The following is a 55,692-nucleotide window of genomic DNA, read 5'->3' on the forward strand; positions in this document are numbered from 1 at the left end:
ATGCTCGGCGTCGTGCTCGGCGTCGTGGCGGGAATCACCTACGCCGCGTATTCGTTCGCCGCCACACGTCTCATGCGAGGTGGCGCTGCTCGCGCCGCGGCGATGGGCTCGACGTTCGGTCTCGGCGGCGTGCTGCTGATCCCCGTGATGCTCGCGACGGGGGCACCGATTCTTGATTCGCCAGGCACCCTCGCGGTGTCGGCGTACATGGCCCTCATTCCGATGTTCGCGGGATATGTGCTGTTCGGCGCGGGGTTGTGGCGCGTCACGTCGAGCACGGCGACGACCCTGTCTCTCGCCGAGCCCGTCGTTGCCGCGATCCTCGCCGTGCTGATTGTCGGCGAGTCGCTGCCGGCGCTCGGCTGGGTGGGGATGGCGTTGATTGGCGTCAGCATCCTCGTGCTGGTGATGCCCGCCCGCGTTGCGCGATCCGCGGCGCACGATCTGGAGCGTGCGTGGTCATGAGCGCCCTCAAGAACGTGTAATATGGTTCGCTGTGCGCGCACGTTGATGGTGTGCCCACGCCGCCTTAGCTCAGTCGGCAGAGCGATTCACTCGTAATGAATAGGTCGTCGGTTCGATTCCGACAGGCGGCTCCGAAAAAGACCCCGGCGAACAGCACATGTTCGCCGGGGTCTTTCGCATGTCAGCCCACTGGTGGCGTCAGCGCGGCGACGGCCGCAGCGAGTGCGGCGCGCTCGTGAGATGACCGACGCGCTCGATACGATGGGGCGATGACGTCATCGCAGACATGGAATCCGACGGGCCAGCAGTTCACGCTCACCGGTGCACGCGACAGTCTTACGGTCACCGAGGTCGGCGCGACACTGCGCGAGCTTGTGCTCAACGGCACGCAGGTGCTCGAGACCTTCGCCGAAGATGCTCTGCCGCTCTCGGCGCAGGGCAATGTTCTCGTACCCTGGCCGAACCGGGTGCGCGACGGAAAGTGGACGCTTGACGGAACGACGCAGCAACTCGATATCACCGAACCGAAGTTCGGTAACGCGAGCCACGGCCTGCTGCGCACACAGCCGTATGCGCTCGTGGAGCAGGATGCTGCCAGCATCACGCTCGCTGCAGACATCCACCCGCAGCGCGGCTATCCGTTCAGCCTTGAAACCTCGATTCGCTACGCCCTCACGGGTGGCGGCCTCGAGGTGACGCACTCGATCGCGAATCGCGGCACGAGACGTGCGCCCGTCGGCATCGGCACCCACGGCTACTACCGCATCGGCGATGTCGACACCGACGACCTCACGGCGACGAGCACCGGAACGACCGTCATCGACGTCGATGATCGCATGAACCCGACCGGGGTTTCTGGCGTTCCACCCGAGAAAGATCTGCGGGCCGGGCGGGCGGTTCGAGAACTCAACGTCGACACCGCCTACACGGGACTTGCGCTGAACGAAGGCCGATACGAGCATTCGCTGACAGCATCCGACGGCCGAGCACTCACCGTGTGGGGTGACGAGCAGTTCGGCTACGTGCAGTTCTACACCTCGGATCGCATTCGGTCGGACGGCACGCGCTCGCTCGCCATCGAGCCCATGACCATGCCGGCGAACGCGTTCAACTCCGGCGAGGGCCTGCGCTGGATTGAACCGGGCGAGACGTGGACGGCGCGCTGGGGCGTCACGTTCTCGGGCTGAGCGCCCACTGCACATAAGCTGGGAGCCATGACGACACCGCACGCACTGCGCTGGGGCATTCTTGCGCCCGGGGGAATCGCCCGCACCTTCACGAAAGACCTGCAGCTGAACGGCTTCGCGGTTACCGCCGTCGGCTCGCGTTCGCTTGAGCGGTCGCGCGCATTCGCGGAGGAGTTCGGCATCGAGCGCGCGCACGGCAGCTATGAAGAACTCGTCGCAGACCCCGAGGTCGACGTCGTCTATGTCGCCTCGCCACACAGCCTGCACGCTGCACAGGCAACGCTCGCGCTCGAGGCCGGAAAGCACGTACTCGTCGAGAAGGCGTTCACCGTTACCGAAGACGAGGCACGTGCGCTCGTCGACCTGGCTGCCAAACGCGGGCTCGTCGTGCTCGAAGCGATGTGGACGCGCTACCTTCCGCACATGCGCCGTGTGCGGGAGATCATCGCCGACGCAACGCTGGGCGAGATCGTCGCGGTGACAGCCGATCACACGCAGAACATCACGGTCGGACCCGAGCATCGCATGATGGACCCGCACCTCGGCGGGGGAGCGCTGCTCGACCTCGGCATCTACCCCATCTCGTTCGTCGTCGACGTGCTCGGACTGCCCGATCGCCTCACGGCCACGGCGCAGCTCACAGATACGGGTGTCGACGCGCAGGTATCCGCCGTCTTCAGCTACAGCTCTGGCGCCATGGCGACGACGTTCAGCTCCCTGCGCGGGGCTGGCCCGAACCAGGCGAGCATCATCGGCACCGACGCGCGCATCGACATCGACCGCGTCTGGTACACAGCAACGTCGTTCAGAACCACGACGACCGCCGGCGACGTTCTCGAGGAGTTTACGAGCGAGGTGAACGGCAGGGGAATGCACTACCAGGCACTTGAACTCGAGCGTCTCGTCGCGGCGGGCGACCTCGCTGGCAGCATCCTCCCGCCCCGCGAATCCGCCGACATCATGGGCCTTCTCGACGAGGTGCGCCGTCAGATCGGCGTCGTCTATCCGAGCGAGTTCTGAGCCTCCACCCGCTAAAATCGAGCACGTGTCTCGCCCTGCTCGCACTTCGTCGCGTCGGCGCGCCTTCTGGGCCGTCGGCGCAATCGTCGGTGTGCTGCTGGCGGGAGGCTCCGTCACAGCAGGTGCGGTGCTCGAGAGCCCGTTCGCCGTTGCCGCGACACCCAGCGCCACGCCGACTCCGAGCGCAACCCCCGACCCTCGTGCGCTCGCGGAGGACCCGGTTCCGGCAAGTGGAATCCGAGAGTGCTCGGTCGCTGACGCGGCATCCGACCCGCTCCTGCACACGCTCCAGGCTCGCGTGGTCAATGCCGAAACAGGAGAGCTGCTCTACGACCGCAACTCCACGCATCCCGCGGCGACCGCGAGCAACCTCAAACTGATCACCGCCGCCGCGGCGCTCCAGACCTTTGGTCCCGACTACCGCATCTCGACGCCCGTCGTCGCCGGAGTCGAGGCCGGAACCGTCGTGCTCGTCGGTCAGGGCGATATGACGCTCACGCGGCTTCCAACGGGGCAAGAGTCGGTGTATCCGGGGGCTGCGCACCTTGACGCCCTGGCCGAGGCGACAAAGACAGCATGGGCGGATGCCGGTCACACCGAGCCCATCACCCGCATTCTGCTCGACAGCACGGCCTTCACCGGCGAGACCTGGCTGCCGAGCTGGGACACCAAGGGAATGCGCGAGGGCTACCAGTCGCACGTGACCGCGTTGCAGGTCGACGCTGATCGGCTCTACCCGGAATACGAGTACTCCGCCCGCGGAAGCGACCCTGTCACGCGTGCGGGCAACGCGTTCGCCTCGTACTTTCCGGGAGCTGCCGTCGAGACAGGCACCGCGCCCGCGGGCGGCACGCAGCTGGCGAGCGTCGAGTCCCCGCCCATGAGCGCGCTCGTCGAGTACATGCTGCTCTACAGCGACAACATGATCGCCGAGTCGCTTGCTCGGCTCGTCGCCATTGAGCAGGGAGCGGGCAGCTCGTTCGCTGCGCTCGCCGAGGGCATCCCGGCTGCGCTCGACCCCCTCGGCATTGATACGAGCGCGCTCACCATCGTCGACGGGTCGGGACTGAGCGCGCTGAACGCGGTGCCGAACAGCTACTTCACGAAACTGCTGCGTGGCATTCAGAGCGGTGACATCGACATGCCCTCCGTGCTGGCCGGCCTGCCCGTCGCAGGCGAGACCGGGACGCTCCGCTACGACAGCCGGTTCTCTGGCGATGCCGAGGCAGCAGCCGGTCACGTGCGGGCGAAGACGGGGTGGATCCAGACGGCGTATACGCTGTCGGGCGTGATCGATGCTGAAGACGGCACAACGCTCATCTTCTCGATCTACGCGCTCGGGGAGGAGCCGCTGCCGAACACGACGGCGCACGCGGTAGATATGCTGACCACAGCCTTCTATCGTTGCGGCAACGACCTATCGAATCTATGACCTGAGGTGGAGGACCTGTGACGCGCGCACTGCTGATCGTCGATGTTCAGAACGATTTCACGGAAGGTGGCGCGCTCGGCGTGTTCGGCGGCGCCGACGTGGCCCGCAACGTCACGCGGTGGCTGAACCTCGCGGCGAAGCGCTACGGTACCGTCGTTGCCTCGCGGGACTGGCACAACGCAGCCGATGACAATGGCGGCCACTTCGCGTCCGACGGCGATGCTCCTGATTACGTCTCGACGTGGCCCGTGCACTGCGTCGCTGACACGCCGGGAGCGGAGTATCACCCGGCGTTCGACACGGCCCGCGTCTCGACGCATGTTCGCAAGGGGCAGGGCGTTCCCGCGTACTCGGCGTTTGAAGGCACGACCGACGACGGCCGAACCCTGCTCGAGACTCTCAGCGAGGCGGGAGTCACAGAGATCGACGCCGTCGGGATCGCGACAGACCACTGCGTTCGGGCATCAGTTCTCGACGCCGTCGATGCGGGAATGCACGTCACGGTGCTGACCGACCTCATCGCGGGAGTCGCAGCGGAGTCAAGCGAGGCGGCCCTTGCAGAGATGGCGGTACACGGCGTCACGCTCGCCAAATCGAGTGAGGTCCCGACCGAGTAGCAGTCACTCGGTCGCAGCGTGACGATCGAGAAAGTCGTACACCTCGTTGTCGTCGACGCCGGGGAACCGACCCGAAGGAAGCGGCGCGAGCACCTGCGTGTGGAGTCGGGCGCTTGGCCATGACTTGTCGCGCCATTTGCCTGCGAGCTCGTCTGACGGGCGCTGACAGCACGACTCATCGGGGCAGCGCGACTCGGCCCTGCGGTGTGTTTCGCGGCCGCGGAACCACTTCGCCTCATCGAATGGGACGCCGACCGAGATCGAGTATTCACCAGCATCCGTGGTGCCCGTCTGCGTCGAGCACCAGAAGGTTCCCTCCGGGGTGTCGGTGAACTGGTACTGCTCTGTCGTGCGATTGCGTCGCGCGAACGCCGAGCGGGCGCTCCATTTGCGGCACACGCGCTGCCCCTCGATCGATCCCGTGACATCGCTCGGCAGCGGAATGCCGTCGTTCTCGTAGCCCTTCTGCAGCATCCCCTCGTCTGTCACGCGAAGGAAGTGCAGCCTCATGTCGAGCTGCGATGTCGCGAGGTTGGTCAAGCGCAGTCCGGCAGCCTCGTGGGTGACCCCGAAGGCATCGCGAAAGTCCTCGACGGCAAGATTTCGGTTCTTCTTCGCGTCGCGCAGAAAGGCCACGGCGCGGGTCTGCGGAATGAGGCAGCACGCGGCGAAGTAGTTGATCTCGAGACGCTGCTCAAGAAACTGCGCGTAGCTCGTGGGAACCGTGTGACCGAGAATCCGATGCGCCATCGCCTGCAGCGCCATCGACCGCAGCCCGTGGCCACCGGGAATGGATGCTGGTGGCAGATAGATGCGCCCGTTCTCGAGATCCGTGATCGAACGCGCGGAATTGGGAAGATCGTTGACGTAGAGCAGCTCGAATCCCAGCTGCTCGGCCATGATGCCGACGGTGCGGTGCGTGAGTGCACCGGTCGCATGCCCGGCGGCCGTGACGCGCTCCTCGGCAACCTTCTCGATCTCGGGGAGGTAGTTGTCGCGCGCACGCATGCGCGCACGCAGTTCGGTATTCGCTCGCCGCGCTTCTTCTGGCGTCGCAATGGCCTCGCTCGCACGGCGCTGCAGCTCACGGTGCATGCCCACGAGCGATTCAAGCGTCTCGTCACTCATGCCCCGATTGGGCTTCACGGCAGGGAGGCCGAGCGTCGAATACAGCGGGCCGGCCTGGGCCTCGAGCAGCTCGAGTTCCAGCGCCGCACGATGCGAAGGCGGCTCGCGCGTGAGCAGGTCGGTCAGCGGCACGTGCACGGCGTCAGCTATGGCGGTGAGCAAGGACAGCTTGGGCTCGCGCTTGCCGTTCTCGATGAGCGAGAGCTGACTGCCCGTGACGTTGACCGCTGCGCCCAACGCATCGAGGGTGAGTCCGGCCCTGGTTCGGAAATGGCGCACGCGGTGCCCGAGGGTTGCCAGATCGCTCGACGTCGTCATGATTCAACAATAACGTAAAAATTGTACTTCTTGACAGCAGAAGGAGCGGTTCAGCAGGCAAACCATGCCGCAAAGTGGAGATAGACACGATCTTGACACCGCTCGGAGGTACGAATGTCACTCGCAGAACTCATCGGACAACGAATCAGCGAGAACGAGTCATATGGGAACGACGCCGTTCCCTCCACTGACCAGCGTGATCTTCCGAGAGGCCTCGATGAGCTGCGCGCCTGGGTCGACGAGATTGCGGAGCTGACTCAGCCCGACGACGTTGTCTGGTGCGACGGCTCGCGCGCGGAATTCGACCGCTTGACCAAGCAGCTGGTGAGCGAAGGAAAACTCATCAAGCTGAATCCAGAGTGGAGACCGAACAGCTACTTGGCGCGCTCGACGCCCTCAGACGTGGCCCGTGTTGAGGCGCGCACATTCATCGCCAGCGAAAGTGAAGAGGATGCTGGTCCGACCAACAACTGGGCAGAGCCGGCAGAGATGCGCGAGACGCTGAACCGGGTATTCACGGGCAGCATGCGCGGACGCACGATGTACGTCGTTCCGTTCTCAATGGGGCCTGTCGGTGGACCGCTCTCGCAACTCGGCGTTCAGATCACCGACTCCGCGTACGCTGTGGTCTCGATGGGCATCATGACGCGCATGGGCGACGAGGTGCTGGAACTCATCGCCGATGGTGCATCGTGGATCAGAGCGCACCACTCCGTCGGTGCGCCGCTCGAGACAGGCAAGCCGGACGTCACATGGCCGTGCAATGACGAGAAGTACATCGTTCAGTTCCCCGAGAGCCGTGAGATCTGGTCGTACGGCTCCGGATACGGAGGCAACGCCCTGCTCGGCAAGAAGTGCTTCGCGCTCAGGATCGCGAGTGTCATGGCACGCGACGAAGGCTGGCTCGCCGAGCACATGCTGCTGATTCGCGTGACAGATCCGAACGGCCGCGCGTACCACGTTGCCGCCGCATTCCCATCGGCGTGCGGCAAAACCAACCTCGCGATGCTGCGGCCGACTATTCCCGGGTGGAAGGTCGAGACCATCGGCGACGACATCGCATGGCTGCGGCCGGGCGACGACGGGCGACTGTGGGCCATCAACCCCGAGGCCGGCTTCTTCGGTGTCGCTCCGGGCACGGGCGAGTCGACGAACGTCACAGCCGTCGAGACGCTCTGGGGCAACACGATCTTCACGAATGTCGCGTTGCGCGACGATGGCGACGTGTGGTGGGAAGGGCTCACCGACACTCCGCCTGACCACCTCATCGACTGGGAGGGCAACGACTGGACGCCGGATTCGGAACGCCCTGCTGCGCACCCGAACTCGCGATTCACGGTCGCGGCGGCGCAGTGCCCCCAGATGGCGCCGGACTGGGAGGCCGACGGCGGGGTTCCCATCGACGCCATTCTGTTCGGGGGACGACGCGCGACGAACGTCCCGCTTGTGGTTGAAGCTTCTGACTGGAGCCACGGAGTCTTCATGGGTGCCACGATTTCGAGCGAGCGCACGGCCGCTGCCGAGGGCACGGTCGGCGAGCTCCGTCGCGACCCGTTTGCAATGCGTCCGTTCTGCGGCTACAACATGGCCGATCACTGGGCGCACTGGCTGTCGATCGGCAACAAGCTGCGGTTCGATCGTGCACCGCGCATCTACCAGGTCAACTGGTTCCGCAAGGGAGACGATGGGCGCTTCCTGTGGCCCGGATTCGGCGAGAACGCGCGTGTGCTCGAGTGGATTGCCGGGCGCCTCTCCGGCACCGTTTCTGCGGAGACGACCCCGATCGGGCGCCTGCCGAAGGTTGATGACCTCAACCTGCACGGGATCGATGTGCCGCAGGAGGATCTCGAGGAGCTGTTCTCGCTCAACCGCGAGGGCTGGCTCGAAGAAGCAGAACTCACCGAGGAGTTTTTCGACACGTTCGGGACGAAGGTGCCTGCGGCGCTGAGGACCGAGCTCGCGGCGCTTCGGTACCGACTCACGAAGGAGTGATCAAGCCACCGCGGCGCGTGCGGGGGACACAGTGCGCGCGCCGCGGTCACCCTCGCCAGCGGCGAGGAGGTGGGCCGGAATAGCGCCTTGGCCGGACGGTTCCGGATCACCTCCTCGCTCCTGGAGCGGGTGACGACGGGCGGCGCATGCCAGTGGGGCGTGCATGTGCCGCCCGTTTTGCTGTGCCGCGTCGGGCGCCTCTGCGAGACTTGAGGACATGCAGAACGAAGATGCGGCCTCGCGCCTCGATGACTGGCTCGAGTTGCTTGACGAGGACGACGTTCGGGCGCTGCTCAGGCAGGCGAGCAACCACGTGCCCCAAGTGCGCGACTGGCTCGAAATTCAGAGGGCGGCATCGTCCGACAGTCCGAACGAATTGCTCGGCATGATCAACGAGACGCTGAAACCCGGGCGCCGCTTTTACGACTACTGGCAAGCCAACCGATACGCCGAAGAAGGCGCCGACGTCGTGGATCTTCTCGAAACCAAAGCGCAAGCAGGCTCACCCGATCTTGTCCCCGTCATCGAGCGCGCGATCACGCTGGCGACTCGCGCAATACTCAAGTCGGACGATTCCTCCGGGCTCCAGGGCGACCAAATTCGTACGCTGCTCGACGCGCATGCCACGGCTGTTCGTACGGCGACTCCGCCGTTGACGCAAGCACAGCAATCAAAGCTCGTGAAATGGATCGTGAAGTATCGCTATGGCGGGACGCAGGATTTCTTCGATCCCGACATCGTCGCCTATGCACCAGGACTCAGCGAGAAGAGCATCTCTGCATATCGTGCTGCCATCGCGGACGCCGACCTCGGCCCGTACAGCACCTACCCCCTCGAGCGGCTTGCCGTGCTGGACCGCGATCGCGACGCCATCCTGGCCGCGCACGGAGGGGAACCGTCGAACCCGATGGTCGCGGAGCGTCTTGTCGATGACTTTGTCGAGGCGGAGCTGTGGGACGACGCGCTGCATTATGCCCGCATCGGGGTAGAACTCGACTCGCGCGGGTGGAATCAGAAGCTCGTGAATCTGCTCGTCGAGCGCGCCGATGCTCAGGGTGATCAGGACGAGGCGCTGAGACTTCGTCGCTCCTGGTTCACGCGATTCCCCGGAGGCGCATCGTTCGCGAGCCTTCGTGCGACAGCTGAGTGCTGGGGTGCGTGGCAACAGGAGCGCGTCGCGGCCGAAGAGATGCTTGCCGCACGAAGCCCCCATGCCTACGTGCGTTACCTTCTCGACGAGGGGCGCAGCGACGACGCCTGGACGTTTGCGATGCAGAATCGTGAGGCTCTGGTGGACGCTGGTTTATGGCAGCGGCTCTGCACGGAGCGAGCGCGCACGCGCCCGGCCGATACGCTTCCGATCTACCGGCAGATCGTTCTCGATACTCTCGAGGTGACAGACAAGCGCAACTACCGCGCGGCCGCGAAAACGCTCACGACGATGCGAAAGGTCGCGCATTCTGCCGGCGCCGCCGACGATTTCGCTGAGTTTCTCGCGAGGGTGATCGACGAGAACCGGCGCCGCCCGACGTGCATCGCCGCGTTCAAGCGTGCCGGGCTGATTCCCACCTCGTAGAAGGTGTCAGTCAGAAGAGAGGTGGTGGATGCTGACAGCATCCACCACCCCTCTCACCATGCTGTGAGGCTTAGAGCGTATTGCCGAGCTTGAAGCCCTTCTCGTCATCGCCCTTGCGCGTGTAAGAGAAGCCGTCGGCGCCGATCGTGACGGCCATCTCGCTTTTCTCTTCGCGCTCGTGCACCTGCTGCGGGTTGCCGTCGAGATCGAGCACCAGAGAGGCATCCGTGTACCAGCTCGGCACCACGGGGTTGCCCCACCAGTCACGGCGCTGGTTGTCGTGCACGTCCCACGTCACGCGCGGGTTGTCGGGGTCGCCCGTGTAGTAGTCCTGCGTGTAGATCTCGACGCGGTGGCCGTCGGGGTCGCGCAGGTAGAGGTAGAACGCATTCGAGACGCCGTGACGCCCGGGACCGCGCTCGATCGCGTCTGACATGCGCAGCGCACCGAGTTTGTCGCAGATCGCGATGATGTTGTGCTTCTCGTGCGTCGCGAACGCCACGTGGTGCATGCGGGGCCCTGCCCCGCCGGTCATCGCCGTGTCGTGCACGGTCGGCTTACGCCGCATCCACGCCGCGTATGTCGTTCCTTCGTCGTCTTGAATGTCTTCGGTGACGCGGAAACCGAGGTCTTCCATGTACTTCACCGCGCGCGGGACATCGGGCGTCACCTGGTTGAAGTGATCGATGCGCACGAGCGCTCCCGGCGAGTACAGGTCGTAGCGCCAGGCGAGGCGCTCGACGTGCTCAACGTCGTAGAAGAACTCGTACGGAAAGCCGAGCGGGTCCTCGACGCGCACCGAGTCGCCGATGCCCTTCGTGAATCCCTCGGAGCGACGTTCGACGCGGCACCCGAGTTCTGTGTAGAACGCGACGGCCCGGTCGAGGTCTTCGGGCGAGCGCACACGGTACGAGAACGCTGCCACGGCAGCCGTGTCGCCCTTGCGCAGAACGAGGTTGTGATGAATGAACTCTTCGAGGCTGCGCAGGTAGACCGTGTTCTCATCTTCCTCGGTGACGACGAGCCCGAGCACGTCGACGTAGAAGTTGCGGCTCACCTCGAGATCGGTGACCACGAGCTCCATGTAGGCACAGCGCAGCACATCCGGAGCCGGGGCCTTCGGCGTCGGGATCGGGTCGGCTGGTGCGGGGACGGGGTCGCCCTGGGTGACGACGGGTTCGGGGGCGTCGGAGGTCACGACGGGTTCCTTTGACATGTCAGCTTCCTTGCGTGAGAGAGGGGGTGATGAGGGACGCCGCCGGGTTTCAGTACCCGACCGACTTCGCCGCTGCGGCACCGAACCGGGCCGTGTGCACGTCGCCGAGCGTGATGTGCACGGCCTGCTGGTCGGTGTAGAAGTCGATGGAACGGTAGCCGCCCTCGTGGCCGAGGCCCGAGGCCTTGACGCCGCCGAAGGGCGTGCGCAGGTCTCGGACGTTGTGCGAGTTGAGCCACACCATTCCCGCGTTGATCGATTGCGAGAACCTGTGAGCGCGCGTGAGGTTCTGCGTCCAGACATATGCGGCAAGGCCATAGCGCACGCTGTTCGCGAGTTCGAGCGCTTCATCGTCTGAGTCGAACGGCGTGATCGCGACGACCGGACCGAAGATCTCCTCTTGGAAGACGCGCGCATCGGGCTTCACATCGGCGAAGACGGTGGGCGCGACGTAGTTGCCGTGCTCGAGTCCCTCGGGACGCCCGCCACCAGCGAGCAGCCGGCCTTCGGACTTGCCGATCTCGACGTAGCTCATCACCTTGTCGAAGTGCTCGGGGTGCACGAGCGCGCCCACCTCGGTCTTGGGGTCGTGCGGGTCTCCGACCACGATGTTCTGTGCGCGCGCCGCGTAGCGCTCGCAGAACTCATCGTAAATTGCGCGCTCGACGAGGATGCGGCTGCCCGCTGTGCAGCGCTCGCCATTCAGCGAGAACACACCGAAGAGCGTCGAGTCGATCGCGGCATCCAGATCGGCATCGGCGAAGACGACGGCGGGCGACTTGCCGCCGAGTTCCATCGACATGCCCTTGAGATGAGGGGCGCAGTTGGCGAAGATGATCTCGCCTGTCTTGCTCTCGCCCGTGAACGAGATGAGGGGAACGTCTGGGTGCTTGACGAGTGCATCTCCCGCATCCTCCCCGAACCCGTTGACGAGGTTGAACACGCCCGTGGGAAGCCCTGCCTCCTCGAAGATACCGGCCCAGAGACTCGCCGAGAGCGGGGTGAACTCAGCCGGCTTCAACACGACCGTGCACCCAGACGCGAGAGCGGGAGCAAGCTTCCAGCTCTCGAGCATGAAGGGCGTGTTCCACGGCGTGATCAGGCCTGCGACACCCTTGGGCTTGCGGTTGACGTAGTTGATCTGGCGACCGGGAACCTTGTAGGCGTCGTCGGCCTGGGCGACGATGAGGTCGGCGAAGAAGCGGAAGTTCTCGGCGGCGCGCTGCGCCTGACCGAGAGCCTGCGTGATCGGCAGGCCGGAGTCGAAGCTCTCGAGCTCCGCGAGACGCGCGTCTTGCGCTTCGACAGCATCCGCAATCTTGTTCAGCACTCGAGCACGCGCCCGGGGGAGCATGCGCGGCCACGGTCCATTGTCGAACGCCTCTTTCGCGGCGGCGACGGCGCGATCGATGTCTTCTTTCTTTCCGGATGCTGCGGCGACGTAGTTCTCGTTCGTCACCGGGTTGAGAACATCAAACGTCTCGCCCGACAGACTGTCGACGAACTCGCCGCCGATGTAGTGCTTGATGCCCGACGGCAGATTCTCCGGAACATGGTGAGCCATGGTCGTGCCTCCTTCTGGTTATGACGACGGGGCAGGCTTGTTCGCCTGCTGGTATGTGCGGAACGCCTCGAGAGTGGCGAGGCGATGGTTGCGGGCCGCCAGCTCGATGTCGATGGGCGCGGCGTTCTCTTCGATGAGTCGCAGGATGTTCTCGTGTTCGGCGACGGATTCGCGCGCGCGACCGGGAACAAAGCTGAACGTCGAGTCGCGCAGAGCACGCATGCGATTCCAGCCCCTGTGCACGAGCTCGAGAATGTGCGGGTTGGGGCACTCGTGGTACAGAATCGCGTGGAACTCCTTGTTGAGCTCGGTGAATCGGTGCGGGTTGAAGTCCTCGAGACTCGCAACCATGTCGTCGTTGATCTCGCGCGCTCTCGCCACGCGCTCCGGGGTCATGAGATGGGCGGTCAGCCGAGTCGCAGCTCCCTCGATGATCGCGAGAGATTCCATGGTGTGCACGTACTCGGCGATCTCGATCATGGCGACCTGCGCGCCGACATTGCGCTCGAACGTGACGAGACCCTCGGCCTCGAGCCGGCGGATGGCCTCCCGCACGGGGACGACGCTGACGTCGAGCTCACGGGCGATCTGCCCGAGGACGAGCCTGTAGCCGGGAACACAGCGCCCGTCTTCGATGCGCTCGCGGATCCACCGATACGCTCGCTCGGACTTGCTGACCGAGGCCGGCTGTTCTTCGTTCATTGCTGCGAGAGCCATGTCTGGTACCGCTCCTTCCACTCATCGTTCATGGGGAAGAGCCCTTCGATGCGCTCGCCGTTCGCCACCTGCTCTGCGGTCCACGCGTCCTTGCGCTCCTGGTCGTATGCGGCCTCGATGACCTCGCGCGCCAGGGGCGGGGGAACGACGATGACGCCGTCGTCGTCACCGACGATGAGATCGCCCGGCTGCACAGCAGCGCCGCCGCAGCCGATCGTGACGTCGGTCTCCCACGGCACGTGACGGCGACCGAGCACCGAGGGATGCGCGCCTCGCGAGAATGTCGGAATGTCAAAGCCCGCGACCTCCGAGAAGTCTCGGATGCCGCCATCGGTGACGATGCCCGAGGCGCCGCGCACCTGGGCACGCAGGGCGAGAACGTCTCCGACGGTGCCCGTTGCGCGTTCGCCGCGCGCCTCCATGACGAGGACCTCGCCGGGCTTGACGCTGTCGAACGCGCGCTTCTGCGCGTTGTAGCCGCCCCCGTGGCTCGCGAACAGGTCGGGTCGGAACGGAACGAAGCGTAGCGTGCGAGCGAGTCCGTACATTTTCGTGCCCGGACGGCTCGCGTGCACGCCCTCGATGAAGATGTCGACGTGACCGCGCTTTCGCAGCGCGGCACTGAGTGTTGCGACCGCCGTGGCGTCGAGCTTCTCGCGAAGGTCGACGGTGAGCTCGAACGCGTCGGGCTCCGTGAGACCCGCGGCCTCACGGTTGCCCCACGCTGCTTCGCGCTGAGCGTCTGTGGCCTTCGGCTTCTCGCCGGCGTCGCTGAACGGAACCTCTCCCGCAACGACGCGCGTCATCAGGCGGCCGCTGGACGGTGCGCCCGGTGCCGATGGGGCGTCGACCTCGACGACGACCTCGTCGCCCGGCTGCACGACGGAGGAGCCAGCAGGGGTTCCGGTGAGAATAATGTCTCCTGCGTGCAGGGTCATCATCTGCGACAGGTCGGCGACGAGCTGTCCGAAGGGGAAGAGAAGGCCAGCCGTCGTGTCGTCTTGCACGAGCTCATCGTTGACCCACGTGCGCACGCGAACCGCGGAAGGGTCTATCTGATCGGCGGGAATGACGTCGGGTCCCAGGGGTGTGTAGCCGTCGCCGCCCTTGGACCGCACGTTGGAGCCCTTGTCTGCTGCGCGAAAGTCGTAGAGCCCGAAGTCGTTCGCCGCGGTGATGCCGGAGACCGCTGCCCATCCTTCGTCGGGGGAGACCCGCCGCACGTCGGAGCCGATGATGAGCGCGATCTCGCCCTCGAAGGCGAGAAGCTCGGTGTCAGCGGGGCGCTCGATCGTTGCGCCAGAGGGGCTCAGTGACGACGCTGGTTTGAAGAAGTAGGAGGGGTGCGCGGGAATGCGCCCGCGCTGCTGTGCGCGTGAGCGATAGTTCAGGTGCACAGCGATGATTTTCGGTGCGGTCACCTCGTGGTTCATGACGGTCTCTCCTCATCGTGGACTGTCGTATTCCAAATAATATACGATTTACCGAGTTTCGGGAAGCTCAGTGACGGGGCGGATTGCGCCGTCTCTTGTCAGTAACTCGCCCGTTCCGATTCACCCTGCTCGCCGGGCAGCCACGCCGCCGCGAGAGCCTCACTTGCTCGGGCGAGCAGAGAGACGTCGGCGGCCACGAACACGAAGTCGACGCCCTCGCTCACGTGCTGCCGAGCCACCTCGGGAACGAACGCATTGATGCCGACGCTCACGCCCGCGTCTTTCATGGCGCGAATCGTCGACGAGACGGCCTCGGCCACAGCGGGGTGGCTCTGCTGACCGAGATGGCCCATGGATGCTGCCAGGTCAGCGGGCCCGATGAAGACGCCGTCAATGCCGTCGACCGCGGCAATCTCTCGCGCGTTGGCCACAGCATCCGCCGATTCGATCTGCACGTAGAGCGAGATCGTGTCGTCTGCGTCGTTCAGATACCCGTCGACGCGGTTCCACCGCGAGGCGCGGGCGAGAGCGCTTCCGACTCCGCGGACGCCTCGGGGAGGGTAGCGAACTGCTGCAACGGCCTTGGCAGCATCCTCTGCCGTATCGACCATGGGAACGAGCAGGTTCTGCACGCCGATGTCGAGGTACTGCTTGATGATCACGGGGTCGCACACAGGAACGCGCACGAGTGGCGTGACCGGGTACGCGGAGATCGCCTGAAGCTGCGACAGGATCGTCTCAAGCGTGTTGTGGCTGTGCTCCCCGTCGACGAGCAGCATGTCAAGTCCGCTCCCGGCGCAGATCTCGGCGTTGAGTGGACTTCCGCTGCTGATCCACATGCCCACGAGCGGACGGTCGGCACCGGCAAGGCGCTCGCGCAGTGTCGGGGGATGGCTTAGGCGAATCGGCATGTGATGGCTCCCAACTGGCCGTAATCGGCGTGGACGGTGTCGCCGCGCTCGACCCACATGGGGCGCGTGAACGAGCCGGCGAGAATGATCTCTCCTGCCTCGAGCCGGTCTCCGTGGTGCGCGAACTTGTTTGCGAGCCAGGCGACTCCGGATGCTGGATGATTCAGCACCGCGGCGGCGACGCCCGATTCTTCGATGGTCTCGTTGCGGTACAGGAGTGCGGAGACCCAGCGCAGGTCGACAGCGTCGACGGTGACGGGGTGGCCGCCGAGCACCATCGCGCCCATTGCCGCATTGTCGGAGATGGTGTCGACGATCGTGCGGCCTTGCATTTCAATGCGGGAGCTCAGCACTTCGAGCGCGGGAACGACGTACTCGGTCGCGCGGAGCACATCGAACAGGGAGCAGTTCGGCCCCTCGAGTGGTGAGCCGAGCACGAACGCCAGCTCGACTTCGATGCGCACGTTCGAGAAGCGGTCGAACTCGATCACCTGGCCGTTCTCGTAGACCATGTCGTCGAAGATGACGCCGTAGTCGGGCTCAGTGATTCCCGTCGCCTGCTGCATGACCTTCGATGTCAGCCCGATCTTTCGGCCGACGAGGCGGCGACCCGCGTCGATGCCGCGCTGCTTCCAGACGTTCTGCACAGCGTATGAATCCTCGATGGTCATGTCGCTGTACCGTTGCGTCAGCAGCGGGATCATCGACCGGCTTTTCTCGGCCCCGGCCAGCTCATCGGCGATGGAGACGATGTCGGAGTGCTCAAGCACGTGTGGCTCCACTTCGTTGTCGATAGCTCTCGCTGCAATCGTATACGATCGCGCGTCATCGTGGGAGAGCACTGCCGGGCATCGCGGAGAGGATCCCGGCCTGGCGGCAAGTCATCAGCGCATCACAAAGGGTGATGATATGATGCACTTATGCGCACGACGGTGACTCTCGACCCCGACGCGGACGCACGCGTCCGGGCGCTCATGAAAGAGCGCGGGCTCACCTTCAAGCAAGCGATCAACGCGGCGATCGTTGAAGGCGCCCCTCGGCGCGAAGCTGAGAGCATCGCGACGCCGACTTTTGCAATGGGCAGAGAGCGAGTTGACCTCGATCGAGCACTAGCGCTTTCGGGAGCCCTCGAAGACGATGAACTCGTGCGAAAGATGCGTCTCGGCAAATGAAAATTGTCGATGCGAACGTCTTGATCTACGCGGTCAATTCAGACTCACGTCATCACCACGAAGCGAAATCGTGGCTCGATGCCGCGCTTGCCGGTCCCACGACTCTCGGTTTGCCCTGGGTGTGCATTCTTGCGTTTCTGCGAATCTGCACGCACCCGTCCATCTTTGAGAATCCACTGACAGGCGACCAGGCGCTCGACATTGTCGATTCCTGGCTTGCACGGCCGAACGTGGTAAGTCCCGAGCCCGACGCGCGTCACACCGTGACCCTTCGCACCCTTATCGCGGAAACCGGCGTCGGCGGCAATCTCGTGAACGATGCCCACATTGCGGCTCTCGCCTTTCGTCACGACGCTTCGGTTGTCACTTTCGATCGTGACTTCAGTCGTTTTCCCGGCGTGAAGTGGGAGATTCCTTCACCGTAAGCAAAGACTGGGAGAAGCACACACCAGCCGCGTCCTAGGCGTGCGCAGGGGCGAAGAGCGCGCTGTTCTGCGCGATGACTTCTTCTTGATACGGCGCGCGTAGGGACTGCGTAATGCGGCAGTCAAGCAGCATGACGCCGTCGTCGCCCGACGCCACCCAGCGCTCGAACACGTCGAGGTCGTCGAGCGTGTTCACCGTGACAGCATCCGCCCCCACCGAGCGAGCGAGGCCCGCGAAGTCGACGCCCGAGATCATCATGGGGTGTGCGTCGAATCCCGCGAGCCCGTACAGGTGGATCTCGGCTCCGTACGCGGCATCGTTGTAGACGATGATCACTCCGCGCTTGACGGTGCGCACGGCCGACTCGAGATCGGCAAGGGCCATGAGCCCGCCGCCATCGCCCGTGCACAACACCGAAAACTCCTCAGGCCTCGCCGCCGCAGATCCCACAAGGCTCGGCAGCCCGAGACCGATCGACTGGAACGGGGTGCCCACCATGGCGAAGCGGTCGGGGGAGGCGACGTCGAAGTACTGGTTCACCCAGCCGAGAAAGTGCCCGCCGTCTGTGACCATGACGCGGTCGTCGGGAATGATTTCGTTCAGGCGCTTCGTGAGGCTGCGCGGGTCGAGCAGGCCGTCGGATGCTGCGCGGTCGCCGGGCTCACGCGTGGTGAGCGTCCCGTCGGCAAACCCCGTGACCGAGTCGCGCCAGCCCGACGATGCGGAATCGGCGAGTCGAGCGTTGAGGCCCTCGACAGCGGTACGTGCGTCGCCCGAGACGAAGACGTCGACGCGATCGCTCGTCGGCGCGTCTTCGATGTCGAGCTGCACGACGGTCGCATCGTCGCCGATGAGCGCGCCAAAGCGCATGGTGAACTGATTGAGGCCCGCGCCGATCACAAGAACCACGTCTGCGGTCGCGGCCAGCTGCATGGCGTTGTCTTGCCCGAAGCCTCCCGCAACTCCCAGGTCGTAGCGCGCGTCGAATTGACCGCGCCCGAGGGCCGAGGATGCTGTCAGGGCGCCGAGCCGCTCGGCCAGGTCGCGCATGGCGTTCGCGGCCCCCGAGAGGAACGCTCCGCGTCCGGCGAGCAGGAGCGGGCGGCGTGCTGCGCGCAGTGCGCGTGCCGCGACATCGAGATCGTGCGCGCGGGGAGGCTGTGGTGCGGGGACGGCGAGCGGCGCTGACGCGGTGTCGACAGCATCCAGCGCCTCGAGACCGCCCACATCGTAGGGAATTTCGAGAACGACCGCCGTGCGGTGCGTGAGCGCGTACTCCAGGGCGGCGCGCGTGCTCGCAACGGGGGAGTCCTGGCTAACGGTGACGACGTGGGCTCCGACTGCGCGGCAGAGCGCAGCCTGGTCGACATCCCAGGGGCGTAGACCGGTTGTGGGCGCTGCTCCCGTGACGAGCACGACGGGAGTGTGCGCCTTGACGGCTTCGGCGAGCGGCGTGATGGTGTTGGTGAACCCGGGGCCGTACGTCGACGTGGCGACGGCGATGCGTCCGCACGTGCGGTAGTACGCGTCGGCCGCCGCGACCGTGCCGGCCTCATGCCGCACGGCGGCGTAGCGAACCGGGGTGTCGGCGAGGGCGTCGAGCAGGTAGGCGTTGCCGTTGCCCATGACACCGAACATGTCGGTGACGCGGGCGGCGAGAGTCGTGGCGATGTGCGCAGAAACGGTGGGCATGGTGCTCCTTCGAGACGAACGGACGATTGAGATTTCCGTATATGTCTCGCGCACTGCGCTTCGTGCCCCTTTTTCGAGCACCGGGCTTCGTAACCCGGACATTTTCACTGTAACACCCGGTGCGCGTGGATGCGCTGTGACGCAACGTCGATGCGCCGCGGGGCAGTCGGACGCACGATCAGCGCGCGCCGGCGCTACACGAGCAGCTGGTGCTTGGCGAGGTCGCGGTAGAGGGGAACCTCCTGAACCAGCTCGGAGTGCGTCCCTGTGCCGATGACGCGACCGGAGTCGAGAACGACGATGCGGTCGCTGTCGACAACGGTCGAGAGACGGTGCGCGATCACGATGAGCGTGCGGTTCTCGGCGACCGCGTCGATGGCCTCGCGCATCTTCTGCTCGTTGACGCCGTCGAGGCTCGACGTCGACTCGTCGAGCAGCAGAATCGGGGGAGCGGCGAGGATCGACCGGGCAATCGCGAGGCGCTGGCGCTCGCCGCCGGAGAGCATAATGCCGTCTTCGCCGACGGGGGCGTCGAGGCCCAGCGGATTGCGCTCGAGCACGTCACCGAGGTTGACGGCGTGCAGCACGTCGATGCACTCCTGCGCACTCGCCGTGGGCGACGCGAGCAGGAGATTGTCGCGGATGCTGCCAGCGAGAACGGGGGCGTCTTGCTCGACGTAACCGATGCGCGAGCGCAAGTCGTCGCGATCGAGGGAGCGAATGTCCACGCCCCCGATGCGGATGCTGCCGCCCGTGACGTCGTAGAAGCGCTCAATAAGGCCGAGGATCGTGGACTTGCCTGCGCCGCTCGGGCCGACGAGCGCCGTGCGCGTGCCCCGTTCAACGTCGAAGCTCACGTTGCGCAGCACGACGCCGTCACGCACGCCCTCAGTCGGTCCTTCCGGTACACGTGACGTCGCACCCGTGAGCGGATCGGCCTGCTCGGCGTCGTCTTCGCGGTGCGCGCGAGCGACAGCATCCGGATACGAGAATGACACGCTCTGGAAGGCGATGGCGGGCGCGTCGGCCGCGGCAGTCCGGTCGTCGCTGAGGGAGACGGCGATGGCGGCATCCTTCTCGGTCTCGGATTCCAGACCCACGATCTCTTGAATGCGCCCGAGCGCGCCGAGGGCCAGATTCGTCGCGCTGATGGCACCGAACGCCTGCCCGAGCGGCATGATCATCATGAACAAGAAGAGAATGAAGGCGACGAGGTCGGCGATCTCAAGATTGCCGTTTGCGACGCGGAAGCCGCCGACGCCGAGCACGACGAGAAACGATGCCTGCATGGCAACGCCCGCGACGGGAACCACGAGCGCCGAGATCTTGGCGACGTTCACGCCCATGCGCCACGCGCCCACGGCCTCGGTCTGCACGGCCTCGATCTCTCGCGTCGTCGCTCCGGACGCGCGAATCGTGCGCACGGAACCGATTGCTCGCTCGAGCGCCGCCGTCAGGTCGCCGACCTTCTGCTGTGTGCGTGCACTCGCGACGCGAATGCGCCCGGCCAGTGCTCCGACCACGACGATAGACGCGGCGATGACGGCCGCCGTGAGCCCGAGTAGCACGGGATCGATGATGAGCATGGCGATGAGCGCCCCGACGAACGTGACGCTGCCGCCGATCGCCTCGACAAGTCCTTGCGTCAGTACGGCGCGCAGCAGTGTCGTGTCGCTGCCGACGCGCGAGACGAGGTCGCCGGTTCGGCGTGCATCGAACTGGGCGATGGGCAGGTGCAGCATGCGGGCGATGAGCGTGCGCCTGCTCGACAGCACGACGCCCTCGCCCATGCGCTGCAGCAGATAGTGCTGGTACCCCGAGATCAGGGCAGAAGCGACGACAAGCGCGACGAGTGCCCAGACGAGCCATCCGAGCGGCTGCGAGTGCTCGACGAGCTGAATGACCTGACTGACGAGCAGCGGCTGCGCGAGCGATGCGGCTGCTCCCAGAACGCCCAGCACGAGTGCGGCGACGAGGGGGGCCTTGTGCTCGAACAGGTAGGGAAGCAGCTGGCGGAATGTCGCGCGGGGCCCGTCGTCGGACGGTCGGGCGAAGGGGGAGCGGCGGGATGCTGACGGTGAGCTCATGCGGACTCTCGACGAGTGGATAGAAGCACTCGACTCTATCGATCAAGGCTTTGAGAATGGCGAGTGCCGCCGCGTGCGTTCCCGGCATACCCTGACAGAGAACGGATGCTGGAGGAGCGCACATGCACATCGAATCACTCAAACCGGGAGAGATCTTCGTGTTCGGGTCCAACGCTTCCGGGGCCCACGGTGCCGGGGCGGCCCTGACCGCGTACGAGAAGTTCGGAGCCGTGTGGGGTCAGGGCTCAGGACTGCAGGGTCAGTCGTACGGCATCGACACCATGAGCGGGATCGACGTCATGCGACGCGAGGCCGCCGAGTTCGTCGCGTTTGCGCGACAGCATCCGAATCTGACGTTTCTGCTGACGCCCGTCGGCTGCGGAATCGCCGGGTTCGCGCCCTCCGAGGTCGCGCCGCTCTTCGCCGATGCACCGCACAACGTCGTGCTCCCCGAGTCGTTCCGCGAGGTGATCGGGGCACCCGATGCCGCCGCACGAGGTGGTGCAGAGCACAGGCAGGAGTACTGGGACAACCGCTACGGCGAACGCGAGCGCATGTGGTCGGGGCGCGTGAACGGCGTGCTTGCGGATATCGCGACGCCGGTTCAGCCGGGAACGGCACTCGATCTCGGCTGCGGGGAGGGTGCCGACTCGCTGTGGCTCGCCGAGCGAGGGTGGACGGTCACGGGCGTCGACGTCTCTGCCGTCGCTCTCGAGCGGGCTGCTGGCGAAGCGCGAGCGAGAGGAACGGATGCTGTCACCTGGCAGCACGCTGACCTCGAGACCTGGGAGCCGGACGGCAGCTTCGATCTCGTGTCGGCGTGCTTTCTGCAGGCTCCGGAGGACTTCGGTCGCGCGGGCGTTCTGCATCGCACGAGCCGACACGTGCGGCAGGGCGGGCACATGCTGATCGTGTCGCACGCTGCGATGCCACCGTGGTCGCGTCACCACGACCACGCGGATATGCCGACGCTGCAGAGCGAACTGGCCGCGGTGGGCGCCGACGCTGATTGGGACGTCGTGGTAGCCGAAACGCGCGGACGGCAGGCGACGAGCCCCGACGGCGACGAGGTCACGGTCGACGACAACGTCGTGCTGCTGCGCCGCCGCTGACGGCTTCTCAAACGGTGCGCCCGCCGGGGCTCGAACCCGGGACCCGCGGATTAAAAGTCCGATGCTCTACCAACTGAGCTACAGGCGCCGACCTTCTTAATCTACAGGTCTTTGCTGGATGTTGTGACCACGCCAGGCGCGTCTCGCGGGAGTACCGTTGGTGTCAGTCCCGACGCATTCGAGGAGAACGGTTCTTGCGAGACTTTCATAAACCGGCGCGGTACCCGGCGGCGGCATTCGAGAACATCCCGGGTGGCATTGACCCGGCCGAATCGAGCCGCATCGCGCACGAAACGGCGAGGGCGCTGCTTGCGCGCGTTCGTGACGAAGGAGATTCTCGCATCGTCGAGCGCGTCGTCGCGTACACGGACGAGCACGGGATCGACACGATCGCCGAACTCTGGTCGCACGCGACGAGCCGCAGCCTCCCCGGGTGCCTGTGGCGCATCTATCTCCTGCGCATGCAGGTGCGTGAGGATCCGCACGGGACGGGACTGGTCTTTCAGCGTGGAACCGAAGTGCTTCGCACGATCGATCCCGTCGTCGCCGGAGCATCCGACCCGACAGGCCCCACCGAGATCATCGATCTTGCCGACCGCATTCTGCGCGGAGTCTTCGAAGGCGATTTCACGATCGCTCTCGACCGCGCCGCCGCCTACTGCCGTGTCTGCGCCGCCGGATGCACCAGCATCGCGGACGACCTCGAGTCCACGGAGCCAGAGCGCGCGAGCGATCTCACACAGAGGGCGCTCCGCCTGTCGACGTACGCCGCCGATCTGTCGTCAGCAGCACGGTTGTGGTGGCGAGACGAGCTCGACTGAGCACCGCAACATCCGCTGGGAATATCTGCGGAACCGGTGCGTTACACTTTTTCGTGGCCGGGCCGCTAACCCCGGGCTCCAACATTTGCCGCTTCGAGCGGCCTTCCGCCGAGAGGCGTTCAGCGGCCCGGTCCTTTTGTGTCTCGGCGTGGTTCGGGCTCGCCGCGGGCATGCAGGGGGCTCACCGCGTGGTCGTGAGAAGCTTGTGAACGTGAGCAACGAGAATCACGCGCCCTTACAGGACGGGCCGACGACCAAATCGGGTAAGAGCGCGCCCTCCCAGGTCAGCGAGACCGACTGGAAACAACACAAGGCCAAGCGGCGGGCTGCCAAGAAGGCTGAGAAGAAGTGGTTCTCGCGACCCGTGGCGCTGGTTGTCTCGGTCGTCGCCGTCTGCGTGTCTGTCGCTGTCGCAAGCGGCGTCGTCGGACTCGTCGAGAATGGAAATCAGCTTCCGCAGGCGCTGACCCTCGCGCAGGTAAATGCCCAGACCGATGTGACGCGCTCGGAGGTCGTGCTCGACACGATCGACAACGAGACGGCGACTCTCGTGTGGTCGCGCCATGTGGAGTCGGCTGTCGTCATCGTCGAGGGGCTCTCGAGGCTCGACAACAGCTCCTACCGCGTCTGGTATGAGACAGCGGGAGAGTACACGCCCGTGGGCGAGCTCACGGTCACCCACGATGGCTCGGAAGTCTGGGCGGCGCTCTCGGGAGACGTGCGGTCCGCGCAGACGGTCGTCATCACGATCGATCCGGCCGACGCCACAGAGCCCGGTCCCGACGTCGTCGCCGAGATCAGGCTCTGATCGGCATTATCCGAACCGGCCGGAGACGTAATCCTCTGTCGCCTGAACGCTCGGCTGCGTGAAGATCGTGTCAGTGTCGTCGAACTCGATGAGCTTTCCGGGCTTGCCCGTTCCGGCGATGTTGAAGAACGCCGTGCGGTCGGAGACGCGTGATGCCTGCTGCATGTTGTGCGTCACGATCACGATCGTGTACTGCTCCTTCATCTCTTCGATGAGGTCTTCGATCGCGAGCGTCGAGATCGGGTCGAGGGCCGAGCACGGCTCGTCCATCAGCAGAACGTCGGGCTCCACGGCGATGGCGCGCGCGATGCAGAGACGCTGCTGCTGCCCGCCCGAAAGACCTGAACCTGGCTTGTCCAGCCGGTCCTTCACCTCCGTCCAGAGATTCGCTCCGCGAAGGGCCTTCTCTGTGAGAGCATCCTGATCGGATTTGGACATGCGCTGGTTGTTGAGTCGGACTCCCGCGAGCACATTCTCTTTGATGGACATTGTGGGGAACGGGTTCGGGCGCTGGAACACCATGCCGATCTGGCGGCGCACCGCGACCGGGTCGACGCCGGGGTCGTACAGGTTGTTGCCGTCGATGAGCACATCGCCCTCGACGTAGGCGCCCGGAATGACCTCGTGCATGCGGTTGAGGGTGCGCAGGAAGGTCGACTTGCCGCATCCGGACGGCCCGATGAAGGCGGTGACGCTGCGCGGTTCGATGGTGAGGGTGACATCTTCGACGGCACGAAAGGCGCTGTAGTAGACGTTGAGGTCTTTGACTTCGATTCTCTTGGACACGTTATTCCTTAGCGTCAGCGGCCCGACTTCGGGGCGAAGTACCGGGCAATGATTCGGGCGACGATGTTGAGAAGCATCACGATCAGAATGAGCGTGAGCGCACCGGCCCACGCACGATCGAGGTAGGCCTGGGCCTCGAGTCCCTGGCTCACATACGAGTTGTAGACGGCGACAGGGAGGCTCTGCATGCGGCCCTCAAGAAGGCTGTAGTTCATGTTGTTCGTGAAGCCGGCGGCGATGAGCAGCGGCGCCGTCTCGCCGATCACCCGGGCGACGGCGAGCATGACTCCCGTTGTGATTCCCGCAATCGCGGTCGGCAGCACAACCTTGAGGATCATGAGCCATCGCGGAACACCGAGCGCGAGCGCAGCCTCGCGGAGCTCGTTGGGAACCACCTTGAGCATGTCTTCGCTCGAGCGGACGACGACGGGGATCATGATCACCGCGAGCGAGACCGCGCCCGCAAGGCCGATCTTCGTGCCCGGGCCGAAGATGAGGGCAAACAGTGCGTAGGCGAAGAGCCCGGCGACGATGGAGGGGATGCCGGTCATGACATCGACGAGGAAGGTGATGGCGCGAGCGAGAGCGCCACGGCCGTACTCGACGAGGTAGATCGACGTGAGCAGTCCGACCGGAACGGAGATGAGCGTCGCCGTGAGCGTCATCAGAACGGTACCGACGATGGCGTGGATGAATCCGCCGCCCTCGCCGACGATATTGCGCATCGACCACGTGAAGAACGTGGCGTCGAAGCGCGCTGAGCCGTTGACGATGACCGTGGCGACGAGGGAGATGAGCGGCGCGAGCGCGACCAGGAACGCAGCGCTCACGAGCGTGGTGATGACGCGGTCCTTCGCACGGCGTGTTCCCTCGACGAACAGCGAGGAGACGAAAAGCAGCACGGCGTAGAGAAGAGCGCCGATGATGACGGCACCGGTGATGTTGATTCCGTCCGTCGCCCCCGCGGCAGCGAGCAGCGCGAAGCTGGCGAACGAGATCACCATGGACCCGGCCAGGATCAGCCATGGCGCGGGTTTCGCGAGGCGTCCGCTGGCGTAGACGTTGGGAACTGCGGTCTGTGTCATCAGTTCGCTCCCGAGAATTCCTTGCGGCGGGCGACGATCCACCGGGCGATCATGTTGATGATGAGGGTGATCGCGAAGAGCAGGAGGCCCGTCGCGATGAGTGCGTCGACATTGAGGCCGAACGCCTCGGGGAAGCTCAACGCGATATTCGCCGCGATGGTGCCGGGGTTGGCGGACGTGAGCACCTTGAACGTGATGCCGCCCGAGGCCGAGAGCACCATGGCGACGGCCATGGTCTCGCCCAGGGCGCGTCCGAGGCCGAGCATGGATGCTGAGACGATTCCCGAGCGTCCGAAGGGGAGCACCGCCATGCGAATCATCTCCCAGCGCGTCGCCCCGAGAGCCAGCGCTGCCTCTTCGTGAAGGACGGGAGTCTGCAGGAACAGTTCGCGGCACAGCGCCGTGATCACCGGAAGGACCATGACAGCGAGCACGATCGCAGCCGTCATCATGGTGCGGCCCGTTCCGGAGACGGGCGGTGCGAAGAGCGGAAACCAGCCCATGTTCGCGGTCAGCCATGCGTACACGGGCTGAATGGCCGGGGCGAGGACGTTGGCTCCCCAGAGACCGAAGACCACGGAGGGCACGGCGGCCAGCAGATCGATGACGTACCCGAGCGCCTGGGCGAGCCGTCGTGGCGCGTAGTGGGAGATGAAGAGGGCGATGCCGACGGAGACCGGAACCGCCATGAGAAGTGCGAGGAACGCCGCCCACACGGTGCCGAATGCCAGCGGCGCGACGTACGTCCAGAAGGTGCCGCCGTCGAAGAGAGAGATCTCGTCTGGATCGGCGACGAGCGCAGGGAATCCCTGCATGATGAGGAACGCGGCAACGGCGGCGAGCGTTGCGAGGATCAGCGTTCCCGCGGTGAGCGCGGAACCGGAGAAGATCCGGTCACCGAGTCGCTTTGTCGCGGGCCTTCGGGTGCGGGGCGACGCTGTCGACGAAGTCATTCGAAAGTGGTGTCCTGTTGGGTCGTGAGGGAGCGGGCGTGCAGGTGGCCCGACGCTCCGTGCGGGCGCCGGGCCACCGCGCCGTGGTTACTTGATTGCCTCGACGGCTGCCGAAGCCTTCTCGAAGAGCGTGCTCGAGATCGGAGCGGTTCCGGCGGCCTCCTGTGAGGTGGCCTGTCCTTCTTCGCTGATCACGTAGCTGAGGTACGCCTTTGTCAGCTCCGCTGCCTCGGCGTCCTGGTACTCGTTGCATGCGATCAGGTAGCTGACGAGAACGATCGGGTAAACGCCCGACTCGGTTGACGAGCGGTCGAGCTCGATCGCGAGGTCGCCCTCATCGCGGCCCTCGGCGAACGGCGACGCGTCGACGATTGCCGCAGCTGCCTCAGCGGAGTACGGCACGTACTCGTCGCCGACCTTGATCGCGACGGTCCCGAGGTCGCCTGCGCGGGATGCATCGGCGTAGCCGATGGTTCCGGTGCCGTTGGTCACGGCGTCGATCACGCCAGAGGTTCCCTGTGCGCCCTCGCCGCCCTGGTATGGCCAGGTTTCGCCGGCTTCAGCGTCCCACACGTCGCCAGCAGCTGCGTGGAGGTAGTCGGTGAAGTTCTCTGTCGTCCCCGACTCGTCGGAGCGGTGCACGGCGGTGATGGCCTGATCGGGCAAGTCCGCATCGGGGTTCTGACTGACGATGGCTTCGTCCGTCCAGTTGTTGATGTCGCCCTTGAAGATGCCGGCGAGCGTTGCCGCGTCGAGGTTAAGGCTGTCGACCCCCTCGATGTTGAAGACGATGGCGATGGGGGAGATGTACGCGGGGATCTCGATGATTCCCGTGTCGGGCGTGCACGAGGCGAACTCACCGCTGGAGATCTCCTCTGTCGTGAAGGCGGCGTCGGAACCGGCGAACGAGCTGGCGCCCGCCATGAAGTTCTCACGGCCCGCGCCCGAGCCCTCAGGAGCGTACTCGACCGTGACGTCGGGGTTTGCCTCCTGGAAGGCGGCGACCCATGCCTCTTGGGCCGCTTGCTGCGATGATGCGCCGCCGCCGACGAGTGTGCCCGAGAGTGACGAGTCGGCACCGGAGTTGTTCGCCGAGCTCTCATTCGCCGCACACGAGGTGAGCAGGAGTGACGCGGCTGCGGCCACGGCGAGTGGGAAGCCGTAACGCTTGATGTTCACAGGTTTGAGCCTTTCGCTGATAACAGGACGTGGTGGGGCTTTTCGGCCCTACCGCTGGTCACGCTAAGCAGGTCGTGTGACGAGCGTCCCTCAGCGGAGTAAACGAAAGGTGAACGGAAGGCGTCTACTCAGTCACGAGTGGGGTGGGTCTCGATTGTGATGATGCCGGAGCCGGGGTTTGTTGCCGACAGATGAACGATTGAGAACTCGCCGGTTCCGAGCGCCGCGGCATCACGCAGGTACGATCCGTCGAGCGTTCCGGTGGCGAGCGCGATCTCGCGAAGGATGTCCGGGATCACGGGACCGTGGCTGCACACGACGGCGGTCTTGCGCTTGCGTATGCGCTTGCCGATGACACTGCGCACGTCGCTCGTGCCCTCTTCCCACGCGTCTTGACTCAAGGCATCTGTGTGCTTCGGCTCGATGCCGCTCGCCGCCGCGAGCGGGGCCACAGTCGTGACACAGCGCACCGCGCTGCTCGTGACGATCTTCTTCGGGTTCAGCGCAAGGATCGAGGGAACCGCGGATGCCGCCTGGCGCACGCCCTTCGGCGTCAGCGGGCGGGATGCATCGGAGCCGTCCCAGTCGCCGCGTGCTGTCGCTTTCGCATGGCGCAGCACGATGAGGGCGAACGTGGCGGTCACTCCCTCGTCGACCAGGTCCGCGAAGCGGGCGACGACGTCGACATCCTGCGGGTAGGTGAGATACCGCTGCGCACGGTCGAGCGATACCCATTCCTGAGCGGCAACCTCTCCGTTGGGCACGAATGTCGACTTCTGCACGGCCCGCTCTGTCACCTCGGCGGCCCAGTAGTGCACGAACTTATCGCGACCGGAGCCCAGCGTGTAGTGAGAGATGCCGACGGGAACGCCGAGCGTGACGTCGAAGCCTGTCTCTTCTTTCACCTCGCGCACGGCGGTCTGCGGAAGGGATTCACCGGGATCGACCTTGCCCTTCGGCAGTGTGACATCGCCCTGCTTCGTGCGATGGATGACAAGCACGCGCACCTCGCCGGCGATCTCGCGCCAGCACAGTGCGCCGGCCGCGAAGACGGCCTTCTCGTGTCGGCTCATCGACCGCTTCGCCTCCGCTTTCTGCGCGACACCGCTTGCATGAGCTCGTCTTGAAGGCTGCGCAGCGGCCGCCCGTCGGTGTCGAAAGCATGTCTTGTCCAGGTGCCGTCGGGCTCCAGCCACCACGACGACATGCTGTCATCCATGGCCATGTCGAGCATCGTGTCGATCTGCTCGATGTGGTTGGTGTCGGCGAGGCTCACCAGCACCTCGACGCGGCGATCGAGGTTGCGGTGCATCATGTCGGCGCTTCCGATGTACGTCGTGTGCTCGCCATTGTTCTCGAAGGCGAAGATGCGCGAATGCTCGAGGTAGCGCCCCACGATGGAGCGCACCCGGATCGTCTCGCTCAAGCCGGGTACGCCTGGCCGCAGGCCGCAGATGCCGCGCACCCACACGTCGACGGGAACACCCGCCTGGCTCGCGCGGTACAGCGCATCGATGATGGCCTCGTCGACGATGGAATTCACCTTGATCCGGATGCCGCTGGGCTTTCCGGCCTCGGCGTTGCGACGTTCCTTCTCGATCAGCTTCAGCAGGCCCTTGCGCAGGTGCAGCGGCGCCACGAGGAGCCGGTTGAACTTCTTCTCGATCGCGTAGCCCGACAGCTCGTTGAACAAGCGCGTCAGGTCCATGCCGACCTGGTCATCCGCGGTGAACAGCCCGATGTCTTCGTACACGCGACTGGTCTTGGGGTTGTAGTTTCCCGTTCCGATATGCGAGTAATGCCGCAGCTTGCCTCCCTCGTGCCTGATCACGAGTGCGAGCTTGCAGTGCGTCTTGAGTCCGACGAGTCCGTAGACGACGTGGACGCCGGCCTTCTCGAGCTTTCGCGCCCATTCGATGTTGTTCTGCTCGTCGAATCGAGCCTTGATCTCGACGAGCGCGAGCACCTGCTTTCCGGCCTCAGCGGCGTCGATCAGCGCCTCGACGATGGGGGAATCGCCCGACGTGCGGTAGAGCGTCTGCTTGATCGCCAGCACGTGGGGGTCGGCGGCGGCTTGCTCGAGAAACTCCTGCACGCTCGTCGCGAACGACTCGTAGGGGTGGTGCACCATCACGTCGCGACGGGAGATCGCCGCGAACAGGTCGGCCTTTCCGTTGGGCTCCGGCGGGCGAAAATCGAGAGCCGTGTTCGGCACGCGCCTCGGGTACTTCAGGTCGGGCCTGTCGATCTTGGCAACCTCGAACAGGCCGCCGAGGTCGAGCGGGCCCGGGAGCCGGTAGACCTCCTGCGCCGTGATGTCGAGCTCTCTCACGAGCAGATCGAGCGTCTGGTCGTCCATGTCGTCAGTGACCTCAAGGCGGATGGGCGGCCCGAATCGGCGACGCAGCAGCTCGCGCTCGAGCGCCTGAATGAGGTTCTCCGATTCGTCTTCCTCGATCTCGATGTCTTCGTTTCGCGTCACGCGGAAGACGTGATGATCGATGACCTCCATGCCCGAGAACAGCGCGTCGAGGTGCTGCGAGATGAGGTCTTCGAGGGCGATGTAGCGAATGTGATCGACAGACTCGCGGTGATCAACGCGCACGAAGCGCGGAAGCATCTGTGGCACCTTGATGCGCGCGAACTCCTGGCGGCCGGTGCGCGTATTGCGCACCCGCACCGAGAGGTTGAGCGAGAGCCCCGAGATGTACGGGAAGGGATGTGCCGGATCGACCGCCAGCGGCATCAGCACGGGGAAGATCTGCCCGGCAAAGTAATCGCTCAGGTAATCGTGGTCGCTGTCATCGAGCGTCTCCCAGCTGACGATGCTGATGCCAGCGCTCTGCAGCTGCGGCTCGATTGACGAGTGCCATGTGTCGGCGTGCCGCTTCTGCAGCTCGTGCGCGCGCTCGGAGATCTCGTCGAGCACGTCCTTCGGTGACCGTCCGACGTTCGTCGGCACCGCGAGCCCCGTGACGATGCGGCGGCGCAGTCCGGCGACTCGAACCATGAAGAACTCGTCGAGGTTGCTCGCGAAGATCGCGAGAAAGTTCACGCGTTCGAGAACGGGGAGGGTCTCGTCTTCGGCGAGCTCGAGCACCCGCTGGTTGAACGCGAGCCAGCTGATCTCCCGATCGAGGTACCGGTCGTCTGGCAGCCCGGCGTCTTCATCGCCCACCATCGGGTCGAAGTCATCGTCGTCGCGATCGATGGCTGAGTCGTTGACGAAATCGGTAGGTGCCATTGTCTTATCTTGGCATCACGCTCGTGCCGGCGCGAAGAGTTCTCGCGGAATTCATGCGGAGGCGTCGCGGCGATACTGAACATCGATCGTGTAATCGGCGAAGCCCAGTGATCGGTACAGGCGCATTGCTCGCTCATTGTCGCCGTCGACGTACAGAGCCGCCACACGGCATCCTCTCGTCTTCATGTGCGCCAGTCCCGCTTGCGTCAGGGAACGGCCGAGGCCCTTTCCCGCGCGTTCGGAATCGACACCCAGAACGTAGATCTCGCCGATGTCTCCCGTGATCTTGAGCCAGTTGTAGCCGATCAGCTCGCCGGTCTCCGAACGCGCGACGAGCACGTCATCGGCGCGAAACCACGGCTCAGCCATGCGCGCCTCAAGGTCGGCGAGCGTGATGCGGCCCTGCTCGGGATGGTCGGCGAACACCCGGGCGTTCAACTGTACCCACGCACGAGAGTCGCGTTCCGGCTCGAAGCGCTCGAACTCCGCGACGTCGTGGTTCACGTCGTCGAGAGGGCGCCTGAGCTGGTAGAGGGTGCGAATACGCGACAGATGAGCGGATGCTGCAAGCCGCGCAGCCGCCGGGTGATCGCCGTGCGCCCACGTGAGCACGTCGCCGTCGTACCGGGCAAGCAGCTCCTTCAGGGCCGCGCCGCCGCGCCCGGAACCGCGGTACGCCGGTGCGATCACGAATTCGAACTCTGCAGGGTCGTCGGGACGAGCGATGGCAACGCCCGTCACCGTGCCGTCATCGTCAACGATCTCGAGAAACCGCCGCTGCCCCGAACGGGCCTCGACGATCGACTGATCGCTGAACGGCGGCTGCCCGTCAGCGGCCTCGGCGTCGGCGACGATTCGCTCGAACCTCTCGCTCTGGTCGCGCAGGTCACTTTGTCGCAGCATCCGTCATCTCTCCGTCCGACGCATTGAACCGGTAGCCGACGTTGCGCACTGTGCCGATCAGCTGCTCCATGTCACCGAGCTTGGCGCGAAGGCGCCGCACGTGCACGTCGACCGTACGGCTTCCACCGTAGTAGTCATAGCCCCACACCTCGCTCAGCAGCTGCTCACGAGTGAACACGCGCGTGGGGTTCGCGGCGAGGAACCGCAGCAGCTCGAACTCCTTGAAGGTCAGGTCGAGCGGCCGGCCCTGCACCCGCGCCGCGTAGCTCGCCTCGTCGATCACGAGCCCCGACGTCGAGATGACCGTTGTCTCCTCCTCGGGCGCCGCGCGGCCGAGGGCCAGGCGAATGCGCGCATCGAGCTCGGCCGGCCCGGCCGTCGTCAGCACCACGTCGGCGATGCCCCACTCGTGCGACACGGCGGCGAGGCCGCCTTCTGTGAGCGCGACGAAGACGGGCGCGGCGTTTCCCGTGCTGCGCAGAATCGCGCAAAGGGCCTTCGCCTGGGCGAGGTCGCGCTGACCGTCGACGATCACGATGTCGGACGGGGGAGCGTTCACGAGTTCCGCGGGAGATGCAGCGACCCGGCGCACCGTGTGTGCGAGCAGATCGAGCGCGGTCAATGAGCCCGACGTGTCGGGCGTGAGAACGAGCACGTGTGCCAAGAGGGGGCCTTCCCGTGTGTGTTTCCAGTGTAGAGCGATGCCCGCCCGGCGAGTTGCGGCACAATGGAACAGTGACTGATCAGACCGCTCTCGCCCGCAGCCCAGCGCTCGTCGGCCAGATTGTCGTGTGGTCGCTCACCCTCGTGCTGGCGGTGCTTGCGGCGATCTTCGCGCCCGAGGGCTTCCGGTTCACGTGGCTTGCGCTCGTGTGCAGCATCGGGGTGATCGCCGCGTTCGTTCGCGAACTCTCGACGCACACTCAGAACGGCTTCATCATTCGGGTGGCTGTGCTGTGCACGGGCAGCTTTCTCATTGTCTCGATCGTCGCGGGCGTTGCAGGCCTTGCCGAGCTGCTGACCTACTAGACTTGGGGCATGGACCTCGTAGCTCTTGAACTCTTCTTCGTCGGTCTGCTCGGCCTGGCGAGCCTCGCCATCGTGTGGACCGCCGGCGTCGTGTGCTGGAACCTCTTCCGCGGCCAGAGGTAAGGGGCAGCGCCGTGCGTGAGATTCCGGCTGACCTCCCTTCAGAGATCGTGCCGCTGTCGTGGCTGCTCGGCGTCTGGGAAGGCACCGGCGTCATCGACTATCCGATCGGCGACGAGAAGGTGTCGCGAGAGTTCGGCCAGCGCGTCTCGTTCAGCCACGACGGCCTGTCGTATCTGAACTACTCGTCGTTCACGTGGCTTGTGGGCGAGGGCGAAGACGAAGATGAACCCCTCACGGCCGAAACCGGGTACTGGCGTCTCGAGCGGCCACGGCAAGACGGCGACGTCGGTCCGGGGATGCTGCCCGCGCGCGGTCCCGCGCCATTCTCCGACGTCGACGCCGTGGAATCCCTGCGCCGCCCGTCGGGCGGTTTTCCGCTCGAGGTCGCGATCGTGCACCCCGACGGCGTCTCGGAGCTGTACCTCGGCGAGGTCAACGGACCCCGCATCGACATCGGGACGGATGCTGTCATGCGCAGCGCGGGTGCCAAGAACTACAGCGCGGCGACGCGCATGTACGGCCTCGTCGACGGGCATCTGCTGTGGGCGTGGGACATCGCCGCTCTGGGCCAGGAGCTGCGCTCGCACGCGTCAGCGCGACTGGCCAAGGTGGATTGATGTCCGCTTCTCCGTTCCTCTCCCTTTCCGGGGCGATCGAGCTTCCCGGACTGAACGACCGAGGCGTCCCCTCTCACTACGGTTCGCCCAACATCGAGCAGCGCGCTCTCGAACGCGGTCAGGCGATCGTCGACCTGTCCAATCGCGCCGTCATCTCGATTACAGGCCCCGATCGCCGCAGCTGGGTGCACTCGCTCGCGAGCCAGAGTGTCGCGGACCTCGCCCCCGGCGTCAGCACCGAGGCGCTGTTCCTCGGGCCTCAGGGCCGGCTCGAGCACGCCGTCGGCATCGTCGACGACGGTGAGACGCTCTGGATGCTGTCGGAGCCCGAGAGCGCGAGCGCGCTGATCGACTGGCTCACGCGCATGGTTTTCACGCTTCGCGTCGAGGTTGCCGACCGCACGGAGGAGTACGCGCGCATCGGCCTCGTCGGCGACGCCATCGACGTGGAGGCTGCAGCGCCCTCCGGCATCCCCCTGAGCTGGAACGACCCCTGGGGCAGCGTTCTTCCGGGAGGGTGGCAGTATGCCGAGGGCGATCACCCGAGTGTCGACTGGACCTGGCGCGAGGTACTCGTCGATCGCGCATCGCTTTCGGCGCTCGCCGACCGCGTGCGCTCGGGCGAGTTGCGCGCGGCGGGATCGCTCGCGGCCGAGGCTCTGCGTGTCGCAGCGTGGCGTCCGCGGCAGGCGGCAGAGGTCGATGAGAAGACCATTCCGCACGAGCTCGACTGGCTGCGCACGGCCGTGCATCTGCACAAGGGGTGCTACCGCGGCCAGGAGACCGTTGCAAAGGTGCACAATCTCGGTCGGCCTCCGCGACGGCTCGTCATGCTGCACCTCGATGGCAGCGAGTCCGTTCTTCCCGAGCACGGCGCAACGGTTCTCGCCCCGAAAGGCGATGACGAGCGCGAGGTGGGACACATCACGACCGCGGTCATGCACCACGAGCTCGGCCCGGTCGCTCTCGCGGTGATCAAGCGCGCCGTGCCCGACGATCTCGAACTGGTCGTGCTGCACGGCGAGACGCGCATCGCCGCGGCCCAAGAGATCATCGTGCCGCCTGGAGCCGGCGCTACCGCCGAGGTGCCTCGGCTGCCCCGGCTGGGAGTTCGCACGCGCCCCGGCCGATAGCGCTCGGCTGCGCAGCCTGAGCGCCGTGCCCCTATGCTGGAAGCATGTCTGAGCCTTACACCCTCATCCTTCTCCGTCACGGAAACAGCGAGTGGAACAAGAAGAACCTGTTCACCGGATGGGTCGACGTTCGACTCAGTGAGCAGGGCGTCGAGGAGGCGACGCGCGCCGGCGAGCTGATCGCCGAGTCCGGCCTCGCTCCCGACGTGCTGTACACATCCGTACTGACGCGTGCCATCCAGACGGCGAACATCGCTCTCGACCGTGCCGACCGCGCCTGGCTTCCCGTGAAGCGCTCCTGGCGCCTCAACGAACGTCACTATGGCGCGCTGCAGGGCAAAGACAAGGCACAGACGCTCGAGGAGTTCGGCGAGGAGCAGTTCATGACGTGGCGCCGCTCGTTCGACGTTCCGCCGCCCCCCATCGCCGAAGACGCCGAGTACTCGCAGGCCAATGACGAGCGTTACAAGGGCATTGACGGCGAGGTTCCCAGCACCGAGTGCCTCAAGGACGTCATCGAGCGCTTCCTGCCCTACTGGGAGTCCGACATCACCGTCGACCTCGCCGCGGGCAAGACCGTGCTCGTGACCGCGCACGGCAACTCGCTGCGCGCTCTCGTGAAGCACCTCGACGGCATCAGCGACGACGACATCGCGGGCCTCAACATTCCGACGGGCATTCCGCTCGTCTACAAGCTCGACGAGAACTTCTCGCCGGTCGAGCCGAGCTACTATCTCGATCCTGACGCTGCAGCGGCCGGCGCCGCCGCTGTCGCGTCGCAGGGTAAGAAGTAGCACCGGCAACCGGTTAACGAGCGAGTGCGATGCCGAGAGGCATCGCACTCGCTCGTTAAGCGTCGAACCTCACGCGCTCGTCTCTGTGTCGTCCGCTCCGCTCCAGTCGCCCGTCGCGAGGTACTGGACCTTCTTCGCGATTGACACCGCGTGGTCGGCGAAACGCTCGTGGTAGCGCGAGGCGAGCGTTGCATCGATCGTCGCTTCTGCCTCGCCCTTCCACCGCTCGCTCAGCAGCTTGTCGAAAACGCCCGCGTGCAGCTCATCGACGCGGTCGTCTTCGTCACGGATCTCATTGGCGATGAGCGGGTCCTGCGTCTTCAGCAGAACCACAAGCTTCTGCGCGATCTCGACATCGACCCGGCCCATCTCGGTGAACGTCGACTTGAGCCCCTTGGGGATCGCCCGCTCGGGAAACCTGTACCGCGCGAGCTGGGCGATGTGCTCGGCCATGTCGCCCATGCGCTCGAGCGATGAGCTGATGCGCAATGCGCTCACGACGATGCGCAGATCACGCGCAACGGGCTGCTGCAGGGCAAGGATGCTGATGGCGAGCTCATCGAGCTCAACGGTCTTCTCGTCAATGCGGTTGTCGTTCTCGATGACACCTTCGGCCACGGCGACGTCGGTCTTCGCGAAAGCTGTCACCGCGTTCGTAATCGAGTCCTCGACGAGCTCGGCGATCTCGACGAGACGCTCCTGCAGCTCGCGGAGCTCCTGCTGAAAAACATCGCGCATGGGCGGATCGGTCCTTTCGATCTGAAGACGGCTGACGTCGACACTCAGGGTGCCCCGCGAAGGTTAACGAATGGTGCCCTCCAGCTGAACACTTCGCCAAAACGCCTGGTCGCGGGGGTTGCCTGTCGGAAACCGAATGACGGTTCCCTCTAACCTAGTGCTATGGATGCAACCTGGGTTGTGCTGCTGGCGCTCGTGCTCGGCATGTCCATGGGAGCCGGGCTCAGCGTCTTTATCTTCTCAGCCGTCAAACGCGGTGAGCAGGCGCAGAAGGTGATCAATCCGACCGTTCCGGACGGCGTCGACCAGATTCTCGGCGTTCTTGAGAGCATCGGCATCGTGCTCGACGCGTCAGACAACGTGCTCAAGGCGTCACAGGGCGCGCTCGCGCTCGGAATCGTGCGTGCCGAGCGCATCGTCGTGCCCGACGTGCAGACGATCGCCGACGAGGTGCGCCGCACCGGGGAGCCGCAGACCAGGCGAGTCACGCTCGAAGGTGCGAGATCGGGCGAGATCACGCGCATTCTCTCCGTGAGGGCTGCCCCTCTCGGCACACGGTACGTCGTCGTGCTCGCGAACGACCTGACCGAATCGATCAGGCTCGATGAGGTCAGGCGGGACTTCATCGCGAACATCAGTCACGAGCTGAAAACGCCGATCGGCGCCATCAGCGTGCTCACGGAGGCGATCGCGAGCGCCGTCGACGATCCCGTGCAGGTGCGGCGGTTCGCCGAGAAGATGACGACGGAGGCGGACAGACTTGCGGCGCTCACGGCCGACATCATCAACCTGTCGAAGCTGCAGGCGAACCAGGCTCTGCACATGCCTGAGCTCGTGCGCATCGACGACGTGATCGACCGGGCGATCGAGAGCAACGCCGTCGTCGCAGGCGCGCGCAATGTCGTCATCGCGCGAGGCGAGCCGAGCGAACTCACGGTGTACGGCGAAGATCCGCTGCTTACTATGGCCCTGCAGAATCTCGTGTCGAACGCTGTGCAGTATTCGCCGGACAAGTCGCGGGTCGGCGTCGGCGCGCGCCTCGTCGACGATGTCGTGGAGATCAGCGTCACCGATCAGGGGGTGGGCATTCCCAAAGAAGACCATGATCGCGTGTTCGAACGGTTCTACCGTCTCGACGGCGCCCGCTCACGCAACACGGGGGGCACGGGGCTGGGTCTCGCAATCGTCAAACACACCGCCCAGAACCACGGGGGAGATGTGACCGTCTGGTCACGCCCGGGGCAAGGATCGACGTTCACTCTCAAGCTTCCCGTCGCCACCGGCGACGATCACGTCACCCCGATACCGGCCGCACGGCTCGAGAGGACACAGATATGACCCGCATCCTGCTCGTCGAAGACGAAGTCGCCCTGAGCGACCCGCTCGCCTTTCTTCTCGAGCGCGAAGGGTACGACGTGACGATCGCGGAAGACGGGAAGGCCGCGATCGATGAGTGGGAGCGAGACGAAGCCGATCTCGTGCTTCTCGATCTCATGCTGCCGAAGGTGCCGGGAACCGAGGTGTGCCGGCGCATTCGCACCACTTCGACGGTGCCGATCATCATGCTCACCGCGAAGGACACAGAGGTCGATATCGTCGTGGGGCTCGAACTCGGCGCCGATGACTACGTGACCAAGCCGTACAAGACCCGCGAACTTCTCGCCCGGGTGCGGGCGGCGCTGCGCCGCCGTGACTCTGACGAGCCAGGCCAAGACGACACCGTGCTCGACGCGGGTGACGTGCGCATGGACCTCGACAGGCACACGGTTACCGTGCGCGGCGAAGAGATCTCGATGCCTCTGCGGGAGTTCGACGTTCTCGAGTTCCTCATGCGCAATGCGGGACGCGTGCTGACACGCGGTCAGCTCATCGACCGGGTGTGGGGAAGCGACTACTTCGGCGATACGAAGACGCTCGATGTGCACATCAAGCGCATTCGGTCGCGCATCGAGAAAGACCCGTCGAACCCCGTGATGGTCGTCACCGTGCGCGGGCTCGGCTATCGGTTCGAGGACTGAGGAGCGCCACGGACGAGATGAGGGCGGATGCTGGAAGCATCCGCCCTCATCTCATCTCTGCGCTACTGGGCCTCGGGCGTGGGAACGAGAGTGCTGTATTCCTCCAGCTCGCCGGTGTACACGGGCACATCGAGCGTGACACCGGTCTCGGTTCCGTACTGGAAGAACACCTCTGTCGTTGATCCGACCTGCACCGTCAGCGGATCGATAACGATGTTCTCGTACTCGTCGTCGCGTTCGGCGTCGGCGCTGAACGTGAACACTTCGTCGGCTTCGATCATGACGTCTGTCGAGGTGCCGTCGGCGAACTCGACCGTCACGCTGTGCGAGCTCGTGCCGTTGTTGATGAGCGTGACGACGAGGTGCCCGACGGCACCGTCTTCGCCGGCGATGATGAGCGCATTGCGAACATCAACATCACCAACAGAGCCGCTGACGCCGTCACTTGCGTCGTAGCGGATCGTCGTAGCCTGCGAGGCGAGGAGCCCGCATCCACTCGTGCCGAGCGCGACGGCTGCGGCCAGAACGACGATTGCGGCAAAACGCGATCTCACAGAAAGCCTCCAGATGATGGGCGCAGGTCGTCTCGCACGCGTTCCGTGCGCTGCGCAGTCTCAGTCGATTTTAGCCTAGCTTGTCGGCCGCCCAGCACAGAGTAAGGCGAACCTTACAGTATGCCCCCTGTGGTATCCTAGATAGTGCTGAAGGGATGCTTATCGATGCTTTTTGAGGTTGGCGAAACCGTCGTATACCCGCACCATGGAGCCGCGACAATCGCGGAAGTGAAGACTCGGGTGATCAAGGGCGAAGAGAAACTCTACCTGAAGCTGCACGTGACACAGGGCGACCTGACCATCGAGGTTCCGGCTGAGAACGTCGACCTCGTGGGTGTTCGCGATGTCATCGGACAAGAGGGGCTCGACAAGGTGTTCGAGGTGCTTCGTGCGCCGTTCACCGAGGAGCCGACCAACTGGTCGCGCCGCTACAAGGCGAACCTCGAGAAGCTTGCGTCCGGCGACGTCATCAAGGTCAGCGAAGTCGTTCGCGACCTGTGGCGCCGTGATCAAGACCGTGGCCTCTCTGCCGGAGAGAAGCGGATGCTTGCGAAGGCACGGCAGATTCTGGTTTCAGAGCTCGCTCTCGCCGAGAAGACAGACGAGGCGAAGGCCGAGGGGATGCTCGACGAGGTCCTCGCGTCATAGCCTGTCAGAACAACACGAACGAACGGCCCGGAAACGGGCCGTTCGTTCGTGTTTAACACCGATTACGCTCGTGCATATGAGTGATTGCCCACGCACCGCCGTGATCGTCGTGGCTGCCGGACGCGGAACCCGGCTTAGAGCAGCCGGCCCGAAGGCGCTTGTCGATGTCGCCGGGAGGCCGATTCTGCAGCACGCGCTCGACGGCGTCTTCCGCATGCGCGAACCCGCTCAGGTCATCGTCGTCGCTCCGCCCGGGCGCCGCGACGATGCCGAGCGCATCGCCAGAGCGTGCGCGGGAGCAGCATCCGACTACGTCAGCGTCGTCGAGGGCGCCGACACGCGTCAGGGATCCGTGGCGGCAGGCCTTGCCCGCGTCGAGGATGGGGTCGATGTCGTCCTCGTGCACGACGCCGCCCGGGCGCTGACGCCGACCGAGCAGCTGGACGCCGTTGCCGACGCGGTTCGTGAGAGGGGAACGGGCATCGTGCCTGCCCTGCCCGTTGCCGACACGATCAAGCGCATCACCGGGTCGGCTGTGATCGAGAGCACGATCGACCGCGATCCGCTTCGAGCCGTGCAGACTCCGCAGGGTTTCCCGCGCGCGCTGCTCGACGCCGCCTACGCTGCGGCGACGGAGCCTCTTACGGACGACGCGGCTCTCGTGACGGCAATCGGGGGCGAGGTTGCGACGATCGCCGGGCACGAGAGTGCCTTCAAGATCACAACCCCGTGGGATTTGCGCAGAGCAGAGCTGCTCGTCGACGCAGCCCCTGCGCTCCGCACGGGCCTCGGCGTCGACGTGCACGCGTTCGATGAGGACCGTGAGCTCTGGCTCGCGGGTCTGCACTGGCCCGGTGAGCCCGGTCTCGCGGGCCACAGCGACGGCGACGCCGTGAGCCATGCGGTCACCGACGCGGTGCTCTCCGCGGCAGGACTCGGCGACATCGGCGGGCTCTTCGGAACCGACGACCCGCAGTATGAGAACGCTCGGGGAGACGTGTTCGTCGCCGCCGCCGTGCAGCGGGCGACAGCATCCGGGTTTCGCATTGTCAGCGTCACCGCGCAGATCATCGGAACCCGTCCGCGGTTCGCAGGTCGACGTGACGAGGCCGAATCCGAGATGCGACGCATGCTGGGCGCACCCGTGAGCCTGACGGCGACGACAACAGACGGGCTGGGCTTCACGGGCCGCGGAGAGGGAATCTGCGTGATCGCCACGGCGCTGCTCACCGCGCAATCACCCCTCCGGCACCATTAGGCTTGATCCGTGGCATTGAGACTGTACGACACAAAGACGCAGGACCTGCGCGACTTCACACCCTTGACTCCGGGCGAAGTGGGAATGTACGTCTGCGGGCCGACGGTGCAGTCATCGCCGCACATCGGGCACCTGCGTTCTGCGCTCGTGTACGACATTCTGCGCCGGTGGCTCACCTATCGTGGCCTGCGCGTAACCATGGTGCGCAATGTCACCGATATCGACGACAAGGTGCTTGTCAACGCGGCAGAAGACGAGCACTGGTGGGCGCTGGCGTACCGCATGGAGCTGGAGTTCAGCGAGGGCTATCGCGCGCTCGGCATTCTGCCCCCGACGTACGAGCCGCGGGCGACCGCCAATATTCAGCAGATGCACGAGCTCATCGAGCGACTCATCGCGGCAGGGCACGCCTACGCTGCAGCAGACGAATCAGGCGACGTCTACTTCGATGTCCGCTCCTGGCAGCCGTATGGCGAGCTGACTCGGCAGGACCTCGACAACATGGAGGATGCCGAAGACGCGGACCCGCGCGGAAAGCGCGACCCTCGCGATTTCGCCCTGTGGAAGGGGCACAAGCCGGGTGAGCCCGAATCCGCCAGCTGGGCGAGTCCCTGGGGTCCGGGGCGGCCCGGATGGCACATCGAGTGCTCAGCGATGGCTCGCCGCTATCTCGGCGAAACCTTCGACATCCACGGAGGAGGGCTCGACTTGCGCTTCCCTCACCACGAGAACGAACTCGCGCAGTCGACGGCGGCGGGCGATGGTTTTGCCCGGTTTTGGGTGCACAATGGTCTCGTCTCGATCGACGGCCAGAAGATGTCGAAGTCGCTCGGCAATTCGGTCTACGCCTCGGAGCTGCTGGCGTCAGCATCCCCCCTCGTCGTGCGCTATTACCTGGGTCAGGCCCACTATCGGTCGACCATTGACTATCACGACGGATCGTTGGCGGAGGCCGAAGCCGCTCTCGAGCGAATCACGGGCTTTCTCGAGCGCGCATCGCGGCGCCTCTCGGGGACGCGGTTCTCCGCCGCGGCCGAGGTGACGATTCCGGATGAGTTCGCCGAGGCGATGGACGACGACCTCGGGGTTCCGCAGGCGCTCGCCGTGCTGCACGACACCGTGCGGGCGGGCAACGCCGCGATCGACTCAGACGATCTGCTCGCAGCGGCCTCCGCGCTCGGCGCCGTGACGGCGATGACCGACGTGTTGGGAATCAATCCAGGTGCAGCCCCCTGGAACGGGACAGACGACGTGGCGCATGAGGCGACGCTGGCGCGTCTGATCGATGCACTCGTCGATCAGCGACAGTCCGCTCGCGCGGAACGAGATTTCGCGAGAGCGGATCGCATCAGGGATCTTCTGACCGCGAGCGGGATCACAATCGAAGACACCCCGACAGGGGCGCATTGGAGTATCGATGGCTAGCAAGGGACGACCGGGAGCGAGCAAGGGCAAGAAGGGCCCCACAAAGGGCTCGGGCGGGCTCGGGCGCAAGGCTCTCGAAGGCCGCGGACCGACACCGAAGGCGGAAGATCGCACATACCATCCCGCGGGCAAGCGCAAGGCGGCTCGCGAGCGCTTGGAGAACGCGAGGGGAGGGCGTGCGCCTCAGGGCAGGCAGCAGCGGCCTCAGCCGAAGCGTGCGGCGTCCGACGACGTCGAGACCGTAACGGGGCGCAACTCGGTGCTCGAGGCGCTCCGCACGCGGATTCCCGCGACGACGCTGTACATCGCGACGCGCATCGAGATGGACGACCGGGTCAAGGAGATCCTGTCGATCGCGACGGGGAAGGGAATTCCCGTACTCGAGGTGACGCGACCGGAGCTCGATCGCATGGGTGGCTATGACTCCGTGCACCAGGGCGTCGCGATCACCGTTCCCGCCTACAGCTACGCCCACCCGGGCGAACTCTTCGACCGCGCCGTGGCCTCGTCATCGCAGCCGCTTCTCGTCGCGCTCGATGGCATCACCGACCCGCGCAATCTCGGTGCGATCATCCGCTCGGCGGCGGCCTTCGGCAGTCACGGCGTGATCATTCCACAACGGCGCTCTGCCGGTGTCACGGCTGCGGCATGGAAGACCTCGGCCGGTGCTGCTGCACGGCTTCCCGTCGCGCGCGCGGCAAATCTCACTCAAGCGCTCAAGGACATGAAGAAGCAGGGCGCGTTCGTCGTCGGGCTCGATGGCGACGGCGATATGAATCTGCACGCGTTCGATCTCGCCGACCGGCCTCTGGTGGTCGTCGTCGGGAGCGAGGGCAAAGGTTTGTCACGACTCGTCGCCGAGACGTGCGATGCGATTGTCTCGATTCCGATCTCGGCAGCGACGGAATCGCTCAACGCCGGCATCGCGGCATCCGTGACGCTCTACGAGATCGCGAAACGGCGCGGCGAGGAGACCCGCTAGACCCTGTCGCGCCAATCGCCGTCGTCATCGTCGACGATGTCGATCGCGGAGGTGAGCGCGCCCGTCGGCGGGTTGATCATGGTCGCCTCGTCGCGGCGGTGCCTCAGCACCGTGTTGATGTAGGACGTGAGTGCCTCGGCGAGGGGGACGTCTCGCTGCTCGGTCTGCGACAGCATCCATCGGTGCTCGAGAAGCTGGTGGAAGACCTCTGCCGGCTCAAGTTTTCCGCGCAGCTCACGCGGAATCGCGCGCACCACGGGCTCGAACACCCGAATCAGCCACTCGTGCGCGACGACCTCTTCGTCGTCGTCCTGCTTGCCGGTCGTTGCCCGATAGGAGTCGAGGTCGTTGAGGAGTCGACGTGCCTGGTTCTCGCCGGTGTCGAGGCCGGTCAGGCGAATGAGGCGGCGCTGATGATGTCCCGCATCCACGACCTTCGGCTGAATGCGCACTTGGCTGCCGCTCGCGTCTGTCTTGATGGCGAGTTCTTCGATGTCGAAGCCGAGCGCGTTGAGGCGTTGCACGCGTTCGTTGATGCGGTACCGCTCGTTCGACGCGAACTGCTCCGTTCCCGTGAGCTCGCGCCAGAGGGAGCGGTATGCATCGACGATGCCGTTCGAGACGGCGACGGGGTCGAGCTCCTCATCGGTGCGGCCGCCTGCCGAGAGATCCATGAGCTCGCCGGCGATGTTGACGCGCGCGATTTCGAGATCGTTCTCGCGTTGTCCGTTCGAGAGGCCGCCTTCGTAGAGTTTTCCCGTCTCGGCATCGACGAGGTACGCGGCGAAAGCACCGGCATCGCGGCGGAACAGCGTGTTCGACAGCGAGACGTCGCCCCAGAAGAAGCCGGCGATGTGCAGGCGAACGAGCAGCACGGCGAGGGCGTCGACGAGACGTGTCGCCGTGTCGGGCCTCAGCTGCTGGCTGAAAAGCGCCCGGTATGGGAGCGAGAAGCGCAAGTGACGTGTGATGAGCACGGGGAGCAGGTCGTCGCCGTCGGCCGACTGTCGTCCGGTGATCACGGCGACGGGATCGACGCACGGGATGTCGAGCCGCTGCAGTGTGCGCAGCATCTCGTATTCGCCCTTCGCCATGTCGAGAGTCGTCTCTTTCACGGCGATGACGTAGCCCGAGAGGTTGGCAAAGCGCACAAGGTGACGGGAGATCCCCTTGGGAAGCGATGCGATGTTCTCAGATGGCCAGTCCTCGAGGGGGAGTGCCCAGGGCAGATCGAGAAGGGCGGGGTCGACCGTTGCCGACGTGATATTCAGAGAGGCGCTCATGCGTTAATGTGAGTGCCGGTCGGCGGATGCTGGTGCATCCGCCGACCGGCACACGAGATCGTCAGTCGCTGATGACTGCCTTGTTGCCGAGACGCTCGCCCGACTCCTGGCTGAACACGTGAACGTGGTGAGCGGTCGGCGCGATGTAGACCTTGTCGCCCGCGTTCGGGTGAATGCGTCCGTCAACGCGCGCGACGATGTCCTGACGCTGACCGTCGACCTCTGCGTGGCCGTACAGGTAGCCGTCCGCACCGAGCTCCTCGACGAGGTCGACGTTGATCTCGAGGCCGTCGCCCGGGTTGTTCGACACGACGATGTCCTCGGGGCGAACGCCGATCGTGACGTCTGCGCTCGTCGCCTCGTTGAGCACCTCGCGCTCGACGGGAACCACGGCGGCACCGAACTGCACGCCGCCATCGACGACGCGGCTCGTGAGCAGGTTCATCGCGGGTGATCCGATGAAGCCGGCGACGAAGACGTTCGATGGCTTCTCGTAGAGGTCGCGCGGCGTGCCGACCTGCTGCAGCAGACCATCCTTCAGCACGGCGATGCGGTCGCCCATGGTGAGTGCCTCGGTCTGGTCGTGCGTGACGTAGACGGTCGTGACGCCGAGGCGGCGCTGAAGCGACGCGATCTGGGTGCGCGTCTGAACGCGCAGCTTGGCGTCGAGGTTCGACAGCGGCTCGTCCATGAGGAACACCTGCGGCTGGCGGACGATTGCGCGGCCCATGGCGACACGCTGACGCTGACCACCCGAGAGGGCCTTCGGCTTGCGGTTGAGGTAGTCCTCGAGGTCGAGCAGCTTCGCCGCCTCCTGAACGCGCTCGGCGCGCTCGGCCTTGTTCACGCCGGCGATCTTGAGAGCGAAGCCCATGTTCTCGGCAACGGTCATGTGCGGGTAGAGGGCGTAGTTCTGAAAGACCATCGCGATGTCGCGATCTTTCGGGGGAATGTCGGTGACGTCACGGTCGCCGATCATGATGCGCCCCTCGTTGACCTCTTCAAGGCCGGCGAGCATGCGCAGCGACGTGGACTTACCGCAACCAGACGGTCCGACAAGGACGAGGAACTCCCCATCGGCGATGTCGAGGTCGAGCTGGTCGACTGCGGGGCGGGTACCACCGGGGTAGACACGGGTGGCCTTGTCGAAAGTTACCGACGACATGTGTTGTTTCTCCTTCACCGGCAGGTACGTGCCGGACGATCCGAGTGACGGAGCAGGGCATTGCAGCCCCGCAACGCGGCATCGTCACCGCGTTAACACATCAGTATTGCACGAACTGAGATGTGCTCGTGAACGCGAGTCGGCAAACCGGGCGGTTTGGGCTTTTCACAGCGCCGAGCACTACCATCGGATGGTATTTGGCGCGGCCACCCGGCAGCAGCATGACCGCGCAGCATCCCGACATTCTTCGAGCGAGGTTCAATGGCCGGCGACGGTGAGACGAACAAGGCGAGCAAACGGACCCACGTGCGCGAGAAGGCGCGCCAGCTCCGTGAGACGCAGCGCAAGCGCGACTTGCGCAACCGCGTGCTCCTGCAGGGTGGCATCGGAGTGCTCGTGATCGCCGCCATCGTCGCCGTCGTCATGATCGTCGTCTCGTCGATCAAGCCCGAGACGCCCGGCCCGAAGAACATGGCAAGCGACGGAATCGTCATCGGACAAGACCTCGTCGCCCAGACGTCTCCCGCGCTCGCTGCTGGGGCTTCGCCGGTTCCCGCCACGTCAGAGCCCGGCGTGGCGCACATTCGCGTCTACGTCGATTACCTCTGCCCGTGGTGCGGTCAGTTCGAGCGAACGAACGTCGAGCAGATCGAGGGGTGGCTCAACTCGGGAGCCGCCGTTCTCGAGGTTCATCCGATCGCCGTGCTGACGAGCAAGTCGCAGGGGACCGAGTACTCGCTGCGTGCGGCGAATGCCGCCGCGTGCGTCGCGAACAGCTCGCCCGACTCCTTCTTCGCATTCAACCGGGCGCTCTTCGAGAACCAGCCCGAAGAGGGAACATCCGGCCTCACCGACGACCAGCTGGTGAAACTCGCCTCGAAGGCGGGAGCGTCATCGATCGCCGATTGCGTCGAGGAGCAGACGTTCGCGTCGTGGGTCCAGGCTGCGACAGAGCGCGCCGTGAGCGGACCGCTGCCGGGCACCGAGGTTGAACGTGTCGAGGCGACGCCGACCGTGCTCGTGAACGGACTGCAGTACAAGGGCTCGCTCACAGACGAAGAGGAATTTCACGCGTTCGTGATCGCGACGAATAGCGAGACGCTGGCCACCACGACTCCCTCGCCGTCGGTCTCGCCCACGGACGAGCCTGCCGATGAGAAGTGACGTTCGCATCCGCATCTGACTGCCCCTATGATGGGTAGGTCCCGCCGCCTTAGCTCAGTTGGTAGAGCACTTGACTTGTAATCATGTGGTCGCGAGTTCGATTCTCGCAGGCGGCTCCAAAATGAGGCCCGGCTTCCCAAGGGAAGATCGGGCCTCGCTGCGATTCTGCCATGCTCAGCTGCCTGGGGGAGCGGGCCACGTGACGGGCTCTGCGCCCCATTCCGCGAGGGATTCGGGAGCGGGGAAGCCCAGGTCGTAGTACAGCTGGGGAGCGGAGACATCTCCGAAGTCGTCGAGCTTCGCTCTGATGCCCGTCGGGCTGACTTCGGCGAGGCGCACGCGGATGCTGTGCCCCGAATCGAGGGTCAGCCGGTAGGGCTCGGCGAGGTATCCGATTCCCCGCTCATCAAGCGTCTCTTCCGCCGTGAGCCAGTCGACCGGTTCCGTCACGTGCCGCCCCAGCAGATCGATCGCGATGAAGCCATCGCCGTCGGGCAGCATCCAGCCCACTCGCTCCCCGTCGGGGCGGCGGTGCTCAACCCAGGCGGAACGGTCAGTCATCGACAGTCTCCAGAAATCTTGCCGGGTCAAGAGGGGTGGCGGCGCGCGTGCCGGCCTCGGGCACGCCGCCGACGTAGAGCCACCCGAGAAGGTATTCGTGGTCGCTCAGCGCGTGCATGCGGTGCACGGGCTCAGAACGCACGAAGCTGCCCGTTCTCCACATCGAGCCCCAGCCCGAGTCGGCGAGCAGAAGATTCAGCATGTGGGCAACACCGGATGCTGTCGCCTCCTGCTCCCATGCGGGCACTTTCTTGCTCTCTCGCGGGCTCACGACGATCGCGATGAGCAGCGGCGCGCGCAAGGGCTTCGACGACGACTTGTCGTCGCCCGCAGCATCCGCCAACGCCCGCCCGAGGCGCTCGCGCGCTCGTCCGCGCAACTCGATCAGCCGCCACGGCTCAAGCCCGCTGTGATCGGCGACGCGACCCGCGGCAGCCACGAGTCGCAGCAGCTCGTCATGGCTCGGTGCCTCGTCGGTGACCTTCGACGACGAGCGCCTCGCAGCGACTCGGTCGACGAGGTCTGTCACGACTCTGGTGTGAACGAGAGCGAAATGGAGTTCATGCAGTAGCGATCACCGGTCGGCGTGCCGAAACCGTCGTCGAAGACGTGCCCCAGGTGAGAATCGCACGCGGCACAGCGCACCTCGGTGCGAACCATGCCGAGACTGCGGTCCTCGAGGAGCGTGATGGCTTCGGGGCGAACAGACTCGTAGAAACTCGGCCATCCGCACGCGGAGTCGAACTTGGTGCCGCTCTTGAAGAGCTCTGCGCCGCAGGCCGCGCAGTTGTACACGCCTGAGCGCGACTCGTCGAGGAGTTCTCCCGTCCACGGGCGCTCGGTTGCCGCCTCGCGGAGAACCGCGTACTGCTCGGGCGAAAGCTCGGCACGCCACTGCTCGTCTGTCTTGGTCTGCTTCTCGGTCATGCGTGCTCCTGAACGTCGAAAAATGGATGCTCTTAAACGTTAAGCCGCGCGAGTCCCGGAATGTTCCTGTGTTTCACACCGCGCTCTCACTCATGACCCGGGAAACTAGGATGGCGACAGAAGGGGAGAGATGGCGCCAGACGGGCACACTGAGCACGCAGCCAGCAGCGCTGGCGGTGAGTTGAGCGTGCGCGACAAGGCGATTCTCGACTTCGAGCGCCAATGGTGGAAGCACGCTGGCACCAAAGAGCAGGCCATCAGGCAGCGCTTCGACGTGTCGTCCGCGCGCTATTACCAGCTTCTGGCCGCGCTCATCCGGCGCCCTGAGGCACTCGTGTACGATCCGATGCTGGTGAAACGTCTGCTTCGGGTGCGTGACCAGCGGTCGGCTGCTCGACGCAGACGAACGTCGTCGGACCAGTAGCCACGGCCGACTTTCGAACGAAGGAAGACTCCACCGCATGGGCAGTTCGTACCCCAGAGACCGATTCGACGATGTTCCGCGCTCATCGCGAGTCGGCGCGCACCGCGCACCGGGCAGGCGCGGCTGGCACGGATTTCTCTGGGCAGCTCTCGCGACCATCGTGCTGATCGCACTGGGGATCTTCGGGCTGAGCCTCGCGACAGACCGGCTCAACCTGGATCAAGTGCTTCCCGGAACGGGAGAGACAAGTTCGGCGCCGCCGACATCGACGCCGACTCCCACACCGACGGCAGAGCCGACGATCGACCCGGAAGCGCTTATTCAGGTGCTGAATGGCACAACGACCTCTGGACTTGCCGGCGAGGCGAAGACGCGGCTGGGAGAGAGCGGATGGACGGCGTCGAACATCACCGCAAGCAACGCGAGTGACAATAGTCTCGAAAAGTCCGTCGTCTACTACGACGATGACTCGCTCGAAGCGGCGGCACGAGGCGTCGCGCAATTACTGGGCGTCGAGGCCGTGGAGTATTCAACGGAGTTCAGCGTGGGAGAGATTCCGCAGATCGTCGTCGTACTCGGCGCCGATTACGCGCCCGAGGGCTGAGTGCCTGCCGTTATGCCGACGGCGAAACGAATCGCATCGACGTAGCTTGCACTCGACGGGGCTGAGTGCCAGAATTGCCATTAGCACTCCCAGTCGTGGAGTGCTAAGAACGTTCATTCACGTCCGGGAGGGACGAAACTCACGATGGCAAAGATCATTGCTTTTGACGAAGAGGCCCGCCGCGGCCTCGAGCGTGGCCTGAACACGCTCGCCGACGCAGTCAAGGTGACCCTTGGGCCGCGCGGCCGCAACGTCGTCCTCGAGAAGAAGTGGGGCGCCCCCACCATCACCAACGATGGTGTGTCGATCGCCAAGGAGATCGAGCTCGACGAGCCGTACGAGAAGATCGGTGCAGAGCTGGTCAAGGAAGTCGCCAAGAAGACGGATGACGTCGCAGGCGACGGAACCACCACGTCGGTTGTTCTGGCTCAGGCACTCGTGCGCGAGGGACTGCGCAACGTCGCAGCGGGCGCCGACCCGATCGCGCTGAAGCGCGGCATCGAGAAGGCCGTTGGCGCCGTCTCGGACGAACTGCTCGCCGCAGCCAAGGAGATCGAGACCAAGGACGAGATCGCCGCAACGGCTTCGATCTCTGCCGCTGACGCGCAGATCGGCGAGATCATCGCCGAGGCCATCGACAAGGTGGGCAAGGAAGGCGTCGTCACTGTCGAGGAGTCGAACACGTTCGGCACCGAGCTGGAGCTCACCGAGGGCATGCGCTTCGACAAGGGCTACCTCTCGGGCTACTTCGTGACGGACCAGGACCGCCAGGAGGCTGTCTTCGAGGACCCGTACGTCCTCATCGTCAACTCGAAGATCTCGAACATCAAGGATCTGCTGCCCGTCGTCGACCAGGTCATCCAGGCCGGCAAGCAGCTGCTCATCATCGCTGAAGACGTCGAGGGCGAAGCTCTTGCGACGCTCGTGCTCAACAAGATCCGCGGTATCTTCAAGTCTGTCGCCGTCAAGGCACCGGGCTTCGGTGACCGCCGCAAGGCTCAGCTGCAGGACATCGCGATCCTCACGGGCGGACAGGTCGTCTCCGAAGAGGTCGGTCTCAAGCTCGAGAACGTCACGCTCGATCTGCTCGGTCGCGCCCGCAAGGTCGTTGTCACGAAGGACGAGACGACGATCGTCGAGGGCGGTGGCGAGGCCGACGCCATTGCCGGACGTGTCGCTCAGATCCGCAAGGAGATCGAGAACACCGACAGCGACTACGACCGCGAGAAGCTGCAGGAGCGTCTTGCGAAGCTTGCTGGCGGCGTCGCCGTCATCAAGGCCGGTGCCGCGACGGAGGTTGAGCTCAAGGAGCGCAAGCACCGCATCGAGGACGCCGTCCGCAACGCGAAGGCCGCCGTCGAAGAGGGCATCGTCGCCGGTGGTGGCGTTGCGCTCATCCAGGCGGGCAAGACTGCCTTCGGCAAGCTCTCGCTCGAGGGCGACGAGGCAACCGGTGCGAACATCGTCAAGGTCGCTGTCGACGCTCCGCTTAAGCAGATCGCCACGAACGCGGGCCTCGAGCCCGGCGTCGTCGCCGAGAAGGTTCGCGGGCTCGAGGTCGGCTACGGCCTCAACGCGGCAACCGGCGAGTACGAGGACATGCTTCAGTCCGGTATCGCTGACCCGGTGAAGGTCACGCGCTCGGCTCTGCTGAACGCAGGCTCGATCGCCGGTCTGTTCCTCACCACGGAGGCCGTCGTCGCGGACAAGCCTGAAAAGGCTGCCCCGGCTGCTCCGGCCGACCCGACCGGTGGCATGGACTTCTAAAGTCTGACGCGAGAAACACAATGGGCGCCCCCGCGGGGGCGCCCATTGTGTTTCTCACCGTCCGAACATTCCGGTGTTCTGCAGTTCGACGTCGGCGTACTGCGAGCCCGCCTGTGCGAGCGCCGTGTTCAGTTCGTTGATGGACTCCTCGACGCGCGCCTGCGTCGTCCGCCAGTCATGGGCTGCCGCGGTGAACGCACTCGCGGCTTGACCTGTCCACTGGGACTGCAGGTTCTGAATCTGACCCATCAAGGTGTTCACATCCGCTCGTAGCTGCTCCGTAATGCCGCGGATGCTTGCGCTGGCGGCCTGAACGGCCTCGCTGTCGACCGTGTACTTGCTCATCGTGGCTCCTCTCGTCTGATGTGGTTCGACGGTACAGACGAAGACGGCGGTGCCGAGCGGAGCGCAGCTCGACTGTGGATGAACGGGCGTGCAGCGTCGCCTGTGGACGACGGTCAGCTCTCGGTCGCTGACGGCGATTCGGAGACGGTTGAGGCGAGGGGAAGCCGAATGCGGAAGGTCGCGCCACCGCCGGGAGTCTCATTGACGTCGACACTGCCGTTGTGCGCGGCAACGATCGACGACACGATCGCGAGGCCGAGTCCGCTTCCGCCCGTCTCGCGCGTGCGAGACGAGTCGGCGCGCCAGAATCGCTGGAAGATCTTCTCTCGAATCGGTTCGGGCACACCCTCCCCGTGGTCGATCACGGCGACGGTGGCCATTCCCGTGAGCGGGTTGGCCGAGACGCCCACTTCGATGGGACTTCCATCGGGAGTGAAGCGCATGGCGTTTCCCATGAGATTGGCGATCACCTGACGAATCTTGTTCTCTTCACCCATCACAATGGCCGGAACCGTCGGGATCGACGACGTGATGTGCGTGACCGGCTTCGACGCTTCCTGAGAAGGCGCGGTCTCTGCTCCCTTGCGCGGACGGCGGCCCCTCAGCCGAGCAAACGTCGCTCCAGCGAGGGCGATCGGTCCCGTGTTGCCTCCCGAGCCGTTCGGGCGGGTCACGGCACGGGGTTCGGGCTCGGGCGAGGTGGCCGGCTGCTCGGGAGCGAGCGACGCGCTGTCGGGCGGCGTATCGATGACGAACGATACCGGGCGTCCTGGGTAGGAGGCGCGGGCATCCATGACAGCATCCTTCGCGAGAGGCGTGAGATCGATGCGTGTCAGTTCGCGCGGTCGTGCCTCGTCGAGGCGCGCGAGTTCGAGAAGGTCCTGCACCATGCCGCTCATGCGCACGGCTTCCTTCTCGATGCGCTCCATCGCCTGCGCGACGTCCTCGGGCTTCTCGAGAGCGCCCATGCGGTACAGCTCCGCGTATCCGCGGACCGTGACGAGGGGAGTGCGCAGCTCGTGGCTCGCGTCGCCGACGAAGCGACGCATCTGCTCGATGGTCTGTGCCCGGTCTTTGAACGCGCGGTCGATGCGGTTGAGCATGGTGTTGAGCGAGCGGTTCAACCGGCCGACTTCGGTGTTGGGCGTCATGTGCGTCAGGCGCTGGCTGAAGTCGCCGCCCGCGATGTGCGCGGCCGTCGTCTCGGCCTCGCGAAGCGGGTGCAGCGTATTCGTCACCAGCACGCGGGTGATGAGTGCGCCCAGCACGATGACGCCGAGGCCAAGGCCGAAGAAGATCGTGAGGTAGGTGGCGACGACGCTATCTGGGCCGCGCATCGAGCGTGCGATGAAGACAACGCCGTTCGTCCCGCGATCGTCCATGGCGTCTGAGACGACGGTGACGGCCTGAAACTCCGAGCCGATGACGTTCGTCACGGCGCGCGGGTACGTCGAGATGGCGTTCGCGACGCTGATGGTTCCCTCTGCCGGACGCGGGAGCAGCCTGCTCTCCCGGTCATCCCAGTTGTGATCGATGAGGGTGCCGTCGGCATCGTAGAGCGCGATGTAGTACTCGTTCGTCTCTCGCACGTGCCGCGCTCCTTCGTCATCGACGTCGATATAGCGCGAGATGTCGCCCGTGGCGAAGGCGACGAGCTCAGCCTTCGCCTGTTCGATGAGCGCCTGCTTCAGAATGATGACCGTGCCGGCACCGGTGACGAGCAAGCCGAACGTCAGCACGATCACCGTGACGCCGGTGATCTTGCTGCGCAGCGTGATCGAGTTCCACCAGTCGGCTATGGCCTTCATACAACGAGGCTATTGCTTGCTGGTCTTCAGCATGTACCCGAATCCGCGCTTGGTCTGAATCAGCGGCTCGTCAGAGAACTGATCGAGCTTGCGCCGCAAATACGAGATGTAGCTCTCGACGATGCCGGCATCACCGTTGAAGTCGTACTCCCAGACGTGATCGAGGATCTGCGCCTTGCTGAGCACGCGGTTGGGGTTGAGCATGAGGTACCGCAGAAGCTTGAACTCCGTCGGGCTCAGCTCGACGCTCGTGTCTCCGACGAAGACTTCATGCGTGTCCTGGTCCATGGTGAGCTCGCCGGCACGGATGATGGCGTCTTCATCTGCCTGCATGGTGCGTCGGAGGATCGCCTTGATGCGCGCGACGATCTCGTCGAGGCTGAACGGCTTGGTGACGTAGTCGTCGCCACCGACCGTGAGTCCCGTGATCTTGTCTTCGGTGTCGTCCTTCGCCGTGAGGAAGAGAATGGGCGCCGTGTACCCCGAGGCGCGAAGTCGCTTGGTGACTCCGAAGCCGTTCATGTCGGGGAGCATGACGTCGAGAATAATCAGGTCCGGCTCTTCTTCAAGGACGGCAGAGATGGCCTGAGCGCCGTTGCCGACGGCTCTGACAGCGAAGCCGGCGAAGCGCAGGCTCGTCGTCAGCAGGTCGCGGATGTTTGGCTCGTCATCGACGATGAGGATTCGTGGTCCTGTCATGCCCCCAGTATCTGCAAGATACCTGTGAGCGGCCTGGGTGAATTTGCGGGTTTTTCCGAGGGCGCTTCGCGTCGGGGCACGATGCGGCACGATGGAGACATGACCGAGCCTTCCCGTCACGATCTGCCCGAGCTCCCGACGATCGCGGCGGCGGTGCGTCAGATTGGGGCGCGGCGCTTCGACTTCTCGCGCGAGGTCGCGGTCATGGCAGTCGTCAATCGCACGCCCGACTCGTTTTACGACCGCGGCCGCACGTTTGCCCTCGACAGCGCGGTGACCGCCTGCCTCGACGCGGCCTCAAGCGGAGCGGACTGGGTCGACATCGGCGGAGCACCGTTCGCCCCTGGTCCCGAGATCCCGGCAGACGAGGAGTCCGACCGCGTCGTCCCCGTCGTCGAGGCCGTGCGCGCAGCATCCGACATCGTGATCTCCGTCGATACATTCCGCGCAGACGTCGCTCGTCGCAGCATCCTGGCCGGTGCCGACATCATCAACGACACGACGGGCCTCGCCGATCCGGAGCTTGCTCGCGTCGTGGCGGACAGCGACGCGAGCATTGTCATCACGCACAGCCTCGCGGCTCCGCGCACCCCGCTGGCATCGCCGACGTATCGCGATGTCTCGATAGAGGTCGCTGAGTTTCTCGAACGCCGCGTTGAGCGCGCGCTCGGCGCAGGCATTCCCGAGGAGCGCATCATCGTCGATCCGGGCCATGACCTCAACAAGAACACGCTGCACAGTCTCGAGCTCACGCGGAGACTCGGCCCGATCGTCGACCTCGGCTACCCGACGCTCGTCGCGGTGTCGAACAAGGACTTCATCGGCGAGAGCCTCGACGCCGATCGGGGAGACCGCGTTGAAGGCTCACTCGTCGCTGCAGCGTTGTGCATTGCTCAGGGGGCGCGGATCGTGCGCATGCACAATGTGCGAGAGTCTGTCGCTGCCGTGCGCATGGCAGAGGCGATTCTCGGTATGCGGCAGCCCGCGTACCTCCGGCACAACATGGGAGAGCGCAATGACTGAGATCACGCGGGTATGGCCGCTGCCCGCCGAGTCCACGGCGGATACCGCGAGAATCGCCGACTGGTATGACGTTGCCGATCGCGGCGAGCCGTGGCTGCGCATGAACTTCGTGTCGAGCGCCGACGGGGGAGTGACCGTCAACGGTCTCTCGGGAGGCCTCGGAACAGACGCCGATCACGTCGTCTTCGATGCTCTGCGCACGCTCGCAGACGTCGTCATCGTCGGAGCCGGAACCGTGCGCGCCGAGGGCTACGGCGCCATGAGAGTGGATGCTGTCGAGCAGCGAACGGCGCGGGGAATCGCCCCGCAGCCGGTGTTCGCGATCGTGTCGCGCAGCCTGAGCCTCGATCCCGGCGACAGGATCTTCCGTGACGCGCCGGTGCGCCCCATCATCGTCACATGCGAAACGGCAGACGCCGAACGGCGCGAGCGTCTCGAGTCGGTCGCCGACGTGCTGATCTGCGGCGCAGGGCGCGTGGACGGCATCGCCATGCGTCGCGCACTTGCAGAACGCGGTCTCAACCAGATGCATTGCGAGGGCGGTCCGACGCTCTTCGGCGCCCTCGTGCGTGACGACGCCGTCGACGAACTGTGTCTCACGGTGAGCCCGACTCTCGTCGGCGGTGCCGCGGGCCGCATCCTCTCCGGCGACGATCAGACGCTGCGGTCGCTGTCACTTACGCACATCTGTGAAGATGACGGGACCCTTCTGCTGCGGTACGTGAGAGCGTAGCTCAGGCGGCGATGCTTGACGCATCG

At 65.2% G+C, this 55,692-nt stretch carries 56 protein-coding genes and 3 tRNA genes (2 of these 59 only partly in view); 30 read left to right on the plus strand and 29 right to left on the minus strand.

Annotated elements, in window-relative coordinates; translation table 11 throughout:
• The 6 genes from ATJ78_RS08315 to ATJ78_RS08340 form a co-directional block, all read left to right on the plus strand.
• Nucleotides 1–465, plus strand: partial view of a DMT family transporter gene (locus ATJ78_RS08315; protein ID WP_098407168.1) — the 3' portion only. The gene continues 453 nt to the left of window position 1, outside the view; only the last 465 of its 918 coding nucleotides appear in the window; the start codon falls outside the window, past its left edge; it ends in the stop codon at nt 463–465.
• Between the two features lie 58 nt (nt 466–523).
• Nucleotides 524–596: transfer RNA gene (locus tag ATJ78_RS08320), tRNA-Thr, on the plus strand.
• A 138-nt stretch (nt 597–734) separates the two neighbouring features.
• Nucleotides 735–1,652, plus strand: coding sequence for an aldose 1-epimerase family protein (locus tag ATJ78_RS08325; protein WP_098407169.1), 918 nt, complete (start codon nt 735–737; stop codon nt 1,650–1,652).
• A gap of 27 nt (nt 1,653–1,679) precedes the next feature.
• Nucleotides 1,680–2,672, plus strand: coding sequence for a Gfo/Idh/MocA family protein (locus ATJ78_RS08330; RefSeq protein ID WP_098407170.1), 993 nt, complete (start codon nt 1,680–1,682; stop codon nt 2,670–2,672).
• A 25-nt stretch (nt 2,673–2,697) separates the two neighbouring features.
• Entirely contained in the window at nt 2,698–4,104 is a 1,407-nt protein-coding gene (gene dacB, locus ATJ78_RS08335) for a D-alanyl-D-alanine carboxypeptidase/D-alanyl-D-alanine endopeptidase (protein WP_169923429.1), read from the plus strand.
• Between the two features lie 17 nt (nt 4,105–4,121).
• Nucleotides 4,122–4,721, plus strand: a complete 600-nt coding sequence (locus ATJ78_RS08340; protein WP_098407172.1) for an isochorismatase family protein — start codon at nt 4,122–4,124, stop codon at nt 4,719–4,721.
• Nucleotides 4,722–4,724: 3 nt separating this feature from the next.
• Here the strand turns inward: ATJ78_RS08340 and ATJ78_RS08345 are convergent, their stop codons facing one another.
• Nucleotides 4,725–6,167, minus strand: coding sequence for a helix-turn-helix domain-containing protein (locus tag ATJ78_RS08345; RefSeq protein WP_098407173.1), 1,443 nt, complete (start codon nt 6,165–6,167; stop codon nt 4,725–4,727).
• A 114-nt stretch (nt 6,168–6,281) separates the two neighbouring features.
• Between ATJ78_RS08345 and ATJ78_RS08350 the strand changes: the two genes are divergently transcribed.
• Complete coding sequence (locus tag ATJ78_RS08350; RefSeq protein WP_098407174.1) at nt 6,282–8,159, plus strand: phosphoenolpyruvate carboxykinase (GTP); 1,878 nt, start codon at nt 6,282–6,284, stop codon at nt 8,157–8,159.
• Between the two features lie 217 nt (nt 8,160–8,376).
• The gene (locus ATJ78_RS08355; protein WP_098407175.1) at nt 8,377–9,735 is read left to right on the plus strand and encodes a hypothetical protein; all 1,359 of its coding nucleotides are present in this window, start codon (nt 8,377–8,379) and stop codon (nt 9,733–9,735) included.
• Between the two features lie 70 nt (nt 9,736–9,805).
• Here the strand turns inward: ATJ78_RS08355 and hpaD are convergent, their stop codons facing one another.
• The 6 genes from hpaD to hpaH all read right to left on the minus strand — a co-directional run bounded on the left by hpaD (nt 9,806) and on the right by hpaH (nt 16,346).
• Nucleotides 9,806–10,951, minus strand: a complete 1,146-nt coding sequence (gene hpaD, locus ATJ78_RS08360) for a 3,4-dihydroxyphenylacetate 2,3-dioxygenase (RefSeq protein WP_098407176.1) — start codon at nt 10,949–10,951, stop codon at nt 9,806–9,808.
• A 49-nt stretch (nt 10,952–11,000) separates the two neighbouring features.
• Nucleotides 11,001–12,515, minus strand: a complete 1,515-nt coding sequence (gene hpaE / locus ATJ78_RS08365; protein WP_098407177.1) for a 5-carboxymethyl-2-hydroxymuconate semialdehyde dehydrogenase — start codon at nt 12,513–12,515, stop codon at nt 11,001–11,003.
• An 18-nt stretch (nt 12,516–12,533) separates the two neighbouring features.
• Nucleotides 12,534–13,232 carry a GntR family transcriptional regulator gene (locus ATJ78_RS08370; protein WP_098407178.1) on the minus strand — a complete coding sequence of 233 codons (699 nt, stop codon included), beginning with the start codon at nt 13,230–13,232 and terminating at the stop codon, nt 12,534–12,536.
• A complete protein-coding gene (locus tag ATJ78_RS08375; RefSeq protein WP_098407179.1) occupies nt 13,214–14,665 on the minus strand; it encodes a fumarylacetoacetate hydrolase family protein in 1,452 nt (483 codons plus the stop codon). The genes ATJ78_RS08370 and ATJ78_RS08375 overlap by 19 nt, the downstream gene beginning before the upstream one ends.
• Before the next feature lie 98 nt (nt 14,666–14,763).
• On the minus strand, nt 14,764–15,576 hold the full coding sequence (locus ATJ78_RS08380) for an HpcH/HpaI aldolase family protein (protein WP_098407180.1): 813 nt from the start codon (nt 15,574–15,576) through the stop codon (nt 14,764–14,766).
• On the minus strand, nt 15,561–16,346 hold the full coding sequence (gene hpaH, locus ATJ78_RS08385; protein WP_098409287.1) for a 2-oxo-hept-4-ene-1,7-dioate hydratase: 786 nt from the start codon (nt 16,344–16,346) through the stop codon (nt 15,561–15,563). The genes ATJ78_RS08380 and hpaH overlap by 16 nt, the downstream gene beginning before the upstream one ends.
• A gap of 150 nt (nt 16,347–16,496) precedes the next feature.
• Between hpaH and ATJ78_RS08390 the strand changes: the two genes are divergently transcribed.
• Both ATJ78_RS08390 and ATJ78_RS16295 read left to right on the plus strand, forming a co-directional pair.
• On the plus strand, nt 16,497–16,748 hold the full coding sequence (locus ATJ78_RS08390; protein ID WP_098407181.1) for an antitoxin: 252 nt from the start codon (nt 16,497–16,499) through the stop codon (nt 16,746–16,748).
• Complete coding sequence (locus tag ATJ78_RS16295) at nt 16,745–17,173, plus strand: type II toxin-antitoxin system VapC family toxin (protein WP_098407182.1); 429 nt, start codon at nt 16,745–16,747, stop codon at nt 17,171–17,173. Before ATJ78_RS08390 ends, ATJ78_RS16295 begins: the two co-directional genes overlap by 4 nt.
• 34 nt (nt 17,174–17,207) lie before the next feature.
• Here ATJ78_RS16295 and ATJ78_RS08400 read toward each other — a convergent pair whose 3' ends face one another.
• Together ATJ78_RS08400 and ATJ78_RS08405 are read right to left on the minus strand one after the other, a co-directional pair.
• Complete coding sequence (locus ATJ78_RS08400) at nt 17,208–18,866, minus strand: thiamine pyrophosphate-binding protein (protein ID WP_098407183.1); 1,659 nt, start codon at nt 18,864–18,866, stop codon at nt 17,208–17,210.
• Nucleotides 18,867–19,060: 194 nt separating this feature from the next.
• Complete coding sequence (locus tag ATJ78_RS08405; protein ID WP_098407184.1) at nt 19,061–20,953, minus strand: ABC transporter ATP-binding protein; 1,893 nt, start codon at nt 20,951–20,953, stop codon at nt 19,061–19,063.
• A 122-nt stretch (nt 20,954–21,075) separates the two neighbouring features.
• On the opposite strand from ATJ78_RS08405, the gene ATJ78_RS16090 reads away from it, so the two are divergent.
• Complete coding sequence (locus ATJ78_RS16090; protein WP_245836256.1) at nt 21,076–22,065, plus strand: A1S_2505 family phage non-structural protein; 990 nt, start codon at nt 21,076–21,078, stop codon at nt 22,063–22,065.
• Between the two features lie 15 nt (nt 22,066–22,080).
• Here the strand turns inward: ATJ78_RS16090 and ATJ78_RS08420 are convergent.
• A tRNA-Lys gene (locus tag ATJ78_RS08420) sits at nt 22,081–22,153 on the minus strand.
• A gap of 106 nt (nt 22,154–22,259) precedes the next feature.
• Here ATJ78_RS08420 and ATJ78_RS08425 point away from each other — a divergent pair.
• Together ATJ78_RS08425 and ATJ78_RS15960 are read left to right on the plus strand one after the other, a co-directional pair.
• Nucleotides 22,260–22,886, plus strand: coding sequence for a DNA-directed RNA polymerase subunit beta (locus ATJ78_RS08425; RefSeq protein ID WP_098407185.1), 627 nt, complete (start codon nt 22,260–22,262; stop codon nt 22,884–22,886).
• A gap of 211 nt (nt 22,887–23,097) precedes the next feature.
• Entirely contained in the window at nt 23,098–23,694 is a 597-nt protein-coding gene (locus ATJ78_RS15960) for an anti-sigma factor domain-containing protein (RefSeq protein ID WP_169923430.1), read from the plus strand.
• Between the two features lie 6 nt (nt 23,695–23,700).
• On the opposite strand, the gene pstB is transcribed toward ATJ78_RS15960, so the two are convergent.
• The 8 genes from pstB to ATJ78_RS08470 form a co-directional block, all read right to left on the minus strand.
• On the minus strand, nt 23,701–24,480 hold the full coding sequence (pstB, locus tag ATJ78_RS08435; RefSeq protein ID WP_098407187.1) for a phosphate ABC transporter ATP-binding protein PstB: 780 nt from the start codon (nt 24,478–24,480) through the stop codon (nt 23,701–23,703).
• A gap of 14 nt (nt 24,481–24,494) precedes the next feature.
• Nucleotides 24,495–25,565 (minus strand): phosphate ABC transporter permease PstA, encoded by a 1,071-nt coding sequence (gene pstA / locus ATJ78_RS08440; RefSeq protein ID WP_098407188.1) that lies wholly within the window; start codon nt 25,563–25,565, stop codon nt 24,495–24,497.
• The gene (gene pstC / locus ATJ78_RS08445) at nt 25,565–26,518 is read right to left on the minus strand and encodes a phosphate ABC transporter permease subunit PstC (protein WP_098407189.1); all 954 of its coding nucleotides are present in this window, start codon (nt 26,516–26,518) and stop codon (nt 25,565–25,567) included. Before pstC ends, pstA begins: the two co-directional genes overlap by 1 nt.
• Nucleotides 26,519–26,605: 87 nt before the next feature.
• Entirely contained in the window at nt 26,606–27,697 is a 1,092-nt protein-coding gene (locus tag ATJ78_RS08450; protein ID WP_098407190.1) for a phosphate ABC transporter substrate-binding protein PstS, read from the minus strand.
• Nucleotides 27,698–27,825: 128 nt separating this feature from the next.
• Entirely contained in the window at nt 27,826–28,770 is a 945-nt protein-coding gene (locus ATJ78_RS08455; protein ID WP_098407191.1) for an NUDIX hydrolase, read from the minus strand.
• Nucleotides 28,767–30,941: an RNA degradosome polyphosphate kinase gene (locus ATJ78_RS08460; RefSeq protein ID WP_098407192.1), complete on the minus strand. Its 2,175-nt coding sequence runs from the start codon at nt 30,939–30,941 to the stop codon at nt 28,767–28,769. Before ATJ78_RS08460 ends, ATJ78_RS08455 begins: the two co-directional genes overlap by 4 nt.
• A gap of 51 nt (nt 30,942–30,992) precedes the next feature.
• A complete protein-coding gene (gene mshD, locus ATJ78_RS08465) occupies nt 30,993–31,844 on the minus strand; it encodes a mycothiol synthase (RefSeq protein ID WP_098407193.1) in 852 nt (283 codons plus the stop codon).
• Entirely contained in the window at nt 31,828–32,508 is a 681-nt protein-coding gene (locus tag ATJ78_RS08470; RefSeq protein ID WP_098407194.1) for a winged helix-turn-helix transcriptional regulator, read from the minus strand. Before ATJ78_RS08470 ends, mshD begins: the two co-directional genes overlap by 17 nt.
• Before the next feature lie 71 nt (nt 32,509–32,579).
• On the opposite strand from ATJ78_RS08470, the gene ATJ78_RS08475 reads away from it, so the two are divergent.
• The 4 genes from ATJ78_RS08475 (at nt 32,580) to ATJ78_RS08490 (ending at nt 35,540) form a co-directional block, all read left to right on the plus strand.
• Nucleotides 32,580–32,873: a hypothetical protein gene (locus ATJ78_RS08475; protein WP_098407195.1), complete on the plus strand. Its 294-nt coding sequence runs from the start codon at nt 32,580–32,582 to the stop codon at nt 32,871–32,873.
• Between the two features lie 134 nt (nt 32,874–33,007).
• Nucleotides 33,008–33,613: a heme-binding beta-barrel domain-containing protein gene (locus tag ATJ78_RS08480; RefSeq protein WP_098407196.1), complete on the plus strand. Its 606-nt coding sequence runs from the start codon at nt 33,008–33,010 to the stop codon at nt 33,611–33,613.
• The gene (ygfZ, locus tag ATJ78_RS08485) at nt 33,613–34,746 is read left to right on the plus strand and encodes a CAF17-like 4Fe-4S cluster assembly/insertion protein YgfZ (RefSeq protein ID WP_098407197.1); all 1,134 of its coding nucleotides are present in this window, start codon (nt 33,613–33,615) and stop codon (nt 34,744–34,746) included. The genes ATJ78_RS08480 and ygfZ overlap by 1 nt, the downstream gene beginning before the upstream one ends.
• 44 nt (nt 34,747–34,790) lie before the next feature.
• Nucleotides 34,791–35,540: a phosphoglyceromutase gene (locus tag ATJ78_RS08490; protein WP_098407198.1), complete on the plus strand. Its 750-nt coding sequence runs from the start codon at nt 34,791–34,793 to the stop codon at nt 35,538–35,540.
• Between the two features lie 69 nt (nt 35,541–35,609).
• Here the strand turns inward: ATJ78_RS08490 and phoU are convergent, their stop codons facing one another.
• Complete coding sequence (gene phoU / locus ATJ78_RS08495; protein WP_098407199.1) at nt 35,610–36,278, minus strand: phosphate signaling complex protein PhoU; 669 nt, start codon at nt 36,276–36,278, stop codon at nt 35,610–35,612.
• A 162-nt stretch (nt 36,279–36,440) separates the two neighbouring features.
• On the opposite strand from phoU, the gene ATJ78_RS08500 reads away from it, so the two are divergent.
• Together ATJ78_RS08500 and ATJ78_RS08505 are read left to right on the plus strand one after the other, a co-directional pair.
• Nucleotides 36,441–37,616: a sensor histidine kinase gene (locus ATJ78_RS08500; RefSeq protein ID WP_098407200.1), complete on the plus strand. Its 1,176-nt coding sequence runs from the start codon at nt 36,441–36,443 to the stop codon at nt 37,614–37,616.
• Entirely contained in the window at nt 37,613–38,296 is a 684-nt protein-coding gene (locus tag ATJ78_RS08505; protein WP_098407201.1) for a response regulator transcription factor, read from the plus strand. Before ATJ78_RS08500 ends, ATJ78_RS08505 begins: the two co-directional genes overlap by 4 nt.
• A 62-nt stretch (nt 38,297–38,358) precedes the next feature.
• On the opposite strand, the gene ATJ78_RS08510 is transcribed toward ATJ78_RS08505, so the two are convergent.
• A complete protein-coding gene (locus tag ATJ78_RS08510; RefSeq protein ID WP_098407202.1) occupies nt 38,359–38,850 on the minus strand; it encodes a hypothetical protein in 492 nt (163 codons plus the stop codon).
• A gap of 165 nt (nt 38,851–39,015) precedes the next feature.
• On the opposite strand from ATJ78_RS08510, the gene ATJ78_RS08515 reads away from it, so the two are divergent.
• The 4 genes from ATJ78_RS08515 (at nt 39,016) to rlmB (ending at nt 43,163) form a co-directional block, all read left to right on the plus strand.
• Nucleotides 39,016–39,498, plus strand: a complete 483-nt coding sequence (locus ATJ78_RS08515; protein WP_098407203.1) for a CarD family transcriptional regulator — start codon at nt 39,016–39,018, stop codon at nt 39,496–39,498.
• 76 nt (nt 39,499–39,574) lie between these two features.
• Nucleotides 39,575–40,756, plus strand: a complete 1,182-nt coding sequence (gene ispD, locus ATJ78_RS08520) for a 2-C-methyl-D-erythritol 4-phosphate cytidylyltransferase (RefSeq protein ID WP_098407204.1) — start codon at nt 39,575–39,577, stop codon at nt 40,754–40,756.
• 9 nt (nt 40,757–40,765) lie between these two features.
• Nucleotides 40,766–42,181 (plus strand): cysteine--tRNA ligase, encoded by a 1,416-nt coding sequence (cysS, locus tag ATJ78_RS08525; RefSeq protein ID WP_098407205.1) that lies wholly within the window; start codon nt 40,766–40,768, stop codon nt 42,179–42,181.
• Nucleotides 42,174–43,163, plus strand: a complete 990-nt coding sequence (rlmB, locus tag ATJ78_RS08530; RefSeq protein ID WP_098407206.1) for a 23S rRNA (guanosine(2251)-2'-O)-methyltransferase RlmB — start codon at nt 42,174–42,176, stop codon at nt 43,161–43,163. Before cysS ends, rlmB begins: the two co-directional genes overlap by 8 nt.
• Here rlmB and ATJ78_RS08535 read toward each other — a convergent pair.
• Together ATJ78_RS08535 and ATJ78_RS08540 are read right to left on the minus strand one after the other, a co-directional pair.
• Nucleotides 43,160–44,446: a DUF4032 domain-containing protein gene (locus tag ATJ78_RS08535; protein ID WP_098407207.1), complete on the minus strand. Its 1,287-nt coding sequence runs from the start codon at nt 44,444–44,446 to the stop codon at nt 43,160–43,162. The genes rlmB and ATJ78_RS08535 overlap by 4 nt on opposite strands.
• A gap of 61 nt (nt 44,447–44,507) precedes the next feature.
• Nucleotides 44,508–45,611 carry an ABC transporter ATP-binding protein gene (locus ATJ78_RS08540; RefSeq protein ID WP_098407208.1) on the minus strand — a complete coding sequence of 368 codons (1,104 nt, stop codon included), beginning with the start codon at nt 45,609–45,611 and terminating at the stop codon, nt 44,508–44,510.
• Nucleotides 45,612–45,872: 261 nt separating this feature from the next.
• Between ATJ78_RS08540 and ATJ78_RS08545 the strand changes: the two genes are divergently transcribed.
• Entirely contained in the window at nt 45,873–46,775 is a 903-nt protein-coding gene (locus ATJ78_RS08545; RefSeq protein ID WP_098407209.1) for a DsbA family protein, read from the plus strand.
• 43 nt (nt 46,776–46,818) lie between these two features.
• A tRNA-Thr gene (locus ATJ78_RS08550) sits at nt 46,819–46,894 on the plus strand.
• A 55-nt stretch (nt 46,895–46,949) separates the two neighbouring features.
• Here the strand turns inward: ATJ78_RS08550 and ATJ78_RS08555 are convergent.
• Genes ATJ78_RS08555 through msrB form a run of 3 tightly spaced genes read right to left on the minus strand, consistent with a single transcriptional unit; the run spans nt 46,950 to nt 48,263 of the window.
• Nucleotides 46,950–47,336, minus strand: a complete 387-nt coding sequence (locus ATJ78_RS08555) for a hypothetical protein (RefSeq protein WP_098407210.1) — start codon at nt 47,334–47,336, stop codon at nt 46,950–46,952.
• Nucleotides 47,329–47,865: a nitroreductase family protein gene (locus tag ATJ78_RS08560; RefSeq protein ID WP_098407211.1), complete on the minus strand. Its 537-nt coding sequence runs from the start codon at nt 47,863–47,865 to the stop codon at nt 47,329–47,331. The genes ATJ78_RS08555 and ATJ78_RS08560 overlap by 8 nt, the downstream gene beginning before the upstream one ends.
• Nucleotides 47,862–48,263 carry a peptide-methionine (R)-S-oxide reductase MsrB gene (msrB, locus tag ATJ78_RS08565; RefSeq protein ID WP_098407212.1) on the minus strand — a complete coding sequence of 134 codons (402 nt, stop codon included), beginning with the start codon at nt 48,261–48,263 and terminating at the stop codon, nt 47,862–47,864. The genes ATJ78_RS08560 and msrB overlap by 4 nt, the downstream gene beginning before the upstream one ends.
• A 130-nt stretch (nt 48,264–48,393) precedes the next feature.
• Here msrB and ATJ78_RS08570 point away from each other — a divergent pair, with 130 nt between their 5' ends.
• The 3 genes from ATJ78_RS08570 (at nt 48,394) to groL (ending at nt 51,058) form a co-directional block, all read left to right on the plus strand.
• A complete protein-coding gene (locus ATJ78_RS08570; RefSeq protein WP_098407213.1) occupies nt 48,394–48,687 on the plus strand; it encodes a DUF3263 domain-containing protein in 294 nt (97 codons plus the stop codon).
• 37 nt (nt 48,688–48,724) lie between these two features.
• Nucleotides 48,725–49,291, plus strand: coding sequence for a LytR C-terminal domain-containing protein (locus ATJ78_RS08575; RefSeq protein ID WP_098407214.1), 567 nt, complete (start codon nt 48,725–48,727; stop codon nt 49,289–49,291).
• Between the two features lie 144 nt (nt 49,292–49,435).
• Nucleotides 49,436–51,058 carry a chaperonin GroEL gene (gene groL, locus ATJ78_RS08580; RefSeq protein ID WP_098407215.1) on the plus strand — a complete coding sequence of 541 codons (1,623 nt, stop codon included), beginning with the start codon at nt 49,436–49,438 and terminating at the stop codon, nt 51,056–51,058.
• 54 nt (nt 51,059–51,112) lie between these two features.
• Here groL and ATJ78_RS08585 read toward each other — a convergent pair whose 3' ends face one another.
• The 3 genes from ATJ78_RS08585 to ATJ78_RS08595 all read right to left on the minus strand — a co-directional run bounded on the left by ATJ78_RS08585 (nt 51,113) and on the right by ATJ78_RS08595 (nt 53,910).
• A complete protein-coding gene (locus ATJ78_RS08585; protein ID WP_098407216.1) occupies nt 51,113–51,403 on the minus strand; it encodes a WXG100 family type VII secretion target in 291 nt (96 codons plus the stop codon).
• 113 nt (nt 51,404–51,516) lie between these two features.
• Entirely contained in the window at nt 51,517–53,211 is a 1,695-nt protein-coding gene (locus tag ATJ78_RS08590) for a sensor histidine kinase (RefSeq protein ID WP_098407217.1), read from the minus strand.
• A 9-nt stretch (nt 53,212–53,220) separates the two neighbouring features.
• Nucleotides 53,221–53,910 (minus strand): response regulator transcription factor, encoded by a 690-nt coding sequence (locus ATJ78_RS08595; protein ID WP_098407218.1) that lies wholly within the window; start codon nt 53,908–53,910, stop codon nt 53,221–53,223.
• A gap of 99 nt (nt 53,911–54,009) precedes the next feature.
• Between ATJ78_RS08595 and folP the strand changes: the two genes are divergently transcribed.
• Together folP and ATJ78_RS08605 are read left to right on the plus strand one after the other, a co-directional pair.
• The gene (folP, locus tag ATJ78_RS08600) at nt 54,010–54,933 is read left to right on the plus strand and encodes a dihydropteroate synthase (protein WP_211288446.1); all 924 of its coding nucleotides are present in this window, start codon (nt 54,010–54,012) and stop codon (nt 54,931–54,933) included.
• Nucleotides 54,926–55,666: a pyrimidine reductase family protein gene (locus ATJ78_RS08605; protein ID WP_098407220.1), complete on the plus strand. Its 741-nt coding sequence runs from the start codon at nt 54,926–54,928 to the stop codon at nt 55,664–55,666. The genes folP and ATJ78_RS08605 overlap by 8 nt, the downstream gene beginning before the upstream one ends.
• Before the next feature lies 1 nt (nt 55,667).
• Here ATJ78_RS08605 and ATJ78_RS08610 read toward each other — a convergent pair whose 3' ends face one another.
• On the minus strand, nt 55,668–55,692 hold the final stretch of the coding sequence (locus ATJ78_RS08610) for a DNA repair helicase XPB (RefSeq protein ID WP_098407221.1). 1,616 nt of this gene lie beyond the right edge of the window; the window shows 25 of its 1,641 coding nt (coding positions 1,617–1,641); its start codon lies off the right edge, out of view; it ends in the stop codon at nt 55,668–55,670.

Source organism: Paramicrobacterium agarici (assembly GCF_002563955.1).
Classification (GTDB): Bacteria; Actinomycetota; Actinomycetes; order Actinomycetales; family Microbacteriaceae; genus Paramicrobacterium; species Paramicrobacterium agarici.

Excerpts from the sequence above, each read along its gene's own strand:
- ATJ78_RS08325 (WP_098407169.1), top strand. The coding sequence starts at position 735 with ATGACGTCATCGCAGACATGGAATCCGACGGGCCAGCAGTTCACGCTC.
- ATJ78_RS08330 (WP_098407170.1), top strand. The coding sequence starts at position 1,680 with ATGACGACACCGCACGCACTGCGCTGGGGCATTCTTGCGCCCGGGGGA.
- ATJ78_RS08345 (WP_098407173.1), bottom strand. The coding sequence starts at position 6,167 with ATGACGACGTCGAGCGATCTGGCAACCCTCGGGCACCGCGTGCGCCAT.
- ATJ78_RS08350 (WP_098407174.1), top strand. The coding sequence starts at position 6,282 with ATGTCACTCGCAGAACTCATCGGACAACGAATCAGCGAGAACGAGTCA.
- ATJ78_RS08355 (WP_098407175.1), top strand. The coding sequence starts at position 8,377 with ATGCAGAACGAAGATGCGGCCTCGCGCCTCGATGACTGGCTCGAGTTG.
- hpaD (WP_098407176.1), bottom strand. The coding sequence starts at position 10,951 with ATGTCAAAGGAACCCGTCGTGACCTCCGACGCCCCCGAACCCGTCGTC.
- hpaE (WP_098407177.1), bottom strand. The coding sequence starts at position 12,515 with ATGGCTCACCATGTTCCGGAGAATCTGCCGTCGGGCATCAAGCACTAC.
- ATJ78_RS08370 (WP_098407178.1), bottom strand. The coding sequence starts at position 13,232 with ATGGCTCTCGCAGCAATGAACGAAGAACAGCCGGCCTCGGTCAGCAAG.
- ATJ78_RS08375 (WP_098407179.1), bottom strand. The coding sequence starts at position 14,665 with ATGAACCACGAGGTGACCGCACCGAAAATCATCGCTGTGCACCTGAAC.
- ATJ78_RS08380 (WP_098407180.1), bottom strand. The coding sequence starts at position 15,576 with ATGCCGATTCGCCTAAGCCATCCCCCGACACTGCGCGAGCGCCTTGCC.
- ATJ78_RS08390 (WP_098407181.1), top strand. The coding sequence starts at position 16,497 with ATGCGCACGACGGTGACTCTCGACCCCGACGCGGACGCACGCGTCCGG.
- ATJ78_RS16295 (WP_098407182.1), top strand. The coding sequence starts at position 16,745 with ATGAAAATTGTCGATGCGAACGTCTTGATCTACGCGGTCAATTCAGAC.
- ATJ78_RS08400 (WP_098407183.1), bottom strand. The coding sequence starts at position 18,866 with ATGCCCACCGTTTCTGCGCACATCGCCACGACTCTCGCCGCCCGCGTC.
- ATJ78_RS08405 (WP_098407184.1), bottom strand. The coding sequence starts at position 20,953 with ATGAGCTCACCGTCAGCATCCCGCCGCTCCCCCTTCGCCCGACCGTCC.
- ATJ78_RS16090 (WP_245836256.1), top strand. The coding sequence starts at position 21,076 with ATGCACATCGAATCACTCAAACCGGGAGAGATCTTCGTGTTCGGGTCC.
- pstA (WP_098407188.1), bottom strand. The coding sequence starts at position 25,565 with ATGACACAGACCGCAGTTCCCAACGTCTACGCCAGCGGACGCCTCGCG.
- pstC (WP_098407189.1), bottom strand. The coding sequence starts at position 26,518 with ATGACTTCGTCGACAGCGTCGCCCCGCACCCGAAGGCCCGCGACAAAG.
- ATJ78_RS08455 (WP_098407191.1), bottom strand. The coding sequence starts at position 28,770 with ATGAGCCGACACGAGAAGGCCGTCTTCGCGGCCGGCGCACTGTGCTGG.
- ATJ78_RS08460 (WP_098407192.1), bottom strand. The coding sequence starts at position 30,941 with ATGGCACCTACCGATTTCGTCAACGACTCAGCCATCGATCGCGACGAC.
- mshD (WP_098407193.1), bottom strand. The coding sequence starts at position 31,844 with ATGCTGCGACAAAGTGACCTGCGCGACCAGAGCGAGAGGTTCGAGCGA.
- ygfZ (WP_098407197.1), top strand. The coding sequence starts at position 33,613 with ATGTCCGCTTCTCCGTTCCTCTCCCTTTCCGGGGCGATCGAGCTTCCC.
- ATJ78_RS08490 (WP_098407198.1), top strand. The coding sequence starts at position 34,791 with ATGTCTGAGCCTTACACCCTCATCCTTCTCCGTCACGGAAACAGCGAG.
- phoU (WP_098407199.1), bottom strand. The coding sequence starts at position 36,278 with ATGCGCGATGTTTTTCAGCAGGAGCTCCGCGAGCTGCAGGAGCGTCTC.
- ATJ78_RS08500 (WP_098407200.1), top strand. The coding sequence starts at position 36,441 with ATGGATGCAACCTGGGTTGTGCTGCTGGCGCTCGTGCTCGGCATGTCC.
- ATJ78_RS08505 (WP_098407201.1), top strand. The coding sequence starts at position 37,613 with ATGACCCGCATCCTGCTCGTCGAAGACGAAGTCGCCCTGAGCGACCCG.
- ATJ78_RS08515 (WP_098407203.1), top strand. The coding sequence starts at position 39,016 with ATGCTTTTTGAGGTTGGCGAAACCGTCGTATACCCGCACCATGGAGCC.
- ispD (WP_098407204.1), top strand. The coding sequence starts at position 39,575 with ATGAGTGATTGCCCACGCACCGCCGTGATCGTCGTGGCTGCCGGACGC.
- rlmB (WP_098407206.1), top strand. The coding sequence starts at position 42,174 with ATGGCTAGCAAGGGACGACCGGGAGCGAGCAAGGGCAAGAAGGGCCCC.
- ATJ78_RS08535 (WP_098407207.1), bottom strand. The coding sequence starts at position 44,446 with ATGAGCGCCTCTCTGAATATCACGTCGGCAACGGTCGACCCCGCCCTT.
- ATJ78_RS08540 (WP_098407208.1), bottom strand. The coding sequence starts at position 45,611 with ATGTCGTCGGTAACTTTCGACAAGGCCACCCGTGTCTACCCCGGTGGT.
- ATJ78_RS08545 (WP_098407209.1), top strand. The coding sequence starts at position 45,873 with ATGGCCGGCGACGGTGAGACGAACAAGGCGAGCAAACGGACCCACGTG.
- ATJ78_RS08555 (WP_098407210.1), bottom strand. The coding sequence starts at position 47,336 with ATGACTGACCGTTCCGCCTGGGTTGAGCACCGCCGCCCCGACGGGGAG.
- msrB (WP_098407212.1), bottom strand. The coding sequence starts at position 48,263 with ATGACCGAGAAGCAGACCAAGACAGACGAGCAGTGGCGTGCCGAGCTT.
- ATJ78_RS08570 (WP_098407213.1), top strand. The coding sequence starts at position 48,394 with ATGGCGCCAGACGGGCACACTGAGCACGCAGCCAGCAGCGCTGGCGGT.
- ATJ78_RS08575 (WP_098407214.1), top strand. The coding sequence starts at position 48,725 with ATGGGCAGTTCGTACCCCAGAGACCGATTCGACGATGTTCCGCGCTCA.
- groL (WP_098407215.1), top strand. The coding sequence starts at position 49,436 with ATGGCAAAGATCATTGCTTTTGACGAAGAGGCCCGCCGCGGCCTCGAG.
- ATJ78_RS08585 (WP_098407216.1), bottom strand. The coding sequence starts at position 51,403 with ATGAGCAAGTACACGGTCGACAGCGAGGCCGTTCAGGCCGCCAGCGCA.
- ATJ78_RS08590 (WP_098407217.1), bottom strand. The coding sequence starts at position 53,211 with ATGAAGGCCATAGCCGACTGGTGGAACTCGATCACGCTGCGCAGCAAG.
- ATJ78_RS08595 (WP_098407218.1), bottom strand. The coding sequence starts at position 53,910 with ATGACAGGACCACGAATCCTCATCGTCGATGACGAGCCAAACATCCGC.
- folP (WP_211288446.1), top strand. The coding sequence starts at position 54,010 with ATGACCGAGCCTTCCCGTCACGATCTGCCCGAGCTCCCGACGATCGCG.
- ATJ78_RS08605 (WP_098407220.1), top strand. The coding sequence starts at position 54,926 with ATGACTGAGATCACGCGGGTATGGCCGCTGCCCGCCGAGTCCACGGCG.